General features: G+C 65.8%; 52 protein-coding genes and 1 pseudogene (2 of these 53 cut by a window edge). 31 read left to right on the top strand and 22 right to left on the bottom strand.

What is annotated here, in order from left to right:
* From BGO82_RS16285 to BGO82_RS16250, 8 genes are all read left to right on the top strand, one after another.
* On the top strand, positions 1-1,124 hold the 3' portion of the coding sequence (locus tag BGO82_RS16285) for a sulfatase (RefSeq protein ID WP_291306669.1). It extends 397 nt beyond the left edge of the window; the window shows 1,124 of its 1,521 coding nt (coding positions 398-1,521); the start codon falls outside the window, past its left edge; the stop codon is at positions 1,122-1,124.
* 249 nt (positions 1,125-1,373) lie between these two features.
* Positions 1,374-2,723, top strand: a complete 1,350-nt coding sequence (locus BGO82_RS16280) for an extracellular solute-binding protein (protein ID WP_291306668.1) — start codon at positions 1,374-1,376, stop codon at positions 2,721-2,723.
* Positions 2,724-2,910: 187 nt separating this feature from the next.
* Positions 2,911-4,161: a sugar ABC transporter permease gene (locus BGO82_RS16275; protein ID WP_366246969.1), complete on the top strand. Its 1,251-nt coding sequence runs from the start codon at positions 2,911-2,913 to the stop codon at positions 4,159-4,161.
* Positions 4,162-4,163: 2 nt separating this feature from the next.
* Positions 4,164-5,006, top strand: coding sequence for a carbohydrate ABC transporter permease (locus tag BGO82_RS16270; RefSeq protein ID WP_291306666.1), 843 nt, complete (start codon positions 4,164-4,166; stop codon positions 5,004-5,006).
* Positions 5,006-6,061 (top strand): ABC transporter ATP-binding protein, encoded by a 1,056-nt coding sequence (locus tag BGO82_RS16265; RefSeq protein ID WP_291306665.1) that lies wholly within the window; start codon positions 5,006-5,008, stop codon positions 6,059-6,061. Before BGO82_RS16270 ends, BGO82_RS16265 begins: the two co-directional genes overlap by 1 nt.
* Positions 6,062-6,084: 23 nt before the next feature.
* Complete coding sequence (locus BGO82_RS16260) at positions 6,085-6,825, top strand: glycerophosphodiester phosphodiesterase (protein ID WP_291306762.1); 741 nt, start codon at positions 6,085-6,087, stop codon at positions 6,823-6,825.
* Entirely contained in the window at positions 6,822-7,826 is a 1,005-nt protein-coding gene (locus BGO82_RS16255; protein ID WP_291306664.1) for a LacI family DNA-binding transcriptional regulator, read from the top strand. Before BGO82_RS16260 ends, BGO82_RS16255 begins: the two co-directional genes overlap by 4 nt.
* Positions 7,827-7,885: 59 nt before the next feature.
* Positions 7,886-8,653, top strand: a complete 768-nt coding sequence (locus BGO82_RS16250; protein WP_291306761.1) for an inositol monophosphatase family protein — start codon at positions 7,886-7,888, stop codon at positions 8,651-8,653.
* 99 nt (positions 8,654-8,752) lie between these two features.
* On the opposite strand, the gene BGO82_RS16245 is transcribed toward BGO82_RS16250, so the two are convergent.
* Positions 8,753-9,676, bottom strand: coding sequence for a LysR family transcriptional regulator (locus BGO82_RS16245; RefSeq protein WP_291306663.1), 924 nt, complete (start codon positions 9,674-9,676; stop codon positions 8,753-8,755).
* 258 nt (positions 9,677-9,934) lie between these two features.
* Between BGO82_RS16245 and BGO82_RS16240 the strand changes: the two genes are divergently transcribed.
* The 4 genes from BGO82_RS16240 to BGO82_RS16225 are packed head-to-tail and all read left to right on the top strand — an operon-like array spanning position 9,935 to position 14,555.
* On the top strand, positions 9,935-11,221 hold the full coding sequence (locus BGO82_RS16240) for a sugar ABC transporter substrate-binding protein (protein ID WP_291306662.1): 1,287 nt from the start codon (positions 9,935-9,937) through the stop codon (positions 11,219-11,221).
* A gap of 16 nt (positions 11,222-11,237) precedes the next feature.
* Positions 11,238-12,194, top strand: coding sequence for a sugar ABC transporter permease (locus BGO82_RS16235; protein ID WP_291306661.1), 957 nt, complete (start codon positions 11,238-11,240; stop codon positions 12,192-12,194).
* Positions 12,191-13,045, top strand: a complete 855-nt coding sequence (locus tag BGO82_RS16230) for a carbohydrate ABC transporter permease (protein WP_291306660.1) — start codon at positions 12,191-12,193, stop codon at positions 13,043-13,045. Before BGO82_RS16235 ends, BGO82_RS16230 begins: the two co-directional genes overlap by 4 nt.
* 25 nt (positions 13,046-13,070) lie before the next feature.
* Entirely contained in the window at positions 13,071-14,555 is a 1,485-nt protein-coding gene (locus tag BGO82_RS16225; protein ID WP_291306659.1) for a sulfatase, read from the top strand.
* Positions 14,556-14,679: 124 nt separating this feature from the next.
* Here BGO82_RS16225 and BGO82_RS16220 read toward each other — a convergent pair whose 3' ends face one another.
* Positions 14,680-15,696, bottom strand: a complete 1,017-nt coding sequence (locus tag BGO82_RS16220) for a LacI family DNA-binding transcriptional regulator (protein WP_291306658.1) — start codon at positions 15,694-15,696, stop codon at positions 14,680-14,682.
* A 158-nt stretch (positions 15,697-15,854) separates the two neighbouring features.
* Here BGO82_RS16220 and BGO82_RS16215 point away from each other — a divergent pair, with 158 nt between their 5' ends.
* Genes BGO82_RS16215 through BGO82_RS16200 form a run of 4 tightly spaced genes read left to right on the top strand, consistent with a single transcriptional unit; the run spans position 15,855 to position 20,387 of the window.
* Positions 15,855-16,736, top strand: a complete 882-nt coding sequence (locus BGO82_RS16215; protein ID WP_291306657.1) for a sugar ABC transporter permease — start codon at positions 15,855-15,857, stop codon at positions 16,734-16,736.
* Positions 16,737-16,744: 8 nt separating this feature from the next.
* On the top strand, positions 16,745-17,596 hold the full coding sequence (locus BGO82_RS16210) for a carbohydrate ABC transporter permease (RefSeq protein WP_291306656.1): 852 nt from the start codon (positions 16,745-16,747) through the stop codon (positions 17,594-17,596).
* 26 nt (positions 17,597-17,622) lie between these two features.
* A complete protein-coding gene (locus BGO82_RS16205) occupies positions 17,623-18,894 on the top strand; it encodes an extracellular solute-binding protein (RefSeq protein WP_291306655.1) in 1,272 nt (423 codons plus the stop codon).
* A gap of 50 nt (positions 18,895-18,944) precedes the next feature.
* Positions 18,945-20,387 carry a sulfatase-like hydrolase/transferase gene (locus tag BGO82_RS16200; RefSeq protein WP_291306654.1) on the top strand — a complete coding sequence of 481 codons (1,443 nt, stop codon included), beginning with the start codon at positions 18,945-18,947 and terminating at the stop codon, positions 20,385-20,387.
* A gap of 156 nt (positions 20,388-20,543) precedes the next feature.
* On the opposite strand, the gene BGO82_RS16195 is transcribed toward BGO82_RS16200, so the two are convergent.
* From BGO82_RS16195 to BGO82_RS16145, 11 genes are all read right to left on the bottom strand, one after another.
* Positions 20,544-22,481, bottom strand: a complete 1,938-nt coding sequence (locus BGO82_RS16195) for an acetoacetate--CoA ligase (RefSeq protein WP_291306653.1) — start codon at positions 22,479-22,481, stop codon at positions 20,544-20,546.
* The gene (locus BGO82_RS16190; RefSeq protein ID WP_291306652.1) at positions 22,474-23,655 is read right to left on the bottom strand and encodes an acetyl-CoA C-acetyltransferase; all 1,182 of its coding nucleotides are present in this window, start codon (positions 23,653-23,655) and stop codon (positions 22,474-22,476) included. Before BGO82_RS16190 ends, BGO82_RS16195 begins: the two co-directional genes overlap by 8 nt.
* Position 23,656: 1 nt before the next feature.
* On the bottom strand, positions 23,657-24,637 hold the full coding sequence (locus BGO82_RS16185; RefSeq protein WP_291306651.1) for a branched-chain amino acid ABC transporter permease: 981 nt from the start codon (positions 24,635-24,637) through the stop codon (positions 23,657-23,659).
* Entirely contained in the window at positions 24,637-25,500 is an 864-nt protein-coding gene (locus BGO82_RS16180) for a branched-chain amino acid ABC transporter permease (protein WP_291306760.1), read from the bottom strand. The genes BGO82_RS16185 and BGO82_RS16180 overlap by 1 nt, the downstream gene beginning before the upstream one ends.
* Before the next feature lie 71 nt (positions 25,501-25,571).
* Positions 25,572-26,765 carry an ABC transporter substrate-binding protein gene (locus BGO82_RS16175; protein WP_291306650.1) on the bottom strand — a complete coding sequence of 398 codons (1,194 nt, stop codon included), beginning with the start codon at positions 26,763-26,765 and terminating at the stop codon, positions 25,572-25,574.
* 34 nt (positions 26,766-26,799) lie between these two features.
* Positions 26,800-27,540 carry an ABC transporter ATP-binding protein gene (locus BGO82_RS16170; RefSeq protein ID WP_291306649.1) on the bottom strand — a complete coding sequence of 247 codons (741 nt, stop codon included), beginning with the start codon at positions 27,538-27,540 and terminating at the stop codon, positions 26,800-26,802.
* Entirely contained in the window at positions 27,533-28,300 is a 768-nt protein-coding gene (locus tag BGO82_RS16165; RefSeq protein WP_291306648.1) for an ABC transporter ATP-binding protein, read from the bottom strand. Before BGO82_RS16165 ends, BGO82_RS16170 begins: the two co-directional genes overlap by 8 nt.
* Entirely contained in the window at positions 28,297-29,082 is a 786-nt protein-coding gene (locus BGO82_RS16160; protein ID WP_291306647.1) for a 3-hydroxybutyrate dehydrogenase, read from the bottom strand. The genes BGO82_RS16165 and BGO82_RS16160 overlap by 4 nt, the downstream gene beginning before the upstream one ends.
* A 160-nt stretch (positions 29,083-29,242) precedes the next feature.
* Positions 29,243-30,655 carry a sigma 54-interacting transcriptional regulator gene (locus BGO82_RS16155; RefSeq protein WP_291306646.1) on the bottom strand — a complete coding sequence of 471 codons (1,413 nt, stop codon included), beginning with the start codon at positions 30,653-30,655 and terminating at the stop codon, positions 29,243-29,245.
* A gap of 257 nt (positions 30,656-30,912) precedes the next feature.
* Complete coding sequence (locus BGO82_RS16150) at positions 30,913-31,167, bottom strand: hypothetical protein (protein ID WP_291306645.1); 255 nt, start codon at positions 31,165-31,167, stop codon at positions 30,913-30,915.
* Between the two features lie 66 nt (positions 31,168-31,233).
* Complete coding sequence (locus BGO82_RS16145) at positions 31,234-31,440, bottom strand: cold-shock protein (protein WP_291306644.1); 207 nt, start codon at positions 31,438-31,440, stop codon at positions 31,234-31,236.
* Between the two features lie 480 nt (positions 31,441-31,920).
* Between BGO82_RS16145 and BGO82_RS16140 the strand changes: the two genes are divergently transcribed.
* The 6 genes from BGO82_RS16140 (at position 31,921) to BGO82_RS16115 (ending at position 38,665) form a co-directional block, all read left to right on the top strand.
* Entirely contained in the window at positions 31,921-32,826 is a 906-nt protein-coding gene (locus BGO82_RS16140) for a LysR substrate-binding domain-containing protein (protein ID WP_291306643.1), read from the top strand.
* 102 nt (positions 32,827-32,928) lie between these two features.
* Positions 32,929-34,275 carry an extracellular solute-binding protein gene (locus BGO82_RS16135; RefSeq protein WP_291306642.1) on the top strand — a complete coding sequence of 449 codons (1,347 nt, stop codon included), beginning with the start codon at positions 32,929-32,931 and terminating at the stop codon, positions 34,273-34,275.
* A gap of 118 nt (positions 34,276-34,393) precedes the next feature.
* Positions 34,394-35,323, top strand: coding sequence for a sugar ABC transporter permease (locus BGO82_RS16130; RefSeq protein ID WP_291306641.1), 930 nt, complete (start codon positions 34,394-34,396; stop codon positions 35,321-35,323).
* Entirely contained in the window at positions 35,320-36,147 is an 828-nt protein-coding gene (locus BGO82_RS16125) for a carbohydrate ABC transporter permease (protein WP_291306640.1), read from the top strand. Before BGO82_RS16130 ends, BGO82_RS16125 begins: the two co-directional genes overlap by 4 nt.
* 26 nt (positions 36,148-36,173) lie before the next feature.
* The gene (locus BGO82_RS16120) at positions 36,174-37,706 is read left to right on the top strand and encodes a sulfatase (protein WP_291306639.1); all 1,533 of its coding nucleotides are present in this window, start codon (positions 36,174-36,176) and stop codon (positions 37,704-37,706) included.
* On the top strand, positions 37,703-38,665 hold the full coding sequence (locus BGO82_RS16115) for a DUF4432 family protein (protein WP_291306638.1): 963 nt from the start codon (positions 37,703-37,705) through the stop codon (positions 38,663-38,665). Before BGO82_RS16120 ends, BGO82_RS16115 begins: the two co-directional genes overlap by 4 nt.
* Positions 38,666-38,686: 21 nt before the next feature.
* Here the strand turns inward: BGO82_RS16115 and BGO82_RS16110 are convergent, their stop codons facing one another.
* Positions 38,687-40,264, bottom strand: coding sequence for a hypothetical protein (locus BGO82_RS16110; RefSeq protein ID WP_291306637.1), 1,578 nt, complete (start codon positions 40,262-40,264; stop codon positions 38,687-38,689).
* 187 nt (positions 40,265-40,451) lie between these two features.
* Here BGO82_RS16110 and BGO82_RS16105 point away from each other — a divergent pair, with 187 nt between their 5' ends.
* A complete protein-coding gene (locus BGO82_RS16105; protein ID WP_291306636.1) occupies positions 40,452-41,594 on the top strand; it encodes a helix-turn-helix transcriptional regulator in 1,143 nt (380 codons plus the stop codon).
* Between the two features lie 166 nt (positions 41,595-41,760).
* Here the strand turns inward: BGO82_RS16105 and BGO82_RS16100 are convergent, their stop codons facing one another.
* The 4 genes from BGO82_RS16100 to BGO82_RS16085 form a co-directional block, all read right to left on the bottom strand.
* The gene (locus tag BGO82_RS16100) at positions 41,761-42,903 is read right to left on the bottom strand and encodes a helix-turn-helix transcriptional regulator (RefSeq protein ID WP_291306635.1); all 1,143 of its coding nucleotides are present in this window, start codon (positions 42,901-42,903) and stop codon (positions 41,761-41,763) included.
* 150 nt (positions 42,904-43,053) lie between these two features.
* Positions 43,054-43,980 carry a hypothetical protein gene (locus BGO82_RS16095; protein ID WP_291306634.1) on the bottom strand — a complete coding sequence of 309 codons (927 nt, stop codon included), beginning with the start codon at positions 43,978-43,980 and terminating at the stop codon, positions 43,054-43,056.
* A gap of 35 nt (positions 43,981-44,015) precedes the next feature.
* Positions 44,016-44,972: an SH3 domain-containing protein gene (locus tag BGO82_RS16090; RefSeq protein WP_291306633.1), complete on the bottom strand. Its 957-nt coding sequence runs from the start codon at positions 44,970-44,972 to the stop codon at positions 44,016-44,018.
* Between the two features lie 99 nt (positions 44,973-45,071).
* Positions 45,072-45,965, bottom strand: coding sequence for a hypothetical protein (locus BGO82_RS16085; RefSeq protein WP_291306632.1), 894 nt, complete (start codon positions 45,963-45,965; stop codon positions 45,072-45,074).
* 152 nt (positions 45,966-46,117) lie between these two features.
* Between BGO82_RS16085 and BGO82_RS16080 the strand changes: the two are divergent.
* A pseudogene (locus tag BGO82_RS16080) lies at positions 46,118-46,219 on the top strand (dihydrodipicolinate synthase family protein); the annotation flags it as partial.
* A gap of 109 nt (positions 46,220-46,328) precedes the next feature.
* Here the strand turns inward: BGO82_RS16080 and BGO82_RS16075 are convergent.
* Together BGO82_RS16075 and BGO82_RS16070 are read right to left on the bottom strand one after the other, a co-directional pair.
* Positions 46,329-46,571: a hypothetical protein gene (locus tag BGO82_RS16075; protein WP_291306767.1), complete on the bottom strand. Its 243-nt coding sequence runs from the start codon at positions 46,569-46,571 to the stop codon at positions 46,329-46,331.
* Positions 46,572-46,582: 11 nt separating this feature from the next.
* The gene (locus tag BGO82_RS16070) at positions 46,583-47,713 is read right to left on the bottom strand and encodes a hypothetical protein (RefSeq protein WP_291306631.1); all 1,131 of its coding nucleotides are present in this window, start codon (positions 47,711-47,713) and stop codon (positions 46,583-46,585) included.
* Between the two features lie 226 nt (positions 47,714-47,939).
* On the opposite strand from BGO82_RS16070, the gene BGO82_RS16065 reads away from it, so the two are divergent.
* Both BGO82_RS16065 and BGO82_RS16060 read left to right on the top strand, forming a co-directional pair.
* Positions 47,940-49,226, top strand: coding sequence for an isoprenylcysteine carboxylmethyltransferase family protein (locus tag BGO82_RS16065; protein WP_291306630.1), 1,287 nt, complete (start codon positions 47,940-47,942; stop codon positions 49,224-49,226).
* A gap of 172 nt (positions 49,227-49,398) precedes the next feature.
* Positions 49,399-50,538, top strand: a complete 1,140-nt coding sequence (locus BGO82_RS16060; protein ID WP_291306629.1) for a LuxR C-terminal-related transcriptional regulator — start codon at positions 49,399-49,401, stop codon at positions 50,536-50,538.
* A gap of 23 nt (positions 50,539-50,561) precedes the next feature.
* Here the strand turns inward: BGO82_RS16060 and BGO82_RS16055 are convergent, their stop codons facing one another.
* Together BGO82_RS16055 and BGO82_RS16050 are read right to left on the bottom strand one after the other, a co-directional pair.
* A complete protein-coding gene (locus BGO82_RS16055; RefSeq protein WP_291306628.1) occupies positions 50,562-51,551 on the bottom strand; it encodes a Gfo/Idh/MocA family oxidoreductase in 990 nt (329 codons plus the stop codon).
* Positions 51,548-52,513: a Gfo/Idh/MocA family oxidoreductase gene (locus BGO82_RS16050; RefSeq protein WP_291306627.1), complete on the bottom strand. Its 966-nt coding sequence runs from the start codon at positions 52,511-52,513 to the stop codon at positions 51,548-51,550. Before BGO82_RS16050 ends, BGO82_RS16055 begins: the two co-directional genes overlap by 4 nt.
* A gap of 123 nt (positions 52,514-52,636) precedes the next feature.
* Here BGO82_RS16050 and BGO82_RS16045 point away from each other — a divergent pair, with 123 nt between their 5' ends.
* The 5 genes from BGO82_RS16045 to BGO82_RS16025 form a co-directional block, all read left to right on the top strand.
* A complete protein-coding gene (locus BGO82_RS16045; protein WP_291306626.1) occupies positions 52,637-53,383 on the top strand; it encodes a FadR/GntR family transcriptional regulator in 747 nt (248 codons plus the stop codon).
* Positions 53,380-54,966 (top strand): ABC transporter substrate-binding protein, encoded by a 1,587-nt coding sequence (locus tag BGO82_RS16040; RefSeq protein WP_291306625.1) that lies wholly within the window; start codon positions 53,380-53,382, stop codon positions 54,964-54,966. Before BGO82_RS16045 ends, BGO82_RS16040 begins: the two co-directional genes overlap by 4 nt.
* A 72-nt stretch (positions 54,967-55,038) precedes the next feature.
* Complete coding sequence (locus tag BGO82_RS16035) at positions 55,039-56,001, top strand: ABC transporter permease (RefSeq protein WP_291306624.1); 963 nt, start codon at positions 55,039-55,041, stop codon at positions 55,999-56,001.
* Between the two features lie 11 nt (positions 56,002-56,012).
* Positions 56,013-56,885 carry an ABC transporter permease gene (locus BGO82_RS16030; protein ID WP_291306759.1) on the top strand — a complete coding sequence of 291 codons (873 nt, stop codon included), beginning with the start codon at positions 56,013-56,015 and terminating at the stop codon, positions 56,883-56,885.
* A gap of 12 nt (positions 56,886-56,897) precedes the next feature.
* Positions 56,898-57,253: the 5' portion of a dihydrodipicolinate synthase family protein gene (locus BGO82_RS16025; RefSeq protein ID WP_291306623.1), read on the top strand. It continues 562 nt past the right edge of the window; 356 of the gene's 918 nt are visible here — the first part of the coding sequence; the start codon lies at positions 56,898-56,900; its stop codon lies beyond the right edge, outside the window.

Here is a 57,253-nt window from a genome sequence, read left to right as displayed (position 1 = left end):
GGTTTCGCGCGCTCTACGATGGCCGGCACTACAAATTCGGCACCGAGATCGACGCCTCCTCGCGCATGCGCCTGCAGCACGCGATCAACAAGGAATATATGAACGACGAGGCGGACTTCCCCACCGCCCGCTGCTTCGCCTCGGGCTTGGAGTTTCTCGAGGCCAATCACGCGGCGGACAATTGGTTCCTGCAGCTCGAATGCTTCGATCCGCACGAGCCGTTCGACGCGCCCGCCCGCTTCAAGGCCGCGCGCGAGACCGGCTGGACCGGCGGCATCCTCGACTGGCCGTTCTATGAGCACGTCACCGACAGCCCGGAGGAGATCGCCGAGATCCGCGCCAACTACGCCGCCCTGGTCAGCATGTGCGACGCCTATTTCGGCCGGCTGCTCGATTTCATGGATGCGCACGGCATGTGGGAGGATACTGCCCTCATCCTCACCACCGATCACGGCTATTTGCTCGCCGAGCACGATTGGTGGGGCAAGAACCTCGAGCCCTACTACGAGGAGATCTCGCACATCCCGCTGCTGCTGCATCACCCCGCGCATGCCGGCCGCGCCGGCGCGCGCGTCGGCGGCCTGACGCAGACCCATGATCTCATGCCGACCCTGCTCGAGATTTTCGGCGTGCCGGTGCCGCCCGAGGTCCGGGGGACGTCGATCCTCGACCGGCTGCGTGCGGAGGAGGGCGGCCGCGCGGTCGCGATCTTCGGCATGTTCGGCGGCCCGGTCGGCGCCACCGACGGCCGCTATGCCTATTATCTCTACCCCGAGGACCTCTACGCGCCGGGCCTATGTGAATATACCCTCATGCCCACCCATATCCGCTCGATGATGTCCGCCGCCGAGCTGCAGACGGCCGAGCTCGTGCGGGACTTCTCCTTCACCAAGCAGATGCCGGTGCTGCGCATCGACGCGCTGCGCGATGCCCGCCGCATCCCCAATGTCGACGGCCGCGTGTTCGAGAATTGCGGCACGCAGCTCTTCGATCTTGTGGCCGATCCGCGCCAGCTCAGCCCGTTCCGCGATGCTGTGATCGAAGCGCGGCTTCGCGCCGGCATCGTCGCCGAGTTGCGCGCACACGAAGCGCCGCCCGAGCTCTACGCACGCTACGGGCTCTGAGCGCGCCGTCGCCGGAGTCACAAAAAGGCTTTGACCGCGCGCGGAAAGGCTGCCAGTGTACACGTGTGCAACGGGGTGACGACAAACCGCCCCGGCCGACAGGAAGGCGCAAATTGTCACGGGCCCGCAATACGCGGCCGGTACACAGCGGCTACAGCTGGGACAGTCAGCGCGAGGGGTCGGGAGCGTGTCCGCAGTCGCTCGCGCCCGAGGAGGACCAGCCGCAAGGCTCACAGGGAGAATACCGAGATGACCTTTTCTTCGAAATTGCTGCGCGCAACTGCCTTGGCGTCGCTGATGCTGGCGGCAGCCGTCGCGGGCGCGCAGGCCCGGGATGTGAACATCAGCGTGTGGGCCGGCGGCACCGGCCCGAACGATACCTACCGCGTCGACGCCATCGAAATCGCCGCCGATCTGCTGCAGCGGCAGGCGGCCATTGCCGGCGACGATCTCAAGATCACCGTCACCAAGAAGGTCTACAACGGCTGGGACGATTTCAAGCCGGCTGTGACCCTTGCCGCGCAAGCCGGTAATTCACCCAACATCATCGTCACCGGCCATGAGGACATCGCCCCGTGGGCGCAGGCCGGCCTGATCGTGCCGATCGAGAACTATGTCGATCTCGACTCCTGGCCGCTTTCGGACGTCTATCCCAACCTCATGGAGATCGCCTCCTATGGCGGCGTCGTCTACGGCATCCCGCAGGACGCCGAGTCGCGGCCATTCTTCTTCTGGAAGCCGCATATGAAGGCGATCGGCTATTCCGACGACGACATCGCGGCGCTGCCCGAGAGAGTGCAGAAGGGCGAGTATACGCTCAAGAACGTGCTCGAAGACGCCAAGAAGATGCAGGACAAAGGGCTGGTCCAGCCCGGCTACGGCTTCTATCCGCGCGCCTCGAACGGCCCCGATTTCTGGATGTTCTACACCTCGATGGGCGGCACGATGGAGGAGAATGGCAAGCTCGTCTTCGACAAGGCGGCGATGCAGCGGGTCTATCAGTTCTTCGCCGACGCAGTGTCGACCGGCGTCACCAAGAAGAACCATATCGGCCTGCCGGGCGACCAGTGGTGGCATGAGGTCTCGACCGGCCAGGCGGGCATCTGGGATGCCGGCACCTGGCATTATGCCCGCATGGTCAATCAGGAGGGGCTGACCGACTTCTTCGGCAACATCCTGTTCACGCTGGCGCCGGCGGGCGACGGCGGCAAGGCCAATACGCTGACTCACCCGCTGGTCTATGTGCTGGGCGCCGGCCACACCGACGAGGACGCCCAGATCGCCGCGCAGCTCGTCGCTATTGCTACCGAGCCGCGCATCAACGCGCTGCACGCGATCAAGTCGTCGCATCTGGGCGTCGATCAGTCGGAAGGCAAGATCCCGTTCTATGCGGCCGACCGCTGGGCGTCCGAGGCGACCTCGGCGCTGCTGCCCTACGCCAATGCGATGCCCAACAATGCTGATTTCGGCAAATATTGGGACATCATGTGGAAGAACCTCGAAGCGTCCTGGACTGGCACCAAGACGCCCGAGCAGGCAGCCAACGATGCCGAGTCCGACCTGAAGTCGACGCTCGGCGACGCAATCGTCATCCGCTAGCCATGAGCGCTGGACGGCGGCATCGGCCGCCGTCCAGGCGTCGTCCCGATCGGTCATGACAGTCACACCTACATCCCCCGCTGACGCCGGCGCCGGCGTCGTCCAGCCGGCGCTGGGCAGCCGCACCCGCCGGCTGCTCTACGGCTCGCGCACGCTCGCCTGGCTGCTGCTGCTGCCGGGCCTGGTGATGGTCGTGCTGTTCTTTCTCGCGCCGGTGGTGCTGACGGCGGCCTTCTCGTTCACCAATATGAGCACCGCCACGGGCGTTTCGGGCGGCGTCTACCAGGTCGCGCCGAGTTCGATCTCGCGCCTCAAGACGGCGCTGCCGGACCTTGCCGACGAGCTGTCGCAGCCGCGCTATGTCATCGATCAGGCCGGGCTCGACGCGCTCGGCCAGACCAGCGTGCCCAAGCCGCTGCTCGACGAACTGGCCGCCAAGCATATGGGCGAGGTGTTCGACAATCGCCGCGACGCCGAACGCATGATCAAGACCCTTGGTGGCAGGCCCAGCACCGCTGTGGTCAAGCAGATTTCCGAGGCGTTCAATCGCTCGATCGTCAATGCCCGCTTCTCGAGCAAGACCGCGCTGTTCGAGGCGATCGACGGCCTCGGCATCAAGGCGACGCCTGAGCAGAAGGAGACGATCGCCGACAACACCTGGACCGGATGGGTGTGGACCACGGGAAATTTCGAGCGGATGTTCGCGTCCAAGGACGCACTGCGCACCATGCTCAATACGGTGTTCTACGTCGCCATGGTGCTGATCATCTTCAATACTGCCTATGCGATGTTCCTCGCCATCGCGACGCACTACATGCCGGACCGGACGTCGGGCTTCTTCCGTTCGCTGTGGCTGCTGCCGCGCATCACGCCGCCGGTGATCTACGTGCTGATGTGGAAATGGGTGGCCTGGGACAACGGCTTTCTGTCGATGCTGCTTGCTCCATTCGGCGTGGCGCCCCGCAACTGGCTTCTTGACACCGGCACCAATGCCTGGGTGTTCGTCATCCTCATCAACGGCGTGGTCGGCGCCTCGATGGGCATGCTGGTCTTCGCCTCGGCGCTCAAGGCCATCCCGCAGAGCCAGTTCTGGGCCAGCGAGGTCGACGGCGCGAGCCGCTGGCAGCAGATCGTGCACATCCTGTTGCCGCAGCTGCGCTGGCCGATCCTGTTCATCACCTGCTACCAGACGCTGTCGCTGCTCGCCTCGTACGACTACATCCTGCTCGCCACCAATGGCGGGCCGGGCGGCTCGACGGAAGTGTGGTCGCTGGCGGCCTATCACACCGCGCTCTTCAACTATGCGGGCAATCTCGACTATGGGTACGGCGCGGCGATGGCTTTGGTCCTCGTGATCATCGGCATCACGCTGGCGCTCCTCTATCTGCGCGTCTTCAACTACCGCGCGCTGGTCTCGCGGCCGATCATCGAGCATTGAAGATGGCCGCTTCCTCCGCTCCCTCCGCCAATTTCCGCACCTGGCCGATCGTCCTGCTGCTGACGCTGCTCTCGCTGCCGCTGGTGGTGATGTACATCTACCTGTTCGTGGACACGGTGACCGATTCCTCGACCGGCTCACTGATCCCCGACACGTTCACGCTCAGCCACTGGGATTTCCTCTGGCACACCAAGGTGGGCAAGCCGTCGGTCTGGGTGGTGCTGGTCAATACTCTGCTGTTCGCGACCTCGACGACCACCGTGGTGCTGCTCATCTCCTCGATGGTGGGGTACGCGCTGTCGCGGCTCAACGTGCCGGGCCGCAGCGTGCTGCTGGCGGGCGTCATGGTCATGCACGCCTTTCCGTCAGTCACGCTGCTCATCGCCATCTTCGTCGTGCTGCAGATGGTGGGGCTCTACAATACGCTGATCGGCGTGATCCTGGTCAAGGCAGCGCTCGATCTGCCGCTCGGCATCTGGTTGATGAAGGGATTCTACGACACCGTTCCGTGGGAAATCGAAATGGCGGGGATCACCGACGGCGCCTCGCGCTTCACCGTCTGGCGCCGTCTTGTGCTGCCCCAGGTGTTTCCGGCGCTCGCCGCGCTCGGGCTGTTCGCGTTCCTGTCGGGCTGGAGCGAGTTCATCCTGCCCCGCGTGTTGGCGCCGGGCAACAATGTGCAGGTATTCTCGGTCTATCTTGCCTCGCTGATCGCAGACGACAACAATTTCGATCTCAGCATGTTCAAGGCGGTCGGCGTGTTCTACGCGATCCCCGTGATCGTCCTGTTCGTGCTGTTCCAGCGGCACCTGATGAACATCTATGGCGGAGGCACCAAAGGCTGATGCGCATCCTGCTCGATCATTTCAGCAAGAGCTTCGGGGCCGTGAAGGTCATCGAAGACATGAATCTCGAGATCCGCGACGGCGAGATGCTGGCGCTGCTCGGCCCGTCGGGCTGCGGCAAGTCGACGACGCTGTTCTCGATCTGCGGCATCCATCGCGTCTCAGGCGGCCGCATCCTGTTCGGCGACAACGACGTCACCAATGTGCCGAGCCAGCTGCGCAATGTCGGCGTGGTGTTCCAGTCCTATGCACTCTACCCGCATATGACGGTACGGCAGAACATCGCCTTTCCGCTGCAGGTCAAGGGCTTGGCGGCGGCTGACATCAAGCAGCAGGTCAGTGCGATCGCCGCGCTCGTCCATATCGAGGAATTGCTCGAGCGTCGGCCGGCCCAGTTGTCGGGCGGCCAGCAGCAGCGCGTGGCGCTCGCCCGCGCCCTCATCCGCAAACCCGACGTGCTGCTGCTCGACGAGCCGCTTGCCAATCTCGATGCCAAGCTGCGCCTCGAAATGCGCTCCGAAATCCGGCGGCTGCAGCTCGAGACCGGCATCACCGCCATCCTCGTCACCCACGACCAGGTCGAGGCGATGAGCATGTGTGACCGCATCGCGATCATGAACGCCGGCGAGATCATCCAGATCGCGACCCCCAGCGAAATGTACCACGACCCGCGCACCGAATTCGTCGCGGGGTTCCTCGGCAATCCGCCGATCGCGTTCCTCAAGGGCACTGCGCAGGATGGCGCGGTGCTGCTCGACAAGAGCGACATCCGCATCCCGCTGCCGGGCAGGGGGCGACCGGCCGGCGCCGGCCGGGTGACGCTGGGCATTCGCCCCGAGGATTTCGGTCCGCAGGGCGATGTGCAGATCCCCGGTACCATCGTCTTCGTCGAGACGCAGGGCCGCGAAAACCTCTACGATGTGCGGCTGGCCGATGGCGGTATGTTGCGCTCGATCCAGCCGGTGCGCGGTGATCTCAAGGTCGGCGACGCCGTGACCTGGGCCGCTGCCGGCGACAAGATCATGGTCTTTGGCGAAGATGGGAGTCGCCTGTGAAGGCGCACGATTTCTCGCCTTTCATCGCCCGCTTCGGCTGGCCGGCGCGGAAAGCGGAATTTCCGTTCTGCATCGGGCATCGCGGTGCCAGCGGCCATGCGACCGAGAACACGCTGGCGTCGTTTGCGCTCGCCGCCGAGCTCGGGGCGGAGATGTGGGAGCTGGATACGCAGCTGACCCGCGACGGCGTCGTCGTGGTCAGTCACGACGATCATCTGCAGCGGGTCTTCGGCGTCGATCGCCGCATCTCGCAAATGACGCTGGCCGAGCTGCGCGCGCTCGTTCCCGCGGTCCCGACTTTCGCCGAGGTGGCCGAGCTCGGCCGGCGGCTGGGCTGCGGGCTCTATGTCGAGCTGAAGGCGCCCGGCAGCGGTATGCTGTGCTGGCGCGAGCTCGAGGCGCACCAGCAGGCCTTCGCTAGCTTCGGCTCGTTCGATCCGGCGCAGGTCCGCGAGCTTCGTGACGCCGGCTGCGGCTATCCGCTGTCGGTGCTGGTCCGCGTTGGCGACGACCCGTTCCAGCTCGGCGAGCTGGCCGGCGCGGACGTGCTGCATCTCTGCTGGGAGCGGGCCGGAACGCGCCCGCAGGATCTGGTCACGCCCGCCCTGATCGAGCGGGCCTTCGCGCAGGGCCGGGAACTGGTGCTGTGGCACGAGGAGCGCCCGGAAATCCTCGCCGATCTGGCGCGGCTGCCGGTGCTCGGCATCTGCACCGACCTGCCCGACCTGATGCGGCCCGGTCCTGCGCGGGAGGGCACGCCTTGAGCGAAACCGAGACGCGCCGGCGCCGGGTCACATCGTTCGATGTCGCCTCGCAGGCCGGGGTTTCGCGCGCCGCGGTGTCGCGCGCCTTCACGCCCGACGCCAGCATCTCGCCGGAGACGCGCGCCAAGGTCTACGATGCCGCCAAGCAGCTCGGCTATCGCGTCAATTTCCTGGCGCGCAGCCTGATCAACCAGCGCTCGGACCTGGTCGGCGTGGTGGCGGCCAGCTTCGACAACCCGTACCGCATCGTACAGGTCGAGCAGATCGCGCATGCCCTGCTGGAGCGGAACTATCGCCCCGTGCTGCTGCCGGTGAGCAAGTCGCAGGACACCAGCGAACTCGTGGGTCAGCTGCTGCAATATGCCGTGTCCGGAGTGATCATCACCTCCGATGCGCCGCCCTCCTCGCTGTGCGAGGAGTGCGCCGATCGGGGCGTGCCCATAGTGCTCATCAACAAGGGCGACGATATTCCCCTGGTCGACCGGGTGGTCAGCGACGACAAGGCGGCGGGCCAGCTGGCGGCAGCGCATTTTGCCGAAGCCGGGGTCCGGCGGCCGCTGGTGATGGCCGGCACGGAGGTGTCGTACACGGTCCGCCGCCGCACCGACGCGTTCCTCACCCGCTGTCGCGCGCTGGGGCTGCCGTCGGAACTGATCCCGGTCCCCGCCAATGACTACCAGGCGGGCTTCGAGCAAGCGGGGCAGCTGTTCGAGCTCGGTTGCGACGGCGTCTTCTGCGCCAACGACTATCTCGCCTGCGGCGTTGTGGACCGGCTCAACCGCGACCGGGCGCATCGGCGCCTGCCGCGCATCCGGGTCATCGGCCACGACGACATTCCGCAGGCGGCCTGGGGCGCCTATCAGCTCACCACCATTCGCCAGCATTGCGACGTCCAGGCCATGCAGGCGATCGAGCTCCTGATGAGCCGGATGGACAATCCGCGCCGGGCCACGCAGGTCGAGTTCACCCCGGTGAGCCTCGTGCGGCGGAGGTCGGCGTGACGCTGCTTGCTGTATCCGGGCTCGACCTCGCGGCCCGCGTCCGCCTCGCTGAACAGGTCGTGCGGCAGGTTGGCCGCGAGGCGTTGGCGTTTCGCGAGCGCATGGGGCCGCTCGGGCTGAACGTCGAAAGCAAGGGCCTGCAGGATTTCGTGACCGTCGCCGACCGGCAGGCGGAGGAGACGATCCGCCAAGCAATTGCCGCGGCCTTCCCCGACGATTGTTTTATCGGCGAGGAGAGCGGCGGCAGCTCGGCCCGCGGCGGCGTCTGGGTCGTCGATCCGATCGACGGCACGACCAACTATATCCGCGGCTTTCGTCACTGGGGCGTGTCGGTCGCCTTCGTCGTGGCCGGCGAGGTCGAGCTCGGCGCGATCTACGATGCGGCGCAGGATAAGGTCTATTCGGCGGCGCGCGGGCAGGGCGCCAGCAAGGACGGCGTTCCAATCCATGTCTCGACCGGCAGCGATCCCTCGCGGGCCATCGCCATTCTCGGCCATTCGCGACGGACCGATTTCGACACCTATGTCGAGGTCGCCCGGCAGCTCTATGCCCTCGGCACCGACTATCGACGCATGGGCGCGGCCGCCATTGGCCTGGTGCGGGTCGCCGACGGCATCGGCGATCTCTATTACGAGCGCCATCTGTTCGGTTGGGACATGCTGGCGGGTGCCCTTATCGCCGCCGAAGCAGGCGCGCGGGTGTATCTGCCGCCGACAGATGTGGCCATCGCCCGGGGCGGGCCCATTCTCGTCGTCGCGCCCGGTCTCGATGCGTCCTACGGGTTTTTGCGCGAGAAGGTCGTCAACGAACTCCGCGCGACGCGCTAGGGGGCTGAGGAAACGCGCGGAAGTGCTACCCGCGACGCAGGGCGGCGAGATATCACTCCGGATGACGCTTCCTGCCGCCATAGGCCCCGTCGGCTGCCCTCATCTGTCTTCAAGAGGCGAAGTCTCAATGGATGGTGGCCAGGACGGCAGATCCAGGTGTGATGCGCGGGTGCGGGCGCGGCGCAGGAATTCGCGTACCAGCGGCTTTTGCAGCGCGCGCTCGGTGTAGATGGCGCCCGATTCCTGTGGGCGCGGCGCATCGTCGAGTTCGAGATGCACGACGCCGGACTGCCGGAACAGATCGACGAAGCCGCTCGAGGCCGCCATGATCAGCGGCGAGCCCTGGATCAGCATCAGCGCGTGCATCACGTTCTCGACGCGGACGGCGAAATCGCGCGGATGGCCGCCGATACGGCCGGGCCCCGCGTCGTCATCATAGCCGGGACTGATCCAGCGCTGCGCCAGCAGCGTTTCGAGATCGGGCGCGGTGCCGGCGAGCGGATGGCGCGCGTCGCAATAGACATAGGTCGCCTGCCGCATCATCGGCTCGAATTCGGGATGCAGCACCGCCTGGTATTTGTGCGAGAGCCGGCCGAAGACGATGTCGTAGATGCCGTTGCGAAGGCCCTCGAAGCGCGTGCCGTCGTCGGTGATGGTGGTGTGGACCACGACATCGGGGTGCGCCTGGACGAAATCGTTGATCACCTCAGGCAGGATCACCAGGCCCCACAGGTCGCCCGTGGCGAGGCGGAGCGAGGCCTTGGCGCGGCCCTGCAGATGCTCGATCTCCTCGCGCGCCTCATCAAGGGCGGGCAGGATGCGCACCGCCCGGCTGTAGAGAGCCGAGCCGGCCGGGCTCAGCACCACGCCGTTGCCGGTGCGGGTGAACAGCGGCGCGCCGTAGCTGTCCTCGAGCTGGCGGATGGCGCGAGACAGCGCCGGCTGCGAAATGTTCAGCGATTTGGCGGCACGCGAGATCGACTGCCGGTTGGCCACCTCGACGAACTGGCGCAGCTCGCGCAATGCCTCACCTATGCGTAAAGTGAATAACCTATTGGATGTTTGCATTTGACGCCTTCCGCCGTCAATGCACTGGATGGGCGCAGATATGGCGCGAGTTGAGCTGAATTTCTGCTTGCCTGGCGCGTATCCGGCGGCAACGACCGCCCGATATCATGTCGATGATATGCGAGTTATGCATAGAGCAGCAAATGCGGGCGCTCGCGACCCTATCGGCACAAACAGCAAAACGACGGGCTCAAGCTCTTTGGAGGATCGACCATGAAACTGTTCCGCGCCTGGCACGGGCTGGCGCTGGCCTCGACCGTGATCACCACACTCGCCCTTGCCGGCGCCGCTTCGGCGCAGGACAAGGTGCAACTGACCTTCCGCCAGTTCGATCCGCCTACCGAGATCGGCGGACTGGTCACCGCGGTGGACGCCTGGAACGCCAGCCACCCGAACATCCAGGTGAAGCTAGAAACCATGGGCGGTGGCGATACGCTGGCGCAGCTCGCGCGCGAGGTGCCGGCCGGCGCCGGTCCCGACGTGCAGCAAATGGCCTTCGTGTGGACGCGCGACCTGGCGCGCTCCAAGCTGGTGCTCGATCTCGACCCGTTGATCGCCGCGGATCCGCCCGGCGCCGGCATCGGCGATTTCCTCGCCACCGACCTCGCTACGCTCGACGGCAAGATCTACGGCCTGCCCTGGTCGGCCGACACCTTCTCGATGGCCTATCGCCCGGACCTGCTCGCGGCAGCCGGCATCAAGAGCTTCCCCGACAGCTGGGACGACCTCGCCACCGCCTCCAAGGCGCTGACCGACACCGCCAAGGGCCAGTACGGCTTCTGCTTCCCCGCCGGCAGCGCGCCCGACGGCGGCATGTGGATCCTTGCCAACTATTATCTGTGGAGCAACGGCAAGACGCTGCTCGAGGAGACCAGCCCCGGCGTGTGGAAATTGGGGGTGACCGCCGCCGACATCGCCGGCGCGATGACCTATTTCAACGCTTACTTCGCCAACGGGCTGACGCCCGACAGCCTGATCACGGTCAATTCCTGGGGCGACCCGGAACTGGTCGGTGGCCTCGGGCGCGGCGACTGCGCCATCACCTTCTTCCCGCCGCAGACCTTCCGCGCGGCGCAGGGCCAGTCGGAGCAGCCGCTGCTGACGGCGCCGATCCCGAAGGGCTCGGTGAAGCGCATCTCGCATCTGGGCGGGCGCGCGCTCGGCATCAACGCCAACACCAAGCATCCCAAGGAAGCCTGGGAGTTTGTGCGCTATCTGGTCGGGCCCGAGACGTTCAAGACCTACAACCAGTACCCGGCGCAGAAATCGCTGTTGGCAAGCCTCAACTTCCCGGCCGCCGAGCAGGGCTATGTCGATATGCTGCCGCTGGCGCAGACCTTCGAGCGCTATATCTCGTCGCCGTTGCAGGTCTCGACCATGACCGCGCTGATCAACCGTGAGTTCGGTGCCGTCTATTCCGGGCAGCGCTCGCCCGACGAGGCCGCCGCCAACGTCATCAAGGAGCTCGAAGACGGCCTCAAGGCGGCCGCCAAGGGCTGAGGACGAGCTGAGGCGGATGACCACGACGCTCGCCACCGCACGTACCGCGCCACGGGACCCCCTGGCGCGGTACTGGTCTCGCAACCGGCTGGAGCCCTATGCGCTGGTGCTGCCAGCGATGGCGATCCTGGCGATCTTCTTTGCCGGGCCGGCCCTCTACAACATCGCGCTGAGCTTTCAGCAGCTCAGCCTGTTCGATCTCGGCCGCGAGGGCAAATGGGTCGGCTTCGACAATTTCGTCGAGGTGCTCACCGACCCGGCCACCGGCCACGCGCTGTTCAACACGGCGCTGCCGCTGACCATCGTCACGGTGGCAGTGCGTCTGGCGCTCGGCCTCGGGCTGGCGCTGCTGCTCAACGCCAGCGTGTTCCGCCGCTGGAAGCTCGGCTGGCTGGTGCGCTCGCTGGTCCTCATTCCGTGGGTGACGCCGCCGGTGGTGGCGGTGGCGGCCTGGAAATGGCTGCTCGATGCGCGCTACGGCGTCGTCAACCAACTCCTTGTGGGGCTGGGCATCATCCAGCAGGGCATCCCCTTCCTCGCCAAGACCAACACGGTCTGGGGCGCAGTCGAGACCATGCTGATCTGGCGCGAGCTGCCCTTCGTCGTCATCACTTTTCTCGCCGCGCTGCAATCGATCCCCAGCGATCTGCGCGAGGCGGCGCGCATGGACGGCGCCAGCGAATTGCAGATCCAGACCAGGGTGGTGCTGCCGCTGCTCAGGCCGGTCACGGCGGTAATCGTCATGCTGACCACGATCTGGACCTTCAACAATTTCGTCTATGTGTGGCTGGCGACGCGTGGCGGTCCCGGCGACTACACGCAGGTGCTGGCGACGCAGATGTATACCGCCTCCTTCGTCGACTACCGCATGGGCTCGGGGGCGGCCATCGGCGTGGTGATGAGTGTCATCATGTTCGCCTTTGCGCTGATCTACTTCCTCGTGGTGTTCCGCGAGCGGGATGGTGTGCGATGAGCGTCGATGTCGGCACCTCGCCTTCGGCGCGCTTCGCCAAGGACCTCGCGGTGGTGGTTATCGGGCTGGCGCTGCTGCTGCTGCTTGCCTTTCCGTTCCTGTGGGTCGTGATCATCTCGTTCCGGCCGGATTCGGAGATCTTCACCCGCACCTTCCGGCTGATCACCACGATCACCACCGACAACTACGCCAAGCTGCTCTCGGGCTCGCCCTTTCCGACCTATCTGCGCAACAGCTTTTTCGTCTGCATCACGGCGACCTTCTTCGCCGTGGTCATCGCGCTCGTCGCCGCCTACGGCTTTTCGCGCTATCGCCGCTTCCGGCTGCGCCAGGTGCTGCTGGTGCTGGTGATCTGCACGCAGCTTTTCCCCTTCGTCATCCTGATCACGCCGCTCTATGCGATGTTCTTCAGCCTGGGGCTGGTCAACAATTTCCTCAGCCTCATCGTCTCCTACATCGCCATCAACCTGCCCTTCGCCATCTATCTGCTGCTGGGCTATCTCGACACCATTCCGGTCGAGCTCGACGAGGCGGCGCGCATCGACGGCGCCTCGACGCTGCAGGTCATCTTCCGGGTGATCCTGCCGGTCGCCTGGCCGGGGGTGGTGACGGTCGCCGTCTATGCGTTCGTCGCGGCCTGGGACGAGTTCCTGTTCGCCCTGACGCTGATGACCTCGGACGAGAACAAGACCGTGCCGGTGGGGCTCGCGAGCTTTTTCGGCGAATACACCACGCAATGGAATCTGGTGATGACCGCCTCGGTGATCACTACCCTGCCCACCCTCATCCTGTTCATGCTGCTGCAAAAGAAGCTGGTGTCCGACCTGACCGCCGGCTCGGTCAAGCAGTAGCGCCCACACCTACGCCGAGCCAAACATGAACATCATTCTGGTGCTTATTGACAGCGTGAACCGCAGCGCGCTCGAAGCCTATGGCGGCAGCGAGTTCGCAACGCCGAACCTCATGCGCTTCGCCCGGCGCGCCTGGCGCTTCGACAATCATTTCGTCGGCAGTCTGCCCTGCATGCCGGCACGTCGCGAGATCTTCGCCGGGTTCAGCGGCATGCAGTGGCGGCCCTGGGGGCCGCTGGAGCCGTTCGACCTGCGCCTGCCCAAGCTGCTGGAGCAGGCGGGTTACCAGACGGCCATCGTCACCGACCATTATCACTATTGGGAGGAATCGGCGAACGGCTACGTGCAGAGCTTCCAGAGCGCCGAGTTCGTCCGCGGGCACGAGCTCGATTTCTGGAAGCCGCAACTGGCCGAAAACGAGTTGCCGCAATGGGTGCGGAACATCGAGCGCTGGCGACCCGAGTATGGCCGGCGCTATTTCTCCAACGTTGCCGAGTTCGATGGCGAAGAGGATTTCTTCCCCGCCAAGGTGTTTTCGGCGGCAAGCGAGTGGCTCGGTGCCCGCAAGGCCGAGCGGCCGTTTTTCCTCCAGGTCGAATCCTTCGACGTGCATGAGCCGTTCCACGTGCCCGAACCCTATGCGTCGATGTATGGCGACGCGGCGCTGCGCGACCGCTTCACGCTCTGGCCGCCCTATCAGGACGCGGCGAAGCAGGCCGAGTTCTTCGCCAGCGCCAGCCCCGAAGAGATCGCCTATGTGCGCTCGCAATATGGCGGCAAGCTCACCATGGTGGACCACTGGTTCGGGCGGCTGCTCGACACGCTGGACGCGCAGAAATTGTGGGACGACACGGCAGTGATCGTCACTACCGATCACGGGCACGATCTCGGCGAGCGCGGCGGCTTCGGCAAGCAGTTCCCGCATTTCGACAGCCACGCCAACATTCCGCTGCTGGTGTGGCACCCCGACCTGCCCGGGGAGGGGCGGGCGGTCACGGGGCTGACGAGCACCGTCGATCTCTTCGCCTCGCTGCTCGAGCTTGGCGGCACATCGGCGCCGGCTCCCACGCATTCGCGTTCCTTCGTGCCGACGCTGCGCAGCGGCGACGGGCGCGACGCGGTGATCTACGGCACCTTCGGGCAGGGCATGTGCTGCACCGACGGAGAGTGGACGCTGATCCTGCCGCCCGACCGCGAGATGCCGCTCTACGCCTATTCGACCATGATGCCGACGACACTCGCCGGCGACATCCCTGCCGAGCACGGCTATTTCATCCCCGGCGTCAAGCTGCCGCAATGGAAAATCCCGGTATCGCCGGACGGTCCGGGCGACCGCCGCGCGCTCGATAGCGAGCCGCTGCTCTACCATCGCAGCGAAGACCCGCTCCAGCAGCGCAACGTCGTCGCCGAGCATCCTGAGCACGCGGCGCGAATGCGCGCCCTGATGCGCGACACGCTCGCGGGCTACGGTGCCCCGACGGAGCTGTTTGCACGATTGCGGCTGAGTTAGAAGCACTTGCGACATCAACAAGCACCCGGTCGCATGTCGCGTCTAGCGCGCCCCGCACGGAAGATGCGCTGCGCGTCGAACGCCGGTCAGCGCTCGGATATTTCAATCCGGCGTCGACTTCGCGTTATCCTCGTGCAACGTCGCATGATTGGCCCTCGATGAAGCGTCCTTCCAGAACGACGCGCTGCGGGGCGGAGCCGGGAGTGCGCAGGTGGTGGAGCAGGGTGCGGGCGGCGGCTTCGGCAAGCTGTCCGGGCAGGCGGTCGATCATGGTGATTTCCGGGGAGGAGACACGGCCCAGAGCCGGGTGGTCGGCGCCGAGCAATGAAATGTCGCGCGGATATTTGAGGCCGAGATGCTTCAGCGCTTCGAGCGCGCCATAGAGAATCTGATTGCCCCCGGCGATCAGGGCTGTCGGCCGGCTGCGGCCGCGGAGCAGTTCCATGATGACCTGCCGCGCGTAGTCCTCGGACGTTCCCCCGTCGAGGATCGGTGAGTCGGCGCGCAGCAGCCTGGAGGCGCGCAGGCCCCGCTTGAAGCCGGCAATGCGCTCGCGGCCGGGGCGCATCTTGGCGCTCGGTGCGACCAGGGCGATCCGCTTGTGCCCGAGCGCCGCAAGATATTGCACCGCGCCCTGCATTGCCTTGGCGTGGTCGATGACGACGCTGTCGACCTCCACTGGCAAGTCTCGATCGACCAGCACGACCGGGCAGTCCATCGCCGCGACGCGCTCGATGATGCCCGGATCGCTTTCGTCGCAGGTCTTGAGCAGCACCGCTTCGATGCGGTTGCGCTGGAAGCTGCGCAGGGCGCGCTCCTCGGCCGCCGGGTCGAAATGCGAGCAGGCGAGGATGACGGTGTAACCCTCGCTGGCAAGCACGCGTTCGACGTTCTGGGCCACCGTCGCGCTCACCCCATGCGCGAAATCGGGCATCAGAAAGCCGATGGTCCGCGACGAGCCGCGGCGCACATTCTGCGCGGCCGCGTTGGGCTCGTAATTGAGCTGGCGCATGGCCCGCTCCACGCGCTCCCGTGTCGAGTGCTTGATCGAGGGATGGTCGTTGATCACGCGCGAGACGGTGAGGGTGGACATCCCCGCCGCCTTGGCCACGTCGTGGATCGTCGGACGGGTGGGGCTCATCACCATATTGTGGCGGAAGCCGATTGCATTGACTAGTCGATCGCGCCATGCTTTAAAAAAGTAACAACGATATAACTTTGGGGAGGGGTTATGCGGTTGTGGAACGAGCCTGCAGTCTGCGGGCGCAAGTGTAGCCGCCCCGGCGCCCGATCGGTGCGATGAGCTACGTCTTCCGGCAACATCGCCTGGCGGCCCTGCTGCTGCTGATGCCGGCGCTGCTGTTCGCGGCAGCGTTTCTGGTTTATCCGCTCGGCAATGGGCTGTGGCTGAGCCTCACCAACGCCTCGGCGCTCCGGCCGAAGGCGAAGTTCGTCGGGCTCGCCAACTACACCTACCTTCTGTCTACCTCCGAATTCTGGACGGTCATCTTCAACACGATCGTGATCGTCGGCGGGGCCATCGCGCTCTCGACGGCGGTGGGCCTGGCGCTGGCGCTGCTGGTCAACAGGAAGCTGCCCGGAGTGGCGCTGTTCCGGGCCGGCATCTTCCAGATCTGGATCGTGCCGTGGATATCCGTCGCCATCCTCTGGGGGTGGATTTTCAATGCCGACTACGGGGTGGTGAACTATCTGCTGATGGATGTCGGGCTCATCAGGGCGCCGGTCAACTGGTTCGCCGACACCACCACGGCGCGTGTCGTCATCATCCTCGGCTTCGCCTGGCGCATGATTCCGTTCATGATGGTGGTATCGCTCGCCGCGCTGCAGACGATTCCTGCAGAGATTCTCGAGGCCGCCGCGGTGGACGGGGCGGCGCCGATGCAGCGCTTCCTCCGCATTACGTTGCCGATCCTGCGCCCGATGCTGGTGACGCTGGCGCTGCTGCAACTGGTGAAGCTGTTCCAGGAAATCACCCTACCGTGGATCCTGACGCAGGGCGGGCCGGTCAACGCCACCACCACGCTCAGCCTCTACACTTACAAACTGGCGTTTCAGCAGTGGGACTATGGCCTTGCGGCGAGCGCCGGCACGCTCTGGCTCATCCTGCTGTCGCTGATTGCGCTCGTTGCAGTGCGGCTTACCCGTCGACGGTACCAATAGGCGGAGCAATGACCGAGCTTTCCCATATCGATCGCCGTCTGCACGCCTCCCGCATCGCGAGTTATGTGGTGATGGCGGTCAGTCTCATCGTGCTGCTGTTTCCGCTCGCCTGGCTCCTGGCGACGGCGTTCAAGAGCCGCGGCGAGGTGTTCATGGTACCGCCGACCTGGTGGCCGCGGCAGCCGACGGTGGAGCCCTTCGCCGACGCCTTCACCCCGACGATGCTGCGGTTCTTTTTCAACAGCATCCTGATCGCGGCGCTGACTGCGGTGGTGAGCACCGCGATTGGCGCGTGCGCCGCCTACGCGATCGTGCGGTTGCAGCACTGGGCGACCAATCTGGTGCTGCTGTTCTTTCTCGGCTCGCTGGCTTTCCCGCTGCCGCTGCTGATGATCACGCTGTACCTGCTGCTGTCGCGGCTTGGACTGATCGACACTTATCCGGCCGTGGTGGTGGGACATGTGATCCTGACGCTGCCGGTGGTCATCTGGCTGCTCAAGGGCTTTGCCGAAAGTCTGCCAGTCGAGGTCGAGGAGGCGGCCTATGTCGATGGCGCAGGTGTGCTCAGGATCATCTGGCTCGTCGTGCTGCCGATGATGCGCCCGGGCTTCACAGCCGCAGCCATCTACGTTTTCGTGACGTCCTGGAACGAGTTTACATTCGGACTGACCTTCACCACGTCGAGCGACATGCGGCCGCTGCCGGCTGGCATCACGCTGCTGTTCCTGCAGGAATTCCAGTATCAATGGCCGCAGATGATGGCCGTCGCGGCGACCGCCACGGTGCCCATTCTCGTGCTGTTTCTCGCGTTCCAGAAAAATTTCGTAGAGGGCGTCACCGCCGGTGCCGTCAAGAGCTGATTTCGTGCTTCAAGAGGAGGAAGAGCATGCATGAGGTAAGGAGACTAACGCTTGCCGCCACGGCGTTCCTGGCGCTTTCGGCAGGCAGCGCGCTGGCGCAAGAAGTGAGCTTCATGGGCTGGGTCGGCCTGTTCGACTTTCAAAAGAAGGGCTGGGACAACATCGTCTCGTCCTTCGAAAAGTCGCATCCGGGAATGACGGTCAAATACATCGGCACTCCCAATGAGCAGACGCTCAACCAGGCGGTGGTGGCGATCAATGGCGGCCAGTCGCCGGACATCGTCCAGGTCAATCCGGGCTGGGTGTCGCAGCTCAACGGCATGAGCGCTTTGACCAACCTCAGCGACAAGCTGCCCAAGACCACGCTCGACAACATCCCGCAGGGCTATCGCGACGCCATGACCTTCGACGGCAGCCTGGTGGCGGTACCGTGGATTCCGGGGCCGATCGCGATGGTCTACAACCGCACGCTGATGAAGGAGGCCGGGCTCGACCCGGACCATCCACCGCAGACCTGGCAGGAGTTCACCTCGGCCGTCGATGCCATCTGTGCGCTGGGCGACAAGAATGGCGGCAAGGTCTATGGCGTGGCGCTACGCACGGCACAGCAGCCGGCAAGCGGATTGTGGACGCTGCCGATCATCTGGGCGCAGGGCGGCGATGTCGTCGATGCGGGCGGCAAGGTCAATTTCGACACCGATGCCACGAAGTCGACGCTCACCTGGCTGCATGACGTGATCGGCAAGGGCTGCGCGCCCGAGTTCGCCGATATCCAGCAGTCCCGCAATCTGTTCGCACAGGGCCGCGCCGGCTTCATCTTCGAGGGCCCGTGGATCGGCGGCATCGTGGCCAATATTTCGGGCGGGGCACTCAAGGTGGGCAAGGACGCCGATGTGTGGATGGCCAACATGCCCGCGTCCGACGGGAAGAGTCCACGCGATCTCGACAACTCGAATATGCTGGTGCTGACCAAGAAGGGTGCCGACAATCCTGCCGCGGCCGCCTTCGTCGACTTCATCATCAGCGACCCGCAGGCGGTGGAGTATTTCTACGAGACGTCGAATCAGTTGACCACCGGCCGGACCGACCTGATCGGCGCCGGGAAGATGGGCCAAGACCCCTATGTCCAGGCGTTCGCCGCCATTCTCAAGAACGCCAATCCGCTGCCGATTCGGGACGTGCAGGCGACAGGAATGTACGATGCCCTGTCGAAGGCGATGCAGGCGGTGATCAAGGGCGCCGACGTGGCCGGCGAGATCGCCACGCTCGACAGCGCCGTCGAACGTCTTGCGGACTAGCGAGACAGGCGGGCGGCCGCGCCTGGCCGCCCGCAACCAGCAGGATCATCATGCATAGACCAAACATACTTCTGATGGTCGTGGACCAGCTCCGCTACGACTGCGTCGGGTTCGCACGGCGCTATCCCGTGCGCACGCCCAATCTCGACAGACTGGCGGCGCGGAGCACCTGGTTCTCCCATGCCTTCACGCCGATTCCGACCTGCTGTCCGGCCCGGCAGTCCTTCCTGACGGGGCAGCGGCCCGAAGCGCTGGGTACGTTGTGGAACTATGATCTGGGCTCGAAGATTCCTTCGCTCGGGCGCGACGTGTGGACCTGGAGTAAATCGCTGTCGGCGAGTGGCTACGCCACCGGCTACGTTGGCAAATGGCACGTCAGCGACAGGCTCGACCCCACCGATTTCGGCTTCGGCACCTATGTCTCGGAAGCCGAGTACGATGAGTTCCGGGCCGCCCGATATCCTGATGAAGTCTTCCATGCCGGATATTTCGGCGAGGATGATCCGCAACCTCTGGAGGATGCCCGCACGCACTGGCTGGCCGATCGCGCCATCGATCGGATGAAGGGCCTGTCAACCGGCAGCAGGCCGTGGCTGTTGCGCCTCGATCTGACCGAGCCGCATCTGCCCTGCCGGCCGGCGGCGCCGTTTTCGGGTCTGTTCGGGCCCGGCGACGTTCCGCAATGGGCGTCCTTCGGCGAGACGTTCGAGAACAAACCCTACATTCAGCGCCAGCAACTCTTCAACTGGCGCATCGAGACTTTCGACTGGAGCGACTGGGCCCCCATCGTTGCGCGCTACTACAATATCATCGCGCAGGTCGATGACGCGGTAGGGCGGATGCTATCTGCCCTGAGCGCACTGGGACATGACGACGACACGGTCGTCATCTTCACTTCGGATCACGGCGACATGTGCGGGGCGCACCGGATGCTCGACAAGCACTATGTCCTCTACGACGACGTGGTGCATGTCCCACTCATCGTGCACATGCCGGGGCAGCAGCGCGGCGCCACCACCGATGCTTTCGTCAGCAACATGCTCGATCTCGCGCCGACGCTCGCCGCGCTCGGTGGCGGCGATGTCCCTGCGCACCTGCACGGCACCAGCCTGCTGCCGCTGCTGTCGGGCGACCCGTCCTTCGTGCCGCGCGCCGATATCGTCTCGACCTATAACGGGCAGCAATTCGGGCTCTACAGCCAACGCATGCTGCGCGAGCGGCGCTGGAAATATGTGTGGAACGCGACCGATGTCGATGAGCTCTACGATCTCGAGGCCGATCCGGCGGAGCTGCGCAATTTGATTGCCGATCCCGGCGTGCAGGGCGTTGTCGAGCGCATGCGTCGCCGGTTGCACGCCGAGCTCAAGCTTGCCGGCGACAGCTTGGTCGACAATCCATGGCTGACCGACCAGATGCTGGGGCCGGGCCGCAAGCTCGCCTCGGAGCAGGGCGGCCCGACCGCCTTGCCGGCAACGCACGAGGCGCCCGGCTGAAGGCTGTTTGCAGACACGAGCTGGCGCGTCTTCCTGGCCAGCTCCCCGCGACCCCGGAGCCTCTGGCCGGGGTCGCATTTTTTCTGCCCAAGCCGGATCGGGTGCCAGCTGCCTCCGAGAGTGATCCAAAAAGTTGTCCGGCATGCTGGACGGCGGCTATTCGGCAAGCTGCGGCAGGTTGCGATAGGCATCGAGGCATTCGGGGTTGGCGAGCGCGGTGTCGTTGCCGATGGCGCGGCCGTGAATGGTGTCACGGACCGCGATCTCCGAGATCTTGCCCGAGCGCGTGCGCGGGATTTCGGGCACCGCGACGATGCGTGCCGGTACGTGACGCGGCGTCGCCCCGCTCCGGACACGGGCGCGGATGCCTTGTTGCAGTTTCTCGGTCAGCTCGACACCGGGCCTGAGCTTGACAAACAGCACGATGCGCTGGTCGCCTCGCCAGTCCTGTCCGACGCAGATCGCCTCAAGCACCTCGGGAATGGTTTCCACCTGCCGGTAGATTTCGGCCGTGCCGATCCGTACGCCGCCAGGATTCAGCGTGGTGTCGGATCGCCCGCTGATGATGAAGCCGCCCGAGGGCCGCCGTTCGGCGAAATCGCCGTGTGCCCACACGCCCGGGAAGCGGGAAAAGTACGCGGCAGCATAGCGGCTGCCGTCCGGGTCGCCCCAGAATCTGACCGGCATGGATATATGGGCGTTGCGACAGACGAGCTCGCCCGGCCGGCCGCTGACCTCGTGCCCTTCGCCATCGAAGGCGGCGACATCCATGCCGAGCATTGCGCCCTGCAGTTCGCCGCGGCGCACCGGAAGCGTCGGCACGCCGCCGAGGAAGCAGGCGCAAATGTCCGTGCCACCCGAAATCGAGGCCAGATGCACATCGGATTTCCAGTCGGCATAGATGTAGTCGAAACTCTGCGGCAGGAGCGGCGAGCCGGTGGAAAGGATCGTCTTGAGGGATTTGAGCGAATGCGTGGCGCGCGGCGTGAGGCCAGCTTTGTGGCAGGAGTCGATGTATTTCGCCGAGGTTCCGAAGATGGTGATCTCTTCGGCATCGATGAGGTCGGCGAGCCGTGCCGGTCCGGGATAGGCCGGGTTGCCGTCGAACGTCACCAGCGTTGCACCGGAGGCGAGTCCGGTGATCAGCCAGTTCCACATCATCCAGCCGCATGTGGTGTAGTAGAACAGCCGGTCGCCAGCATTCAGACCGCAATGCAGCACATGTTCCTTCTTGTGCTGCAGCAGCAAGCCGCCGGCGCTGTGCACGATGCATTTCGGCCGGCCGGTGGTGCCAGACGAAAACAGGATCGCCAGCGGCGCGTCGAAGCCCTGCCGGTAGTAGGCGATGGGACCGGGCGAGAATGGCGCGAGCCAGCGTTCGAGCCGGGCATGAGGTTTGCGGTAGGTCGCGGCCGACGGTGCGTCGCCGAGCAGGACGATGCTCGCCACTGAGGGCGCAGCGGCAACGGCGTCGATGCTCGCGTGCGTGTCGATCCACTTGCCGGCATAGCTGTAGCCGGGCACGGCAAACACGATCTTGGGTTCGATCTGGTTCAGCCGGTCGCTGGCCCCCGCCGGCCCGAAATCGGGCGAGCACGAGGCCCAGATCGCTCCTATGGCCGCCGAAGCGAGATAGAGTGCGATGGCTTCGACGTCGTTGGTGACGATGCCGGCGACGCGATCGCCGGGGCCGATATCGCGCGCTCTGAGCGCCTGCACCATGACCGAAACCAGATCGTGCAAACTCTTGCGCGTCAGCGCGCGCCGGGTGCCGTCGTCACGATGTGCGATCAGCGCGAGACGGTCATCGGGCTCGACCAGAAGGTTTTCGGCGTAGTTGAGTCGTGCCTCCGGGAAGAACCGCGTCCGGCGAATGTCGGCGTCGAGGCGAACGGCGCGTCCGCCTTTGTCACCGAGGATGCCAAGGAAATCCCATAGCGCCGAGTGATACGCCTCGGGGTCGCGCACCGACCAGGCATGCAGCTCGTCATAGTCGGTTGCCGAGACGCCGACGCGACGGGCGAAGCCGGCCAAATTGCTGCGGGCAACGCGCGCTGCGTCCGGTGTCCAGAGGATTTCGCCCAGCTCAGACATGTTCCACCGCCATGGCAATGCCCATGCCGCCGCCGATGCAGAGCGTCGCCACGCCGCGTCGTGCCTTGCGGCGTCGCATTTCGTGCAGCAGCGTGGTCAGGACCCGTGCGCCCGACGCGCCAATGGGATGGCCAAGCGCGATGGCGCCGCCATTGACGTTGACGCGTCCGGACTCAAGTCCAAGGTCCGAGATCACGGCGAGACTCTGTGCCGCGAAAGCCTCGTTGATTTCCCACAGGTCGACGTCGCCAAGCTGCCAGCCGGCGCGCTCGAGCGCATTGCGGCTGGCGGGGATGGGACCGAGCCCCATCACCTGCGGGTCGACGCCGGCATGCGCCCATGCGGCGATGCGGCCAAGGGGCGCGAGCCCCCGCCGCTCCGCCTCGGCCTCCGTCATCAGCACCAGCGCCGCCGCGCCGTCATTGATACCCGAGGCGTTGCCGGCGGTCACGGTGCCGTCGTCAGCGAAGGCCGGCCGCAGTGCCGCCATCGCCTCCGACGACGCATCGTGCCGGATGTGCTCGTCGGCGGTGAATGTCTGCAAGCCCTTGCGGCCGGCGATCGCAACCGGTGTGATCTCGTCGGCAAATCGCCCCTCGGCCGCGGCGGCGGATGCCTTGCGTTGCGAGGCGAGTGCAAACTCGTCCTGCGTCTGCCGCGAGAGCTGATATCGGCGCGCCACATTTTCGGCCGTCGCGCCCATCGGGTAGCCGTAGAACGCGTCGGCCAGTCCGTCGGTCATCACGGTGTCGCGCAGTTGCAGGTCGCCGAGCTTGCGGCCCTGCCGGATGAAGGCGGCATGCGGGGCGCGGCTCATGCTTTCCTGCCCGCCGGCGACGACGATGTCGGCGCCGCCCGTTTCAATCTGCTGCGCGGCCAGGGCCACAGCGCGCAGGCCGGAGCCGCAGACCTGGTTGACCAGCGCCGCCGGCGCGGCATCGGGCAGACCGGCGGCACGGCTTGCCTGCCGGCCCGGGTTCATTCCCTGCGCGGCGGTCAGCACCTGTCCGAGGATGACCTCGTCCACATCCTCGGGAGCGACCCGCGCGTCGGCCAGGGCCGCCCGGATCGCGACGGCGCCAAGCTCATGGGCCGCCATGGATGACAACATGCCGTTGAGCGAGCCGATCGGTGTACGGCGGGCGGCGGCAAAGACGATTGCAGGCAAGCTCATTTCACAGCGGTTTCCGGATCCAGCGCGACAGCACGCCGACGATGCCCTCGCGGAACAACAGCACGGCGACAACGAAGATGGCACCCTGGATCACCGTTACCCAGGCGCCGAAGCCGGCGAAATAGTTCTGCATCGTGACGACGGTGGCAGCGCCGACCAGCGGGCCGAAGACGGTCCCCATACCCCCGAGCAGCGTCATCAGCACGACCTCGCCCGACATGCTCCAATGCGCGTCGGTCAGCGAAGCAAGCTGGAACACGAGCGCCTTGGTGGCGCCGGCGAGGCCGGCCAGCGTCGCCGACATCACGAACACTGCGAGCTTGTAGCGATTGGTCTTGTAGCCCATCGAGACGGCGCGCGCCTCGTTGTCGCGAATGGCCTTGAGCACCTGTCCGAAAGGCGAATGGATGATGCGGTAGATCAGCAGCAGGCTGCAGCCGACGATGGCGAGCACGACGAAATATAGCGTCAGATCGTTGTCGAGGCCGACCAGGCCGAACAGCCGGCCGCGCGGCACCGCCTGGATGCCATTCTCGCCGCCGGTGAACGGCGCCTGCAGGGCGACGAAATACACCATCTGCGCAAACGCCAGCGTCACCATGGCGAAGTAGATTCCCTGGCGCCGGATCGACAGGGCGCCAATAGCGGTGCCGAGCACCGCTGCGGCGGTGGTGCCGAGCAGGATCGCTAGTTCCGGCGTTAGGTTCCAGTCCTTTGCTGCGTAGGCCGCGACATAGCTCGCGGTGCCGAAGAAGGCAGCGTGGCCGAATGACAGCAGGCCGTTGTAGCCGAGCAGCAGATTGAGCGCCGAGGCGAACAGCGCAAAACACAGCACGCTCATCAGGAACACCGGGTACAGCACGAACGGCGCGATACACAGCAGCGCCAGGAGCGCGACAAAGACGACGGCGTGGTGCCGCCCGTCTGAGGTTGCCACGGGTGTTGTGGAGGCTTCGGTCCGGTCATCTGCTGGAGCGCTCATCATGCCACCTTGCCGAACAGTCCGGCCGGCTTGACCAGCAGCACGATGGCCATGATGACGAAAATCACCACTGACGAGCCCTGCGGATAGAAGGTCTTGGTAAGCCCCTCGATGATGCCGAGACCGAAGCCAGTGGCGATGGCGCCGAGGATCGAGCCCATGCCGCCGATCACGACGACGGCGAAGACGATGATGATGAGGTCGGCGCCCATATCGGGGTTGACCGAATAGATCGGGGCGGCGAGGACGCCTGCCAGCGCCGCGAGCCCGACGCCGAACCCGTAGGTCAGCGTGATCAGCCGCGGGACGTTGATGCCAAAGGCGCCTACAAGAACGGGATTTTCCGTTGCCGCCCGCAAATAGGCGCCGAGCCGGGTCTTGTCGATCAGCAGCCAGGTCCCCGTGCATACGACGATCGAGGCGACGATCACCCAGGCGCGATAATTGGGCAGGAACATGAAACCGAGATTGATGCCCCCCGCAAGCTCGCCGGGAATCGAGTAGGGCAGGCCGGAGACGCCGTAGAAATTGCGAAAGACTCCCTGGATCATCAGAGCCAGGCCAAAAGTCAGCAGCAGGCTGTAGAGATGGTCGAGCTGCGCGAGCCGCGCGATCATCGTGCGTTCGACGATCATGCCGAGAATGGCGACGACGATGGGGACGAGCACCAGCGCTGCCCAGTAGTTCACGCCGAGATAGGTGAGCGCCATCCAGGCGAGGAACGCCCCGACCATATAGAAGGCGCCGTGGGCGAAATTGATGACGTTCAGCATGCCGAAGATCACGGCGAGCCCGAGGCTCAGCAGGGCGTAGAATGACCCGTTGATGAGTCCGAGGAGCAGTTGGCCGAACAGAACCTGCACTGGCATGCTTGTATGTCCCGGAAGTGGATGACGATGCGCCGGCTGTGCGGCGCATCGTCGGCGATGAAAGACTAGCCGAGGGTGCAGCCCGACTGCTCAACCGTCTGGAAGGCATCCTTGGCGGGGATGGTATCGACCAGCTTGAAATAATCCCATGCCCCCTTCGACTCGGCCGGCGACTTCACCTGGTAGAGGTACATGTCGTGCAGCACACGGCCATTGGCGAGGATGGAGCCCTTGCCGAACAACGGGTCGTCGGTGGGATTGGCCTTCATCCAGTCGAGCACGGCCTTGGAGTCCTTGCCCTTGGTGGCGTCGACGGCCTTCAGGTAGTCGAGCACGCTGGCATAGACGCCGGCCTGCACCATGGTCGGCATCTTGCCGTTGTTCTTGGCGGCAAAGGCCTTGGCGAAGGCGCGCGTGCCATCGTCGCGGTCCCAGTAGAAGGCGGAGGTGACGAGCAGCCCCTGCGCCGTTTCAAGGCCCATCGCATGCACGTCGGTGATGAACACCAGCAGTGCCGCGAGCGACTGGCCACCCTTGGTGATGCCGAACTCGGCGGCCTGCTTGACGGTGTTGACGGTGTCACCACCGGCGTTGGCAAGCCCGATGATCTGGGCTCCGGAGCCCTGTGCCTGCAGCAGGTAGGACGAGAAGTCGGAACCAGGGAACGGATATTTGACATCGCCCGTGACGGTGCCGCCGAGGTTCTTGACGATGGCGGCGGTGTCGCGCTCGAGCGCCTGTCCGAAGGCATAGTCGGCAGTGATGAAGAACCACGAGCTCTTGCCCTGCTTCAGCAGCGTGCGAGCGGTGCCGTTGGCCAGTGCGTAGGTGTCGTAGGTCCAAAGAATGGTGTTGGGCGAGCACGACTTGCCGACGATATCGGTCGAGCCGGCGCCGGAATCGATGAAGACCTTGTTCTTTTCCTTGGTCACCTGGCTTACGGCCAGCGCTGCCGAGGAGGTCGGGACGTCGAATATGGCGTCGACGCCGTCCTGGTCATACCATTGACGTGCGATGCTGGAGGCGATGTCCGGCTTGTTTTGGTGGTCGGCCGAGACGATCGAGACATTGATGCCTTTGTCGGCAGCCTTGAAGTCATCGACCGCCATCTGCGCGGCGATCACCGATCCCTCGCCGCTGAGATCGGCGTAGACCCCAGAGCGATCGTTGAGAACGCCGATCTTGACGTCGATCGCCAGCGCCGGCGCGGCACTCAGCAAAGCCACCGCGGCGGTGGCGAGTACAAGTCTTAGTTGCATTTCAATCCTCCCTATTGGCCTGCATGCAGGCCGTTCACACGCCCAGATAGGCATGCAGCTGGTCCATCTTCGCGTTCAGTTCCGAATTGCGAATCTCATCGATCACGCGACCCTGCTCGACGACGTAGTGCCGGTCCGCAACCTGCGCCGCGAAACGGAAGTTCTGCTCCACGAGGATGATCGTGAAGCCCTGCTGCTTGAGGTCGCGCAGGGTGCGGCCGATCTGCTGCACGATGACCGGGGCGAGGCCCTCGGTCGGCTCGTCGAGCAGCAGAAACTTGGCGCCGGTCCTCAGGATCCGGCCGATGGCGAGCATCTGCTGCTCGCCGCCCGAAAGGCGCGTGCCCTGGCTGCCGAGGCGCTCGCGCAGGTTGGGGAACATCGCGAGTACCGCGTCGCGGCTAAGCCCGCCTGGACGCACCACGGGCGGCAGCATCAGGTTTTCCACGACGCTGAGCGACGCAAAGATGCCGCGCTCCTCCGGACAGTAGGCGAGCCCGGCGCGGGCGATGGCACGTGCCGGCAGACCGATCAGTTCCTGGCCCTGGAGCCGGATGGACCCCGTTCGCCGGGGCAGGATGCCCATGATGGCGCGCAGCGTCGTGGTCTTGCCGGCGCCGTTGCGGCCGAGAAGCGTCACCACCTCCCCCTGGTGCACATCGAACGCCATGCCCTGCAGCACGTGGCTCTCGTCGTACCAGGCATTGAGGTCCCGCACGGCGAGAAGAGCTGGAGACTGCGCGGCCGACGGATGCGGGGAACGGGCGTCAGCCATGGCCGACCCCGATATAGGCCTCGATCACCCGGGGATCCTTGGACACCTCGTCATAGCTGCCTTCGGCCAGCACGCGTCCTCGCGCCAGCACCGTGATGCGGTCGGAGAGGTCGGCGACCACCGACAGATTGTGCTCGACCATCAGGATCGTGCGGCCGACCGAGACCGATTTGATCAGCGCGGCGATGCGGCCGATGTCCTCGTGCGCCATGCCGGCCATGGGCTCGTCGAGCAGGAGCATCTGCGGCTCCAGCGCCAGCGTCGTTGCGATCTCCAGCGCCCGCTTGCGGCCATAGGGCAGGGCGCCGGCAGCCACTTCGGCATAGTCGCTGAGCCCGACTTCGGCGATGCGCTCGCGGGCCTTGTCGTCGAGTGCGTGCAGCGAGCGCTCCGAGCGCCAGAAGTCGAAGCTGTCGCCGCGGGTCCGCCGCTGCAGCGCCAGCCGGACATTCTCGAGCGCGCTGAGGCGCGGGAACACTGCCGAGATCTGGAACGAGCGCACGAGTCCCAGCTGGGCAATCTCGGCCGGTGGCAGGCGCGTGATATCGCGGCCGTTGAACAGGATGGTGCCGCTGGTGGGCTGCAGGAACTTGGTCAAGAGGTTGAAACAGGTCGTCTTGCCCGCGCCATTCGGGCCGATCAGGGCATGGATCGAGCCGCGACGCACCTCGAGGTCGACATCGGTGACGGCGGCAAAGCCGCCAAAGCGCTTACCCAGCTTGTCGGCGCTCAGGATGATGTCGCCTCGAACCACCGTCATTTCGCCGTCCAGCCTCCGTCGATGGAGATGGCGGTGCCGGTGATCGACCGCGCCATGTCGCCGCTGAGATACAGGGCAAGCTCGGCGATTTCCTCTGGCTGTACGAACTGCTTGGTCGGCTGCGGGCCGAGAAAGATGTCGCGGATGACTGCGTCCTGGCTGATGCCATGCACGCGGACCTGGTCCGCCACCTGTTTGGCGACCAGCGGGGTCCAGACGTAACCGGGGCAGATGGCGTTGGCGGTGATCCCCTTTTCGGCGACTTCCAGCGCGACGGTCTTGGTCAGGCCCACGACACCGTGCTTGGTCGCCACATAGGCCGATTTGAACGGCGAGGCTCTAAGCCCATGCGCCGAGGCGACGTTGATGATGCGCCCCCAGCCGCGCTCGGCCATGCCGGGTATTGCGGCGCGGATCGTGTGAAATGCCGAATCGAGGCTGACCGCGCGGATGCGGTCCCAATCGGCGGGAGGAAAGTCCTCGATCGGGGCGACTTTCTGGACGCCGGCATTGTTGACCAGAACGTCCAACTGGCCGAAGGCGGCGATGACATCGCCTACAAGGCCGAAGCTCTGCGCTGCATCGGCCAGATCGGCGCGGAAATACCGCACCCGGCCGCGGGCTCCTGCGGCGACGTCGTCGACCGCGGCGCGCACCTCGGCCTCGGGCTCGAAGCTGTTGAGGGCAACGTCATGCCCCATCTCGGCAAATCGCTTCGCGATCGCAAGACCGATGCCGCTCGACGATCCCGTGACGAGCACCGCGCGCTTGCCGTCCTCCACCTAAGTCTCCACCCTGTTGCGCCGGTCATGCCGGTTCTGATTGGCGAGGGTGTTTCAAGTTTCGTGCCAGATCGCGTTCGCCCGCGGTCGCAGGCGTTTGAGCGGCTGGTGCTCGGCGCCGTGTCCGGGATGCCGGACAGGAGTCCCGGCACAGAGACATTCACGCGGTGATGTCGTGGCGGCGGAGCTTTTCGTAGAATTGCGAGCGAGAGATGCCGAGCCGCTGCGCTGCCAGCAGCTTCTGGCCGCCGCTGGCGTCGAGGGCATCGAGAATGGCGCGCCGTTCGGCCTCCGCCAGGCGCGAGGCAAGATCGGCCGGCCCCCCTATCCCGCCCGGTGCCGTGCCGCCGCGCGCCGGAAGCGCCAGGCGGATCAGGTCGGCTCCGATGATGTCGCGGGGGGCCATCGCCGCAGCACGTTCCAGGACGTTGGCGAGTTCACGCACATTGCCCGGCCAGTCATGCTGCTGCAGCAATTGCACCGCCGCAGGCTCAATCACCCAGCCGCGCTGGTCACTGGCGCGCGGTGTCTTTTCCAGCAGTGCGTCGCAGAGCACCGGAATGTCTTCCAGCCGCTTGCGCAGTGGCGGGATGGCGATCGTCAGCACCGCGATACGGTAGTAGAGGTCGGCGCGGAAGCTTTTGTCCTCGATGCGCGCCACAAGGTCCTGCGAGGTGGCAGCGATGATGCGGACATCCACCTTCTTGACCGCGTTTGAGCCGAGGGCCTCGATTTCCCCCTCCTGCAGCACGCGCAGCAGCTTGGCCTGGATGCCGATCGGCATGTCGCCGATTTCGTCGAGGAACAGCGTGCCGCCATGCGCCAGCTCGAACTTGCCCTTGCGGGCCTTGCGGTCGGCGCCGGTAAACGCGCCGGGCGCAACACCGAAGAATTCGGCTTCCAGCAAAGCCTCGGGCACCGCGGCCATGTTCACCGCCACGAATGGGCCGTCGGCCCGGTCGGACTGCTGGTGGATGGCATGCGCCAGGAGCTCCTTGCCGGTGCCGGTCTCGCCCGACAACAGCGCCGCCCCATCGCGCAGGGCGAAGCGCCGCACCTGCGCCTTGAGCTGACCGACGACCTCGCTGGTGCCCACGAAGCTGGACAGCGAATATTTGGCGGCCCGTTCGCGGGTAAGCGCCGCCTGCGCGCGGTCGAGCTGCTTGTGCAGCAACTCGAACTTTTCGAGCATGGGTGCAAGAAAGTCGACCCGGTCGTAAAAGACGAAGCCGACCGCGCCGTCGACCGCGCCGTTGTCGTCCTTGAGTGGAATGCGGCAGACGACGAATTGCCGCTCGTCAAACTCCATGATGTCGACGAGAATCGGCCGGCCGGTCTCGACGACGCGCCGCATCAGCGAATGCGGAATGACCTGCTCGACGGGCAAGCCATAGCAGGCGAAATCCGCCGGCATGCCCAAGAGTTTGCGATAGCGCGGATCGATCCAGGTGATGCGCGATTCATGGTCGACAATGAGTGCCCCCTGGAAATAGTCGCGAAGCAGGCTGAAGGACGACAACGCCTGCTCGATGTTGGGGTGCTCGGGACGGCCAATCGAGGAACTCTCGGACACCACACATTTCCAGCTTCTTGGACCAAAACGCAGGCTACCCGTCCGGCATTCAGGACGGCAACCAGATTCTGTAGAGGCTGGGAGCGGTCAGGGCCAATCTCGTGCTCGGCGCGCCATCGTCCATAGCGATCGTCGGTGCGACCAACTGATGGGAAATGAGCGTCGGGCGATACATCGTGCCGCCGGTCCAGCGACGGTTGCAGGACCCACCGCTCGCATGGAGGCTGCGTTGTGCTCGGTCGGTGGGGATCAGTCCGTCAGCGCCGGGCGATGGCGATATTGAAGAAGCTCTCGCCTTCGGAGAATGCCGCTTTCAGGGCATCGCTCGGCGACAGGTCGATTTCGTCCACCACGCGCTCGTTGTTCTCGCCCAGGGATTTCACTCGATAGAGGATCGGGCCGTTGTCGTGCGGCAGGCAGAAGACCACCTCGCATGGTCCCGCGCGGCGGTTGCTGCGTTGCGGGGCAGAGCGCAGATCGAGCATCTGGCCGACCTTGTAACGGTGCTGCATGATGCGCTCCTTTCCAAGAGCGAAAAGAGAGGTGCAGGGGCGCCGAGGCGCCCCCACGGAGCTGTTTCAGACGAGCTGCAGGTTGATGGCGGACTCGCGTCCGTCACGGCCGCGCTCGAGATCGTAGGTGACCTTCTGGCCATCGCCGAGGCCCGAGATGCCGGAGCGCTCGAGGGCGGACACGTGGACGAACGCGTCCTTGCCGCCATTCTCGGGGGAGATGAAGCCGAAGCCTTTAGTGGAGTTGTAGAACTTTACGGTGCCGGTGTTCATTTGGCGCCCTTTCAGAGAAAGCTCGAAGCAAAGCAAACGAGCGGTTGCCCTGCGCAACATGCGACAGGGGTCTAACAACGTTTGCAGTTCGGAAGGGAAGCCAAGCAGCCGGGCTATGCCGGAAGATCAGGTCGCCAACAGGGGCTGGACGTATGATCATACCATCTGCTTCAATTGCGCCCAAGTCAAGGCGCGGCAGACCTGCGTCGCGGTTGCCGCGATGGATGGGGTGGGTTTGCGGCATGATCGCCAGGCTGGTCGGGCTTGGCGCACACCAGATCTACCGCGGCCACCCACGGTATTGAGCGGCCGCCCTCGAGAACATCGTTTTGCCCGATCCGCGACTGTGGGTTGTGGAGCGCGGTTCGGTTAGGACTAGATCGCTTCACGCTACCGGCCACAGCGGTTTCCGAGCGATCTTCCGCTTGCTCCGTTGCGGGCGACGGCGGGAGAGAGCGGAAGCGGCAAGGGGCGCGTCAGGTGAATCTGCGGCAGTTGGAGTATTTTCTCGGTGTGGCGCGGTCCGGCAGTTTTACTGCCGGCGCGCTCCAGCTTGGGGTGGCGCAGCCGACGCTGACCAAGTCCATCCGCGCCCTCGAGGTCGAACTCGGTGTCGCCCTGTTCGAGCGCTCGGCGCGCGGTGTCGTGGTGACGCCGTTCGGAGCCGCTCTGCAGCGGCACGCTGAGAGGGTGGGGCTACAGCTCAAGGACGCGACGGACGAACTGGCTGCCCTGCGCAGCCACGCCGGCGGCCCGGTGGTGATCGGCGCAGGTCCGGCGTGGCTGCGTCGGCTGCTGCCCGAAGCGGTGGCCGGCGCCATCAGCCGTCAACCGACGCTGCGCGTCAGCCTCCTGGGAGGCTTTGACGACATGCTGCTCAAGGGCCTGCGCGCGGGCGAGCTGGATTTCGTGGTGGCCGAATTGCCGCCGCTGGAAAACGCCCGCGATCTGGACGTGCTGCCACTGACCACGGATACGCTCGGCGTCGTCTGCCGCGCCAGCCATCCGCTGGTGGGCCGCAAACGGCTCGCGCCCCGCGATGTGTTGGCCTATCCATGGGTCATGCCACCGCACCGTACGCGAGCCCATCAGCGGCTCAGCGCCCTGTTCGTGTCGGCCGACCTCCCGGTGCCGACGATCGCGGTGACGACCGAATCGATGGCGCTGCTGTTGCGGCTGCTCGCCAGTTGCGACGCGCTCACCTTCACCGTCTCGACCACGATCACGCTGCCGGAGGCCGCAGGGCTGGTCATGCTGGATGTGCCGCAGCTCGCGGCCAAGCGGGCCGCCGGAATCATCACCCGGAAGGGGGCGTGGGTGTCGCCGGCGGCACAATCGATCATCGAGGATCTGCGGGCGATCTGCGCCAGGGTGCAGCGCAACTAGCCATAGCCTATGGCTATGGAGGCGATACGCTTAATCATTTGATTGCATATAATTCCCCGTGTCACTCTCGGACAGGACCAATGATGTCCCGGGGAGGACCGAATGAACCGTCTGAAGCTGAATCGCCGTGAGGCCCTGGTGGGAATCGGTGCGGCGGCGCTGGCGAGCCGAACCGGCTTTGCCTTCGCGCAGGCCAAGGTCGAGCCGATCACCATCGTCATCAACCAGTCGCCGTGGCTCGCCAGCTTCCAGACCACAGTCGAGCTCTACGAGCAGGAGACCGGCAACCAGGTCAACCTCGACGTCAACCCCTTCGACGGCTCGTTGCAGAAGCAGCGCAACTCGGTGCGCGCCGCGCAGGGCGATTACGACATCCTGATCATGAATTCGGGGTGGTTCGCCGAGATGTATTTCGGCGGCTTCGTCACCCCCATCACCGACATCGATCCGAGCTTCAAGCTCGATCCCGACATCTTCACGCTGGGCGACACGGTTTATTTCGACCCCGACAAGAAGACGATGACGCCGCAAGGCAAGCTGATGTCGATGCCGATCCAGCCGCTCATTCCGCTGCTGTTCTATCGTGGCGACCTCTACAAGGAGAAGGGCCTCAAAGTGCCCGAGACCTTCGAGGAGCTCTTCGCCAACGCCAAGGCGCTGCACAATCCGCCGCAGATGTACGGCATCATGCAGCGTGGCGCGCGCGGGCCCAACACCGTGTCGTTCGACTTTTACCCTTACCTGTTCGGCATGGGCGGGGCGGTGTTCAAGGACCAGGCCGCCGGCGACTATTCGGTGGTGCTCAACGACGACAAGGGCAAGGAAGCGCTCGACTACTACCTCAACCTCGCCAAGGAGGCCGGGCATCCCAAGACCGCCTCGATCGACCAGGCCGAAATCATCCAGGGGCTGACGACCGGTCATGCCGCGCACGCCAGCATCGTGGTCGCCGCCTGGTCGCAGATGGACGATCCCGACAAATCGGTGGTTGCCGGCAAGATCGACTACGCCCCGACGCCGCACCTGCCCGGCTTGCAGCCGGGGCCGGCGCTCGGCCATTGGCTGGGTGGTATCTCCCACAACGTGTCCGATGATCGCAAGCGCGCGGCCGTCGAGTTCCTGCGCTGGTTCCAGACCAAGGCGGCGCAGATCGCCAACGCCAAGGCGGGCGGCATTCCGGTGAGTGCCGCAGCCTACAACGACCCGATGGCCGACGACCCGAAATATCGCTGGATGAAGCCGCTGGCGGCGGCGTTGCCGCACGCGATCAACCCCTATGCCTTCCCGGAGGCCAGCGAGGTGATTTCGGTACTCGAGCTCGGCCTCAATCGGGCGATTGCCGGCGAGATCTCCTCGGCCGTCGCGCTCAACTCGATGGCCGACGAGATCTACAAGGTGATGGACAAGTACAAGTACCGGACGGCAGCTTTGCCGGCACTGAAGGCGTAGCCGCCGGCTCGTCCGGCTCCCCGCCCATTCCATCCGCACCGGCCTATGGCGCCGGTTGCGGTGGTATTGGTGGGCGGGGCTTTCCGGCGAAATGCTTCGGGGCGATAAGGAGAGGGTAGTGTCCGTCACTTCCGCCAGCATGACGGCTGAGGCGCCGGCAGGCGTGCGCCGGCCACGCGACGACGATCCGGTATGGCGCTGGGTAGCGTTCGGCCCGGCGCTGCTGCTCATGCTGGCCATGGGTACGCTGCCGCTGATCAATCTGGTCTTCACCAGTTTTCACGACGTGGCCTGGTCGGGTGGGACGGCGCAGTGGACCTTCCGCGGGCTCGATCACTATGGGGAACTGTCGAGCGATCCGCTGGTCAGCGCTGGCGTGGTCAACACCATCGTCTTCGCGCTCGGGGCGGTCGTCGGCCAATTGGTGCTCGGCTTCGTGCTGGCGCTGCTGGTCAGCCGCATCGACCGCGGGCAGGTGCTGTTTCGCGCCGTCTTCATTCTGCCGATCCTGATCCCCGGCATCGTCATCGGTGCCATCTGGAAGCTGATGCTGAACTTCGATTTCGGACTGATCAACCAGGCGATCGGTCTTCTCGGCATCGGGCCGCACGACTGGCTTGGTGACGCCGGCACGGCGCTCCTGTCGGTGATCGTCGTCGATATCTGGCACTGGACGCCGTTCTGCTTCCTGCTCTTTCTGGCTGGTATCGAATCGCTGCCCGGCGATGTGTTCGAGGCGTCGCGCATCGATGGCGCCTCGCCGTGGCAGGAGTTCTGGCTGATCACCGTGCCGTTGATGATCCCGACCATCGCCGTCACCTTCGCCTTCCGGCTCGTGCTCGCGTTCAAGGTGTTCGACGAAGTCTATCTGCTGACCGGCGGTGGGCCGGGGACCGCGACCGAGGTGATCAGCTTCACGCTCTACCAGCGCTTCTTCACCGAGGACCGGGTGGGCTATGGCGCGGCCATTTCGGTGGCGGTGATTTTCTTCATCTGCCTGCTGCTGGTCGCGGGCCTGTCGATGCGGCGGCTGGGGAGGGCGCAATGACCCAGACGTCACGCGGCCGCGCCATTGCCTATGTCGTGCTGACGGTGGTCGCAGTCGCCATCGTCATTCCCGTGCTGTGGATCATCGCCGCCGGATTCCGCACGCAGATTTCGCTGCTGATGGGCGACGTGCTGTTCACGCCGGTGCTGCGTAACTTCCAGGAAGTGCTGTTCTCCAAGGGGTCGGACTTTCTCGACAATTATCGCAATTCCATCATCGTCGGGGGGCTTTCGACCGCCATCTGCGTGCTGGCCGGCACGCTCGCCGCCTGGTCGCTCGAACGGCTGCGCTGGCCACGCTGGGTCGCGCATGTATTCCTCGCCTGGGCGCTGGTGTTCCAGATGATCCCGCCGGTGGCCCTGGCCAGCGCCTGGTTCACGATGGAAAGGGCGATGCAACTCGACAACACCTTCATCGGGCTGATCCTGGCCCACGCCACGCTCAACCTGCCGATGGCGGTGTGGCTGATGGCCGTGTTCGTGCGCGACGTGCCGGACGAACTGGTGGAGGCGGCACGGATCGACGGCGCCTCGGGGCCGACGCTGTTCACCCGCATCGTGCTGCCGATCATCGCCCCGGGGCTGGCGGCAACCACGGTGCTGTGCTTCGTGTTTTCGTGGAACGAGTTCGCCGTAGCGCTCAACCTCACCAACAAGGGCACTGCCACCGTGCCAGTGGCGATCGCCAAATTCGCCCAGGACTTCGAGATTCAATACACCCAGATGGCTGCTGCGGCGGCGCTGTCGATCCTGCCGGCGCTGGTGCTGCTGCTCATCGGCCAGCGCTATATCGTCAAGGGCCTGACGACCGGCGCCATCAAATAGGCGGCCGTACAAGGAGAATGTGATTCATGCGTACCGTGTTCGTCGTCTTCGATTCCCTCAACCGCCATATGCTGGGGTGCTATGGGGGAACCGCCGTGCCGACGCCGAACTTCGACCGCCTGGCAGCACGCGGCGTCACCTTCGACAATCATCGGGTCGGCAGCCTGCCGTGCATGCCGGCACGCCGCGACATGATGTCGGGGCGGCTGTCGTTCCTGCACCGGAGCTGGGGGCCGCTCGAACCGTTCGACAACGCCTTCCCGGAGATCCTCGCGGAAAAAGCGGGCGTCTACAGCCATCTTATCACCGACCATTTTCACTATTTCGAAGATGGTGGCGCGACCTACCACAATCGCTACGATTCCTGGGAGCTGGCGCGCGGACAGGAAGGCGACCGCTGGCAGGCGGTGGTGGCGCCGGACTGGGCAGGGCTGAAGGAGCGCTACCATCCGCGCCAGTTCTCCGACAGGCGGCGCAACTATGCAGCGCAGAACATCATCAACCGTGAGTTCATCACCGAGGACGAGGACTATCCCGCCTTCCAGTGCTTTTCGCGCGGCCTCGAATTCCTTGAGCGCAACCGCGATGCCGACGATTGGCTGCTGCAGATCGAGACCTTCGATCCGCATGAGCCGTTCACGACGCCGGCGCGCTTCAAGGCCCCGTTCCGAACGGGCTGGAACGGTCCGGTGCGCGACTGGCCGCAATATGGGCGCGTCGACGAGTTGCCGGAGGAGGCGGCCGAACTGCGGGCCAGCTATTTCGCCATCGTGTCGATGTGTGACGAATTGCTCGGCAAGCTGCTCGACCATTTCGATGCGCACGATCTATGGAAGGACACCGCTCTGGTCGTCACCACCGATCATGGGTTTTTGCTCGGCGAGCACGATTTCTGGGCCAAGAACCGGATGACCGTCTATGAGGAGCTGGCCCACATTCCGCTGTTCCTGCACCATCCGGCGCATCCCGAGCGGGCGGGGACGCGCAGCGCTTCACTGACGCAGACGATCGATCTGGCGCCAACCTTCCTCGATCTTTACGACGTCCCGCCGGCGCCTGAAATGCAGGGCTTTTCGCTGCTTGGCATGTGTCAAGGCGAGCAACGGCGGGTGGCGGCGATCTATGGCTTTTTCGGTGGAGCGGTGAATGTCACCGACGGGCGCTACACCCTGCATGTCTATCCGCCCGATCTCAAGACCCAGGAGATCTACCAGTACACGGTGATGCCGACGCATATCTTCAAGATGTTCTCGGTGGAGGAACTGAGTCAGGCAAGCCTGTCGGACGGCTTCGGCTTCACCAAGGGCGTCAAGCTGCTGAAGGTGCCGGTCAATGAGCGATCGCCGTTCTATAATGTTTATGGACCGGGCTGCCTGCTCGAAGACGAGACGCAATTGTTCGATCTCGAAACGGATCCCGGGCAGGCGCATTCGCTTGACGATCCGGCCACCGAAGCACGCCTGCGTGAACTGATGGCTGGGTTGATGCGCGCCAACGAGGCGCCCCCCGAAGCTTTCGTTCGGTTGCAGATGCCTGTCGACGCCGGTGTGCAGGCGTGAGCTTGCGGGACCTCGCTGAGCGCGTCGGGGCGTTACGGCAGCTCGCCTCGGTGCGGCGACTGACCCTCGAGGACGGGCCCGAGAGCGGGCCGGCCCTGTTGTTTTCGACCGGCGGCGGGCTGGATTTTCTCGTCATGGCGGGTCGCGGCCTCGATGTCGGTACGCTCAACTACCAGGGCGTGCCGCTGGCCTGGCAGAGCCCGGGTGGACTCGCCGGCCCCGGTCTGTGGCAGCCGGATCGGGATGACGGGCAGGGCTTCAATCGCGGCTTTTCCGGTCTGCTGATGACGTGCGGGCTCGACAGCATCCGGCAGCCGCGTGCCGGCGGGGTCCTGCACGGAAGCCTGCCCGGAACGCCGGCGCGGCTCACCGCTTGCGGCGAGGACTGGGACCGGGACGAACCGGTGCTGTTCTGTGCCGGCGAGGTCGTGCAGGCGCGTTATGGCGGCGCCAATCTGCGGCTCAGGCGGCGCATCGAAGCGCCGATCGGCGGCAGTGTCATCCGCCTCACCGACATCGTTGAAAATGTCGGTCCGTCGCCGCAGCAACATGCGCTGCTCTACCATCTCAATTTCGGCTTTCCGTCGATCGGTCCCGGCAGCACCGTCCGCGTCGGCGACGAAACGCTGCTCGGCCCGCTCCGCTTTCCGGACGCGAGCGTGTCGCAGACGCCGGCGTGTCGGGCACTGCCCCGGGGAGGCGATGTCACCTGCCGCCTGATCACGCCAAAGCCAGAAGGCGAGCTCGAGATCGGCATCACCTTTGCCACCGAGACCCTGCCATTTCTGCAGCTTTGGCAGGATCTGCGTCCACGCGCCGGCATATTGGCCATCGAACCGTGCACCAGCGACCGTACCCCCGAAGGGTTCAGCGAGACCGAGACGGTGCTGGCGCCGGGAGAGACACGCAGCTATCGGCTGGAGCTGGCGATAAAAGGTCTGGCGCCGTCCATCTTCTGACCCGCCGCGTACAGCCGCGGTTCAGGGCGAGGTGAAGAAGAACGGGCTGGCCCAGGCCCATTGGCCGTTCTTCTGCCGCAGGCGCACATAAACGGTTTCACCGGCCGCGACGGCGCCGAGCGTCACCTCTCCGGTCCATTGCCAGTCGGCGGCACGGGGCAGGGGATGGAAGCGATAGGCGGGGCTGTCGATGGGGCCGAGATTGCCCGACAGTGCCCCGTCCAGCAACCGCGCTGCCGGTATGTCGAGGCGGTGGCCGTCGAAGTCGGCGTGAATGATGCTGTCGGGGCTCAGACGGACGCGGGCGGCGATGGCCTGTGTCGCGGCCGTGGAATTGTTGGGATTGGCTTCGGCGCGCAGCGCGAAATCGAGCCGCTGCACGTCACCGCCGATGCGGGGCAAAGGCGGCGCCGTGCCCTCTCCTTCGAGCGGAGAGACGATCTCCGGTCCGCGCAGGCGCGGCTCGACCGCGAGGATTTCGCCGCCGTCGAAGCGGACGCTGCCGGTCCAGTCGTGGCTGCTGCCGCGCGCGCCCCAGCCGAGCTCGAGGTTGAAGATGGTCTCGAAGCGATCGCCGTCCGGATCGATCGCGTGCGGGGTGATCTCGGGAGAGATGCGTTCGACCAACCGCCCGTTGCGAATGATATCGATGTGATCGATGAAGCTGCCGGCGACGGCTTCGATGCACAGGACCTTGTCCGGTCCCTCTGCCACGCGGCTGCCGAACGGCAGCCCGTCGATGCTGGCGAACAGGTGCGCGCAATCTCCAGTCAGCGCCACCGTGCGGCGGGCGTGCAGCGCGTCCCAGATCGCGGTGCTGGCATTTTCAGCAGCGTAGACCGCGCTGCGGCCGTGGCCATAGGAACCGGGATAGGCGCTGTGGTGATCGGTGTTGCCGAGGAAGCCGAAGACATTGCCGTGAGCGAGGCCATGTTCCACCGTGGAATGGCCGTCGGCCGGCCCCATCGAGTGCAGGAAAGGTCGGTCCCCGAGCGAGGTTTCGGACAGGCCGTGCATGGAGACGATTTCGAGCACTGGCGACAGGTTTTCGTCGAAGCTGCGCCAGTTGATGCCGCGCGCGCCCTCGCGATAGCCGATGTGGTGGGGGAAGGCGAAGGCGCGACCGGGGTAGCGCGCTTCGAGACGCCGGTGCAGCTCGGCCGGGCTCTCCGCCTCGATCAGCTCGTCCTGGTCGAGATCGCGATAGACGATGGTATAGTCGCCGTGCTGGCTTGAATGAATCTCGTAGCCCGGAAAGACCGTGAAGCGCCCCGGTTCGTGGGCTTCGGCGAGCTTTGCGTAATGCGGCCGCCAGTTCTGCTGCAGTCGCGCGAAGCCTTCGACATGGAAGGCCACGATGTGCGCGACGCTCGGCTCGTTCACCGGCATGTCGGGCCAATAGGCGTGTCCCGTGACGGAGACGAAATCGAGTTGCTGGCGAGCGCGGGCGAGGGCGCTGTCGAGGGAACCGTGGCCGTAGGATATGGCGCAGTGATTGTGAATATCGCCGTAGAAGGGCCGCAGGCCCATGGCGGTGGCCAGCGGCATCAGCCGGGCGGGCAGGCGCTGTTTCAGCAGGGGGTGGGCAGCATCGTCCATTGAAGGTCCTCGGCAACCACGCCAGCAGCGAGGCCCGGCGCGTCATCATTGATGAGGCATAGCCCGACGCAGCAGCGAGGCGCCAGCGCATTGATCCTCACGGCGCCAGAGAACTCTGCGACCGGCACTCGCCAGCAATGCGCCACCGAACTATGGTTTGCTGCCTAACGATCGAGGCTGGGTGGCGATGAGCGGCGTGGACATCGAAATTGTGCAGCTGATCGGCGCGATCTACGACGCCGTCATCGCCCCCGACAAATGGCACGAGGCGCTCGACCGTGTGCGGCGGCATTTCCATCTCCACAACGCGGCCATGGAGCTACACGATCTTCGCGCGCGAACCGCCTCGGTGTCCGTTCTGGTCAACATCTCCGATGAGTGGGCGGCCGCAATGGTTCAGCCCAAATACAGCGCCGAACTCGTCCGCCTGCTGGGTGGTCGGGAACGTGTCGAAGGACTGCCGCTCGAAGAGCCGGTCAACGTGCTGGGCACCGCCGGCCAAGAGGCTATGGAAGCCAACGAATATTACATCGATCTGGCCCAGCCCAACGGGATCATCGACAGCGTCGCCATCATCCTGACGCGCGACCGCTTCCGTGTCGGCAATATCGGCCTCGGGCGCCACCGGGACGCCGGCCCGATCACCCCGGACGTGCTGGCCGGTCTGCGTGTGGTGGCTCCGCACCTGCGGCGGGCGGCGCTGATCACCGGCATCCTCCAGCAGGAACGCCAGAAGCGCCAGGTGTTCGAGGCTGTCGTCGACGCAGTTCGCTCCGGCATCGTGCTGGTCGATGCCGATGCGAACATCGTGCACGCCAATTCGGCCGCGCGTGACGTAACGGCGAACGGCGATCCACTGGCCGAGCGGTTCGGTCGGTTGCAGATCAACGGCGAGGTGGTGCAAGGCGCCCTCAACGCCGCGATCGTTGCGTCCGCCGAAGGCGACATCTCGCTCGGCCGCCGCGGGATCGCCATCCCCGGGACGCGTGCCGATGGCGAGCCGTTCGTCGTGCATGTCATGCCGCTCGCCGACCGGTCGACGCGATCCAATGTTCCGGGGGAGGTGGTGGCCGCCGTGTTCGTCGCCGAGCGCGGCGATGATCCCAAGCACGTAGTCGATGCCGCAACCACGCTCTTCAACCTGACCCCGGCAGAGAGCCGCATTTTCGAGCTCACGATCGAGGGGAGGGCCAGCGCGGAGATCGCTCAGATGCTCTCGATCTCGCCCAATACGCTGAAGTCCCACACGCGGCATCTGCTGGAAAAGACCGGACGCCAGCGCCGGGCCGACCTCTTCCGCCTCGCCAAGTCCCTGGGACCAAGTGTTTGAGCACAACAGTCTCCCGACGGACCGCGTGCATGCCCTGGCTACTCGCGCCAACAGCGCCTCCACGCGAGCAATCGCCAACACCTGTCCCTCGAGATTGGAACGGTAGTCGTCCAAATTCCAGGCACCCTGCGGCATCGAGGGCTGATGTGGCGGTAACGGCCGTTGTCTACGCGTTCAACGACATGTCGCGCACAAGGGCGACAGCCTCGGCTCGGCTGTGGACGCCGAGCTTGTCGAACAGCCGGGTGGTGTGGGTGTGCGCTGTGTTCTCGCTGACCCCGAGCGCTTCGGCGACGGCACGGCTGGACAGTCCCGCGGCGATAAGATCGAGCACGCGCGTCTCGGCCGGCCTCAAATCGTAGAGCAGGCGGAGACCCTCGAGCGGAAGATTGAGCGCGGGGTTGGGCTCGGCCACGAATACGGCGGCGGCGGCATTCGGAACAGGCCGCACGGCGCGGCGCTGGAGTGGCAAAACGTGGATGATGGCGCCACTGCCATCGCGGCGGCGGACGGCGATGCCGCTGCCGGGCCCCAGCGCCTCGCCTGGCTGCTTCGCGGCGGCCACGGCGCGCTTGAGCTGCCCCTTTACCAGCTCGCGCGGCACATCGATTCGTCCGTTGAGAGATGCAATCGGATCGCCCGTGCGCAACATCTGGTCGGCGCGGCCGTTCGCATAGACGATGCGTCCGTTCGCATCGACGAGAAGGATCGCCGATCCCAGTGCATCCAGCGCCGCTTCGAACGAGGTCGCCACGATCGAGCGGGCCTCGAGCAAATTGCCGATCAGGACCGCCCGGCGCATGTGCGGCGCGAGCACGCGGAAGGCCTCGATCTGGTGGTCGTCGATGGGCGGCATCGACTCGTGCAGTCCGAGGGCGAATGTCGCCACGAGATCAGGCTGGTATTCCAGAATGAGGCACAGCTGGTCGACCAGCCCCTGGGGACGGCAGAACGCCTCGTAGAAGGGATTGCCGGGCCATCGGTCGACGGACGAATGATCGAGCATCCGAATGGGCTCTTCCGCTGGCAGACGGCCGAACGCGGCCACCCCTCCCCACAGATCCGGGATGGCATGGGCGGTCTCGGCGATGACGCGCACGTACTCCGGCGGGATATTGGTCGTCGCCTGAATACTGATGGCGCTCGGGACATAGTGGATGCCGATCGCCCCCAGGTGAAGACCGACATAGCGGCGGATGCGATCGATCGCATCGCTCCAAAGTCCGGGGTCGAGAACGGAATCGTAGATCGCCCCGATGAGGTCGAGCTCCGTCTGGAAAGTGCGGTTCACGGCAATCACCCATGTCATGACCAGCCTGCGACGCTCGTCATGATTGGCAGGAGTACCGTCGGAATCAAGCTTTAGTGCCGGCATGCGCGCCGGCGACCCCGGTCGAAACGATCAAGTCTCGAACTCAGGATACTGAATTTTCAGGCTTCTTGGCGTCTCTTCGCGCTCTCAATGGTCGAGCTCGGGTTCCCAGACCCAGCCGTGCCTCGGCGTGCTGATCTCGCACCAGTTGGCGACCTTTTGGTTGCACTGGACGATGGTGACGCGGTCGCCGGCGCTCAGATAGGCGACGTCGCTGCCCTCGGGCTGGTCGTAGATCGTCGTGTCGGTATTGGCCGAACCCTTGCCGCCGCCAGCCGTCAACTGCCGGAACCCCTTGCCGTTGCCGCCGTCGTTGCCACCGTCATCGTTGTCGACGACGCCAGGCGGCAACGGCTCGGTAGTGTCCCCCGCTCCGGTTGTTTTGACGGCTTTGCCGACTGCCTTTATGCCGCCGGGCTTGGATGCCGGCGTGTCGTCGAACCGTCCGCAGATCATGCCGACCGAATCGACCAGCGAACCGGAGGTGCCCTGCAGGCCGATGGCGAACGCGCCCGGTCCGCAATCGGCAGCGACCGTGGCAAAGGCTTCCCCACCATGCGTGAGCAGCCCGAACGTCGCGGTGTCGATGATCGGGGACGGCTCGACGGTGCGTTTCTTGAGGTTGCCGCAGATCAGCTCGATGTGGTGGACGAGACTGGAACCGGCGCCCGAAATGCCGACCCACATCCCCTGCACCACCGTGGGACATCTGGCCTGGCCATGCTTGTCGTTGGGCCTGCCCCTGGTTTCCAGCGGGATCAAATTGCCGACATAGTGCCCGTTCTCGAACTTCCGGCAGACCCCGGCGATCGAATTCATGTCGGCGCCGAACGAGGCATTGACCCCGGCGAGGATGGTGCCGTCGGGACATTGGGTGCGGAACCCGCCACCGCTCGTCCCGCCCGGCGCGAGGGTGTCCGGCAGCGTGCGGATGAACTGCGCCTGCGTCGCGGGAGAGAACGTCACGCCGGCGAGGGTGACGACGATTGCTGACAGCCTTGGCAAATTCACCATGCGCTCCGCATCCCGCCGGTCGATCCGGCCTTCGGCTATCGGCCGAGGTCCTCGCCCCAGACCCAGCCGCTTTTCGGACGACTGATCTCGCACCAGCCATCGAACTGCTTGCCGCACTCGGTGATGGTCACCGGCGTGCCGGCATAGAGCTCGCCGATCCGAGTGCCGTCGGGCGCGTCGTAGATGGCCGCCCCCACGACGGCCTGGCCGTTGCCGCCACCCTTGCCGCCGCCATTGTCTCCGCCGCCATTGTCGACCTCGCCCGGCGTGCGCCCCGGGGCCGTGGTGCCCACGGCTTTGCCCACGGCGCGCACGGGCTTGTCCTTGGGCAGGACGCCACCGGTGCCCACGGCTTTGCCCACGGCGCGCACCGGCTTGTCCTTGGGCAGGACGCCGCCGGCGCCCACGACGGGCAGCAGCTTGCCGTTCTGATCCTGGAACCTGCTGCAGATCAGCCCGAGGCGGTCGATCAGGGCGCCGTGACCGCCGATGACTCCAGTGGCGATCGTGCCGGAGCCGCAGGGAGCGACACCGATGCGGGCGGTGACGCCACCGGCGTAACTGTTGTTTGCGTCCAGCTTAATCTCGCCGGTCGCCATGTTTCGGCAGGAAATGCTGAAGCCGCGGACGTCGTCGTGACCATCGACGCCGACCTTGAGGCTTTGCACAGCCATGCCGGTGGGACACCAGGCGGCGTCGGCTAAGGCGAAGGGCGAAAAAGCATCTGTCGCCTTGGGAGACGTGCCCCAGGTATGGAGACCATAGGGCGTGCCGACGATATTGCCCCCCTGCGCGGGCGAGCAAACCGGACCGATTGTGTTGAGAGCCTTTCCGGCCCGGAAATTGATTCCAATCAGCACGTCGCCGGCGCCGCACGAATCGGAGAACGCGGCGCCGCCGGGCCCGCCGACCTCGTTGGTGCGGAAGGTCTGCGCGGCGGCGGGAGCGAGCGCGCCCGCCGACATGGCAACGGCGATCGTCAGCAGCCGCACCAGCCATCTTTTCTGCGTCATCGCGAAACCTCGTTCATGCCGCCATGATCGGTCACGCCCCGGCTGCGGTTTGCCGCGGGCGCTCTTTGTCGGGCCCTGCTAGTGCAGGTCGGGGCCCCAGACGTAGCCCTTCTTCGGCTTGCTGATCTGGCACCAATCCTCCCCGCCAGGCTTGCCATTCTCGTCATCCGCGCATTCGACGATGGTGACCTTCTGTCCCCGGTCGAGATAGGCGATCTCCTTGCCGGCCGGTGTCTGATAGATGGTGGTCGGCGCCACGGCGAAGCTGGGCCTGTCCTTGCCGCCGCCGCCCGGATCGATCTCGAGCTGGATGCCGCCGGCGGCGGGCCCGTCATGCTCGACCGTCAGATCGTCGCCGATCTCGGCTGCGCCGGTATCGTCGGCCTTGCCTGACGCGGCGGCCGGCGCTTCGCCTTCCCTCTGGCAGACGAGGCCGATGCTCAGGATGCCCGTGTTCGCCTGCGATCCCGTGTCCTTGTAGGTTCCGACGAGCGCCGTGGTGTAGAAATGGCTGCCGCAGTCGACGCCGGCGTGCGAGGTCGAGGGCGGGTGCGCGTTGTCGTAGGGCAGCGAGTAAGTGCGGGCGGTAACCGGCCCGCCCGGTCCGTCGCAAACCGGCCGGAAAGCAAAGATCGAGGTACTCTTGGTCAGGTAGACCTGGAGGCCCCTCACCGCCTGGTCATTGGTGCAGAGGATGGGCTCGCCGCCGCTGCCGCCCGCCGCCCCCTTGAGCTTGCCCAATTTGGGGACGATGCCGGTCGCATTGCCGTTGGCCTCGACCTGGCGGCACAGCGGCGCGACGGCCAGCAACTGGGCGTCGCTGTAGTTGTAGGCAAATCCCATGATCCCGAGGCCATCGGGACAGGCCGCGGTAAAGGCTTTGCCATCGGTGTTGCCAAGATGCCTGGTCTCGGCGGCGAGGACGGATGACGCCGCGCCACATGGCCCAAGCAGGGCCAGGCAGGTGATCATGAACGTCGCAACCGATCGATGCATGTTTGCGGCCTCTCGCGTGGGACCGAAAAACGCTAGCCCGGTTTCACAGCTCTTTCGTCACCTGTTTAGGTGACTCACGATCGCGCCGACGCACCTCGGTGTGCGAGAGCGTCAAGCGGGGCGACATGGATCACGCGCAGGACGTGTTCGACGCGCATCTGCCGCTGGTACGCTACGAGCAGCAGCCCGGCCTTGGACTGTCCGTGCGCAAATACGTGCTGGCACGGCGCGCGGCACCTCGCGGATCGGGCGCTGCCCGGCTTCGGCGCCGTCTCACCCCTAGGGATGATGCGGCCCGCGGGTATTCATCGCTACGAATTCCGGCAAAGAAGCTGGAGCTCATCGATGAATCTGAAGCAGGGACTGGCCGCAATTGCTGTCGTCGGGGTAGCGACGGCGGCTTCGATCGGGGTCACGCAGCTTCAGGCGTCGCAAAACCCGCTGCTGACCTATTGCCCGGCGCACGCAGGCGGGAGTTGCGCCGAGGCGGTGCAGATGTATCTGCAGTTCGCCCATCCCACCGATGCGCAGATCGTCACCGTTCTGAACACGCTCGCGGCGAGCCTCGACAAAGGCCGCCATTCGCGCCGGGTTTACCAGGATGCGCTGCAGGCCCTGGGGTTTCTCACCAACGCCATCGACGACAGGGGGTTGAAGGCCGCGGCCAAGACCCTGGTCGCCGACGTTGCCGCCAAGGCGCCGGGGTCAGCCTCGACCGCCGCGACCCCGAGCACGAGCTTCGATATTTTCGGCAAGGGGGCCGATACGGGCGCAGGCAGCCCGAGCGGCAGTGGATCCGGCGGCGCCGGCCTGGCAAGTTCGGGCGCCGGCGCAAGTAACGGCGGTGCGTCCAGCTCCGGCGCGAGCAGCAGCGGTGCGTCGAGCTCGGGCGTTAGCGGCAGTTCGGGCAGCAGTGGCAGCTCTGGCAGCAGTGGTTCAAGTGGCAGCTCCGGCTCGTCCGGCAGCCAGAGCTCCGGCGCCAGCGGTGGGGCATCGAGCTCGGGCGCCAGCAGCAGTTCGGGGGCCAGCAGCAGCTCCGGGGCCAGCAGCAGCTCCGGGGCCAGCAGCTCCGGCGCCAGCGGCGAGTCGAGCTCGGGCGCCAGCGGTGGAGCGTCGAGTTCCGGCGGCGCCAGCGGCAGTTCGGGCAGCAGCGGTTCAAGCGGTTCGTCGAGCTCCAGCGGTGGTGCGTCGAGCTCCGGTGCAAGTTCCAGCGGCGCTGGATCGGACAATTGCGATGCACCCAGCGACACGCCGCAATCGTGTCCGCCGGGCGACGATGGCGGCAGCTCCGACACATCGAGCTCGGGTGCAAGCAGCAGCGGCGCATCGAGCTCCGGCGGGGCCAGCAGTTCGGGGAGCAGCGGTTCCAGCGGCAGCTCGAGCTCGTCCGGCAGCCAGAGCTCCGGCGCCAGCGGTGGGGCATCGAGCTCGGGCGCCAGCAGCAGTTCGGGGGCCAGCAGCAGCTCCGGGGCCAGCAGCAGCTCCGGGGCCAGCAGCTCCGGCGCCAGCGGCGAGTCGAGCTCGGGCGCCAGCGGTGGAGCGTCGAGTTCCGGCGGCGCCAGCGGCAGTTCGGGCAGCAGCGGTTCAAGCGGTTCGTCGAGCTCCAGCGGTGGTGCGTCGAGCTCCGGTGCAAGTTCCAGCGGCGCTGGATCGGACAATTGCGATGCACCCAGCGACACGCCGCAATCGTGTCCGCCGGGCGACGATGGCGGCAGCTCCGACACATCGAGCTCGGGTGCAAGCAGCAGCGGCGCATCGAGCTCCGGCGGGGCCAGCAGTTCGGGGAGCAGCGGTTCCAGCGGCAGCTCGAGCTCGTCCGGCGCCAGTGGCGAGTCGAGCTCTGGCGCCAGCGGGGGAGCCTCGAGCTCGGGGGGCGCCAGCAGCGGCGGTGGGGCGTCGAGTTCAGGAGCGGGATCGGACTGACGTCAACCAGGACAGGTCGCAGGTGCGATGGCCGAGACCACAACACCGTCCCGTGACGCGCTGGTGCATCTGCCGATCGTCGCGACCGGCCGACCACGATCGGCGGTCAGCGGCTGGGTCGGTGCGGGCGGGGTCGCCGCGGCGCTGATCGTCATTCCCCTGCTGCACGCATGGCTCGCACCCGGCTGGCTGAAAGCCGTGGTGGTGATGCTGGCGGTCGCCGGGACGATGATCGCCGTCGACGCCCTGGCGCATCGGCTCGGCGGCCAACGCTACGGGCTGCAGAGCGAGGCGCTCCGCGATCTCGACCTGCTGCGCGTCGGCCAGAAGCTTGCCGGCTTCTGGCTCACCATCGGGGCGCTGGCCGCGGCCTACAGCCTGCTTCCGGTCTATGCCGCCGCCTCGTTCGAACCGTTCAGGCAGGCCGCCCTCGGCTGCCTGCCGGCGCTGATCGTCATAGCGCCATTCTACATCGCCTATGTCGATCGCCGGCAGGCCGATCCCAATGATGCCTATGCGCAGCTCCCGGCGCTGCTGGCCGGGGTGCCGCCCGCCGACTGGACGATGCTTCGCCAGCACGCCCTCGGCTGGCTGGTGAAGGGCTTCTTCCTGCCGCTGATGTTCGGCTTCATCGTCGGCGACCTCGCGGACATGTGGTCGAACCCGCATTACTTCGAGCTCGACGGCTTCGAAACCGTCTTCAGCCGGCTGCTCGATCTCTTCTATTTCTTCGACGTGCTGCTGGCGGGCATCGCCTATGTGCTGACCCTGCGGCTGCTCGACACGCATATCCGCTCGGCCGAGCCGAGCGTCGCGGGCTGGGTCGTCTGTCTGCTGTGCTACCCGCCGTTCAACAGCGTTACCGGCCAATATCTTCCCTACGACCAGGACAATCTCTACTGGGGCAAGGTCTTCGCGGCGTGGCCGCCGATCTATGTGGCGTGGGGCAGCGCGATCCTGCTGCTGCTGTTCGTCTATGTGTGGGCCACCGCGGCGTTCGGGTTGCGCTTTTCCAACCTCACCAATCGCGGCATCATCACCAACGGCCCCTACCGCTGGACCAAGCATCCGGCCTATCTGTGCAAGAACCTCAGCTGGTGGCTGATTTCGGTGCCGTTTGTCGCCGGCGCGGGATGGCAGCAGGCGGTGCAGTCCTGCCTGCTGCTGGGCGGCGTGAATTTGATCTATTTCCTGCGCGCCAGGACCGAGGAGCGGCATCTGGGGCGCGACCCCGTCTATCGCGACTATGCGCAATTTGTCGCCCGCGACGGGCTGTTCGCGCGCATCTCCAGGCAGAGAGCCCGGGCGGCGTGATGCGGTAATCAATTTTGTCATTGTCTATCGCAGCCTTTCGGGTGCGAGACTATTGTAGATTCCGTCGTCCTCGAGGGCAGGCGGAATATGCATGGTGTCGATTGCGGCTGCGCCCGCCGCATGAACATGACGGAGTCAACGGGCCGGCCCAGCGCGGCAAGGGCCTAAGCCGATGGGTGTCGATCCCCAGATCGTCGAGCTGATCGGCGCGATCTACGACGCCGTCGTCGATCCCGACAAATGGCCCGAGGCGCTCGACCGCGTGCGGCAGCATTTCCGGCTCGCCAACGTCATGATGGCGCTGCACGATCTGCGCCTGAAAACCGCGTCGCTGTCCGTTCTGGTCAACATCCCGGATGAGTGGGCGGCGGCGATGGCGCAGCCCGAATACAATGCCGAGCTCATCCAGCTGCTGGGCGGCCGGGAACGGATCGAGGGCCTGCCGCTCGAAGAGCCGGTCAACGTGCTGGGCGCCGTCGATCAAAAGGCCAGGGACGCCAACAAATATTACATCGACCTGGCCCAGCCCAACGGGATCATCGACAGCGTCGCCATCATCCTGACGCGCGACCGCTTCCGTGTCGGCAATATCGGCCTCGGCCGCCATCGGGACGCCGGCCCGATCACCCCGGACGTGCTGGCCGGCCTGCGCGTCGTGGCTCCGCACCTGCGGCGGGCGGCGCTGGTCGGCGGCATCCTCGAAGAGGAGCGGCACAAGCGCAAAATGTTCGAGGCCGTCGTCGATGCGGTGCGCACCGGCGTCGTGCTGGTCGATGCCGATGCGAACATCGTGCATGCCAATCCGGCGGCGCGTGACGTCATGGCGAACGGCGATCCGCTGGCCGAGCGGTTCGGCCGGCTGCAGATCAATGGCGAAGTGGTGCATGGCGCTCTCAACACCACGATCCTCGCCTCCGCCGAAGGCGATATCGCGCTCGGCCGCCGCGGCATCGCCATCCCGGGGACGCGTGCCGACGGCGAGCCGTTCGTCGTGCATGTCATGCCGCTCACCGACCGGTCGGCGCGATCCGAGGTGCCTGGCGAGACCGTCGCTGCGGTGTTCATCGCCGAGCGGGGAGAAGATCCCCATCACGTCCTCGACGCCGCGACCGTGCTCTACAGCCTCACCCCGGCGGAGGCGCGGATATTCGAGCTGATCCTTGACGGCCGGGACAACCAGCAGATCAGCCACGCGCTCTCGATCTCACCCAATACGCTGAAATCGCATACCCGGCATCTGCTCGAAAAGACCGGCCAGCAGCGACGTGCGGGGCTGGTGCGGCTCGCGAGCACATTGCGGTCGGCCGTGTAGCGCGCGGGCCGGCCTGTCGGCGATCACTTGCCCAGCTCGACTTCGCGGCGCAGGGCGTTGGCGCGGTGGGCGGCTTCGATGATTTCGACGATGTGGCTGGCGTAGGCGCCGTCGACGGCGATTTCGGCGCTGTCGTCGATCGCGGCCTGGACGGCGCGCCATTCGCGCACCACGGCGTGATGCATCCAGTCGGGCTCGATCGAGTGTTCCAGCAAGGTCCAGGTGCCATTCCGTCCGACCCAGGTGCCGCTGTCGAAATCGATGCGCAGCGTGCCGCGCTCGCACACCAGATCCATGGCAAAACCGACGGCGCCATCGCGATAGCCGACGCTCTGCACCTGGCCGATGCCGCCGCCGGCGAAACGCAGGCCGATGAGGGCGCTGTCGTCGGCCTGCTGCTCGTGAAAGAGCGTTCCAACCAGCGCGCCGACCGAGGTGACCGGCTGGCCCATGAGCCAGACGAGCCGGTCGAGCGCATGGATGCCGGCGGTCATCAGCATGCCGCCGCCCGAGGCGCGCTGCAGATGCCACGGCCGGCGGTTGCTCTCCATCCACAGCTTGATCATCCAGCTCGAGCCCAGCAGCGGCCGGCCGATGGTGCCGGCGTCGAGCACTTCCTTGGCCTTGAGGCAGGGCAAGGCGAAATGCATGACGTGGCCGACCATCAGCTTGACGCCGGCCGTCGCGACGGCGGCGTTGATGGCGGCGCAGGCGGCGACGGTGGGCGCCATCGGCTTTTCCAGCAGGACGTGCTTGCCGGCCCGGGCGGCGCCGATGGCAATCTCTTCGTGCAGATGATGCGGCGTGGCGATGACGACGGCGTCGACGCGCGGGTCGTCGAGCAAAGCGCGCCAATCCGAATAGGGCACGCCACCGAATTGCCGGGTGAAGCCGGCTGCCGCGTCGGCATCCTCGCGGCACGCCGCCACGAGCTCCAGGCCGTCGATCTCAGCGATCGCCCGCGCGTGCACGGCGCCGAAATGTCCGGCGCCGACAATGCCAATTCCTGTCATGAGCCTGCCTTTGCGTAGGCGGCATCGATCAGTCGCATGCTCGCCAGATAGTCGTCGAGGGTGATCGCCGGCGGGCGGCCGGCCGCCAGGCGGGCCAGCGTATCGGCGGCAAAGAGCCGGTAGCGGGTGGCGGTCGGCTCCGGAGCGAGAGTCCGGCGCTCCTCGCCCAGCACGATGGCGGAGGCGCGGTCGCCCTGGTCGAGCAGCACGGCCCGGTCGGTGACGAGCCGCCACTCGAAATCGCCGCCGGGCGCCATCGAGGCGTAGGTATAGCCGGCCTCGACGACGAACAGCGCGCCGCCATCGTCGGCGAGGGTGACGAGCGCGTGGTCCTCGACGCGCTCGTCGGTGTGGATGCGCTTGCCGATGTGGCTGGCGAGCAGCCGCAGCTCACCTTCAGCCAGCGACAGCGCCGCGTCGATGCCGTGGATGCCCAGATTGCGCAGCGCACCGCCGCCGCCGATAGCCGGAGCGAGCAGCCACGGCACGCCGTCGTCGCGGTAGCGCTGCGGTGGTCCGTTGATCAGGCGAAAGCCGGCATGCACGACCGGACCGCTCTGGCCGCCGGCGCGGAGCCGTCGAAACTCCAGCATGGCGGGGCCGAAGCGGTTGGGCAGCGGCACGCCGACGACGGCACCGACCGCCGCGGCCAGCGCGCACAGATGCTCGAGCTCGGGCGTCGCCGTCACCGCGGGCTTTTCGAGAATCAGCGGCTTGCGGGCCTCGATCACCGCGCGTGCCTGGGCGGGAAGCCGGGCCGGATGGCCCATCAGCACCACGAGATCGGCGGCCGCGACGGCCTGCTCGAAGCCAACCGCAGGCACGGCCGCCGCTTGCGCAAAGGCCGCCGCCTGGTGCGGGTCGTCGTCCCACACAGCGACGATGTCGGCGCCGGCAAACCGCATCGCGTCGAGGTGCATGGCGGCATGCCAATGGCTGCTGCCGAGAAGAGAAACACGCATTCGGATTCTCGATCCTGTATCGTACTTGAAGGATATCCCATATGTTGCTATACGACAAGCGTTGACCCTGCCTCTGTATCGCGTCAGCACTGACCGCAGTGCCCGCGAACCAGGAGACGACAAATGGACCGCACCCCCACGATCAGGCCGCTCGAGCGCCCGCCGCTGCTGCACGTCACGGTGCAGGAAGCGCTCAAGGGCTACATCGAAGGCAACCGCCTCAGGGCCGGCGATCCGCTGCCGCCGGAGGCGGAGCTGGCGTCGCGACTGGGCGTCGGCCGCAATTCGGTGCGCGAGGCGATCAAGGCGCTCGAGTCGCTGGGCATCCTCGAAACGCGCCGCGGCATCGGCGTGTTCGTCAAGGAATTCTCGTTCCGGCCGCTGCTCGACAACTTGGCCTACGGGCTGCAGGACTCGCTGCGCGACGTCGAGGAGCTGCGCGAGATCCGGCGCGTGCTGGAGACCGGGCTGATCGACAAGACCATCGCCATGATCGGCCGCGAGGATGTCGAGGAGCTGCGTAAGGTCACCGCGCAGATGAAGGCGCGGGCCGAGCGCAACGAAAGCTTCGCCGCCGAGGACCAGCAGTTCCACCAATTGCTGTTCCGCTGCCAGAACAACCACACGCTGAGCGCGCTGATCGACATCTTCTGGATGGCCTTCAGCAAGGCCTCCAACTTCCACAATCTCGAAAATCCGACCCCGCTCGATACCTGGCGGGACCACCACGAAATCGTCGAGGCCATCGTCCGCAGGGATGTCGCCGAGGCGCGCCGCCGGCTCGACGAGCACTATAGCGGCATTCAGCAGGTGATCGCCCGGAACCGGCAGGACGAGGACAAATCCAGTTCAAGGAGGACGAAAACATGAGACGCAGAGACTTTACGCAGGGGCTGGCCTTCACCGCGGCGCTGATGCTGGGAAGCAGCGCCCTGCCGCTGCCCGCCTTCGCGCAGGACAAGACCATCACCGGCGGCTTCGACGTCGGGCCCGGCGGCTTCCCGAAGAATTTCAACCCGCTGGCGGCGACTGCCGGCTTCATGTGGCTGAAGACCTACTTCGAGCCGCTGGTGATCTACAACGCCGATCTGAGCGCCCTCGAAGGCGCGCTCGCCAAGAGCTTCACGGTGAGCGACGACCAGAAGACCTACACCTTCGCGCTGGTCAGCGAGAGCTGGCACGACGGCAAGCCGTTCACTTCGGCCGACGTGAAGTTCACGCTGGATCTCGCCCGCAACAAGGCCTCGGGCAGCGTGTTCGCGGCACGCCTTGCCTCGATCGCCAGCGTCGAGACCCCTGACGACCACACCGCCGTGGTGACGCTCAGCAAGGCCGACGGATCGCTGCTGTCCATCCTGGCGCAGGTGATGATGCTGCCCGCGCATGCGCTCGCCGACATTGCGCCCGAGAGCCTCGCCACCAGCCAGTGGTGGTCGACCACGCCGATCGGCACCGGCCCGTTCAAGTTCAGCCGCTACGTCACCGACCAGTATGTCGAGCTGGCGGCGAGCGACAGCTATCGCGGCGGCCGCCCCAAGGTGGGCAAGCTGATCAACCGCTATTTCGAGAATGCGGCGGCCGCGGTGTCGGCGCTGCGCGCCGGCGAGATCCAGTTCACCTATGTTGAGCCTGACGACGCCAAGACCTTCGATGGCGATAACAATTTCCGCGTCATCAAGGGCGACTCCTACGTCGTCAACTATATCGGCTTCAACCAGAAGGTCGATCTGTGGAAGGACGTTCGGGTGCGGCAGGCGGTGATGTACGCCATCGACCGCAACGCCATCATCCAGAGCCTTTATGGCGGGGCGGCGACGGCGGCGAATTGCGGCTATGTCGCGCCGCACCTGGTGCCGGAGGGACTCAACGACTATGCCTACGATCCGGAGAAGGCCAAGGCGCTGCTGGCCGAGGCCGGCTGGGACAAGATCAACGGCGACAAGCCGATCACCTGGCTGACCTATTACGGCACGCCGCAGGCCGCCAACGTGATGGCCGCGGTGCAGGCGATGCTGGCGCAGGTCGGCATCAACGTGGTGCCGCGCGTGGTCGATACGCCGACCTATAACGGCATCGTCTACAAGCAGGACGATCCGGACTGGTCGCAGTTCCCGCTGGTCTATGCGGGCCTGCAGAACGGGCCGAATCCGGCGGGCATCAATGTCGGCCTCAACAAGTCGCAATTGCCGCCGGCCGGTGCCAACATCATGCGCGTCGAGTTCGACGACCTCAGCGCGGCGTTCGATGCGGCGCTCGGGGAGACCGACGCGAGCAAGGTCGACGGCCGCTGGCAGGAGGTCTGCCGCGTGATGAACGCCGAGCTGCCCTGGGCGACCATGTGGGTCGCCAGCCGCTACGGCGTCGCCTCGACCAAGCTGGTCGATTTCGTCTGGACGCCGGCCCCGGCCGGCGGCCCCTATGCCGACCACCCCGAGCGCTGGGACCTCAAGTAACCTCCCGAACCCAGCGCCGCATGGCGATGGCGCGCATCGACGTGCCATCGCCGATTTCAACCGGACCCGGTCATGCTCATCTACCTGCTGCGTCGCGCTGGTGTTGGATTGCTGATGCTGCTGGCGCTCAGCGTGCTGGTGTTCCTGCTGCTGCGCCTGACGCCGGGCGATCCGGTGTCGGCCTATATCAACCCGTCGGCGCCGATCTCGCCGGAAGCGCTGGCGGAGCTCCGGACGCGGCTCGGGCTCGACCAGCCGCTGCCGGTGCAGTACCTGGCGTGGCTGCGTGCGGCCCTGACCGGCGATTTCGGCTATTCCATCCAGCGCGGCGGCGCTGCGGTGCTGCCCCTGGTGATCGAGCGCATCGGCCCGACGGCGCTGCTGATGGGGTGTGCGCTGGTGATCGCCGTCGTCGTCGGCATCGCCACCGGCATCGTCAGCGCGGTGCGCCGCAATTCCGGGCTCGATGTCGCGCTGTCGGTGATCGCCTCGCTCGGCGTGTCGAGCCCGGCCTTCCTCACCGCGCTGCTCGGCCTGTATTTCTTTTCGGTGCTGCTGCACATCGCGCCCTCGGGCGGCATGCTGACGCCGGGGGTGCCGTTCTCGTTCGGCGATTTGTTCGCGCATCTGATCCTGCCGGCGTGCCTGCTGTCGATCGGCTATCTGGCGCTGATCATGCGCTACATGCGCGCCTCGCTGCTCGAGGTGCTGAACCAGGACTATGTGCGCACCGCCCGGGCCAAGGGCGTCAAGGAATTCTGGGTGATCGTCAAGCACGCGACGCGCAACGCGCTGCTGCCGGTGATCACGCTGATCGGCTCGACCATCGGCGTTGCCATCGGCGGCGCGATCTTCCTCGAAAGCGTGTTCAACTGGCCGGGCATGGGCCTGCTGCTGGTCAATGCCGTCAACAGCCGCGACTATCCGGTGATCATGTGCGCGACGCTGATCATCGGCGCATGCGTCATCGCGGTGAATCTGCTGACCGACCTCGCCTATGCGGCGATCGATCCGCGCATCCAGGTGGCGTCATGACGGTGGTGTCGATGCAGACGATCGCCGGCAAGCCGGCCGGCCCGATGCGACGAGCGCTGGGACGGTTCTTCAGCAACCGGGCGGCGCTGGTGGGACTGGTGATCTTCGTGCCCATGCTGCTGGCGGTGGTGACCTACCCGTTGTGGTGGCCGTACGGTCCCAATGCGATCGATCTCACCGCGCTCAACAAGGGCCCATCGGCCAAACACTGGTTCGGCAGCGACGGCGTCGGGCGCGACGTGCTGGCCCGGCTGCTGCAGGGCGGCCGCACCTCGCTGATGGTCGCGGTGGTGTCGGTGGCGATCTCGACGGTGATCGGCTTCGTGGTCGGCGCGTTCGCGGCGTTCGGCGGCCGCTTCGTCGACGGCATTTCGATGCGGCTGGTCGACCTCGCCATGACGCTGCCGCCGGTGATCTTCCTGCTGGTCCTCGCCTCGATCGCCGGCACCGGCATCGCGCCGACGATCCTCGTCATCGCGCTCCTGTCGTGGCCGGTGCTGTCGCGCATGGTGCGGGCCCGGCTGCTCGAATTGCGCGAGCGCGACTTCGTCGTCGCGGCGCGCGGCATGGGCGCCGGCGTCGGCCACCTGCTGTTCCGGCACGGGCTGCCGAACTCGATCGACATCATCGTGGTATATGCGACGCTGCAGATCGCCAACGCGGTGCTGCTGGAGGCCGGGCTGTCGTTCCTCGGGCTCGGCATCGCGCCGCCCGAGGCGAGCTGGGGCAACATGCTCAATTCGGCGCGCTCGGCCGCGGTGCTCGAACACTTTCCCTGGCAATGGATGTTTCCGGGCGCCGCGCTGGTGCTCACCGTGCTTGCCATCAACTTCATCGGCGACGGTCTGCGCGACGCGTTCGACCCCCGCTCCGATCTCAACTAGCAAAGGTCTGAAATGCCTCTCTTTACCGGTGTGGTTCCCCCTGTCGTCACTCCACTCACTGCCGATTTCGGCGTCGATTGGGGATCGTTCACCCGCACCCTCGAACATCTGATCGGGGCAGGGGTGCACGGCCTGTTCGTGCTCGGCTCGACCAGCGAAGTGGTGTTCCACGACGAGCCGACGCGGCGGCGCATCGTCGAGCACGCAGTCAAGGTCGCGAACGGCCGCGCGCCGGTGCTGGTAGGGGTGATCGACCCGACCACCGACCGCGTCATCGGCCATGCGCGCATCGCCGAGGCCGCCGGCGCCGATGCCGTGGTGGTGACGGCGCCGTTCTATACCCGGACCAACCAGGCCGAGACGATCGA

Origin of the sequence: Devosia sp. 67-54, from assembly GCF_001899075.1 — a bacterium.
Classification (GTDB): Bacteria; Pseudomonadota; Alphaproteobacteria; order Rhizobiales; family Devosiaceae; genus Devosia_A.
Note: the sequence above shows the minus strand (reverse complement) of the source record. Positions and strands in the feature narration are given on the sequence as shown.

Excerpts from the sequence above, each read along its gene's own strand:
- BGO82_RS16125 (WP_291306640.1), top strand. The coding sequence starts at position 35,320 with ATGACCCAGACGTCACGCGGCCGCGCCATTGCCTATGTCGTGCTGACG.
- BGO82_RS16205 (WP_291306655.1), top strand. The coding sequence starts at position 17,623 with ATGCATGAGGTAAGGAGACTAACGCTTGCCGCCACGGCGTTCCTGGCG.
- BGO82_RS16210 (WP_291306656.1), top strand. The coding sequence starts at position 16,745 with ATGACCGAGCTTTCCCATATCGATCGCCGTCTGCACGCCTCCCGCATC.
- BGO82_RS16085 (WP_291306632.1), bottom strand. The coding sequence starts at position 45,965 with ATGATCACCTGCCTGGCCCTGCTTGGGCCATGTGGCGCGGCGTCATCC.
- BGO82_RS16095 (WP_291306634.1), bottom strand. The coding sequence starts at position 43,980 with ATGGTGAATTTGCCAAGGCTGTCAGCAATCGTCGTCACCCTCGCCGGC.
- BGO82_RS16185 (WP_291306651.1), bottom strand. The coding sequence starts at position 24,637 with ATGAGCGCTCCAGCAGATGACCGGACCGAAGCCTCCACAACACCCGTG.
- BGO82_RS16030 (WP_291306759.1), top strand. The coding sequence starts at position 56,013 with ATGCAGACGATCGCCGGCAAGCCGGCCGGCCCGATGCGACGAGCGCTG.
- BGO82_RS16190 (WP_291306652.1), bottom strand. The coding sequence starts at position 23,655 with ATGAGCTTGCCTGCAATCGTCTTTGCCGCCGCCCGCCGTACACCGATC.
- BGO82_RS16055 (WP_291306628.1), bottom strand. The coding sequence starts at position 51,551 with ATGACAGGAATTGGCATTGTCGGCGCCGGACATTTCGGCGCCGTGCAC.
- BGO82_RS16040 (WP_291306625.1), top strand. The coding sequence starts at position 53,380 with ATGAGACGCAGAGACTTTACGCAGGGGCTGGCCTTCACCGCGGCGCTG.
- BGO82_RS16135 (WP_291306642.1), top strand. The coding sequence starts at position 32,929 with ATGAACCGTCTGAAGCTGAATCGCCGTGAGGCCCTGGTGGGAATCGGT.
- BGO82_RS16265 (WP_291306665.1), top strand. The coding sequence starts at position 5,006 with ATGCGCATCCTGCTCGATCATTTCAGCAAGAGCTTCGGGGCCGTGAAG.
- BGO82_RS16145 (WP_291306644.1), bottom strand. The coding sequence starts at position 31,440 with ATGAACACCGGCACCGTAAAGTTCTACAACTCCACTAAAGGCTTCGGC.
- BGO82_RS16105 (WP_291306636.1), top strand. The coding sequence starts at position 40,452 with ATGAGCGGCGTGGACATCGAAATTGTGCAGCTGATCGGCGCGATCTAC.
- BGO82_RS16235 (WP_291306661.1), top strand. The coding sequence starts at position 11,238 with ATGACCACGACGCTCGCCACCGCACGTACCGCGCCACGGGACCCCCTG.
- BGO82_RS16230 (WP_291306660.1), top strand. The coding sequence starts at position 12,191 with ATGAGCGTCGATGTCGGCACCTCGCCTTCGGCGCGCTTCGCCAAGGAC.
- BGO82_RS16050 (WP_291306627.1), bottom strand. The coding sequence starts at position 52,513 with ATGCGTGTTTCTCTTCTCGGCAGCAGCCATTGGCATGCCGCCATGCAC.
- BGO82_RS16165 (WP_291306648.1), bottom strand. The coding sequence starts at position 28,300 with ATGACGGTGGTTCGAGGCGACATCATCCTGAGCGCCGACAAGCTGGGT.
- BGO82_RS16110 (WP_291306637.1), bottom strand. The coding sequence starts at position 40,264 with ATGGACGATGCTGCCCACCCCCTGCTGAAACAGCGCCTGCCCGCCCGG.
- BGO82_RS16045 (WP_291306626.1), top strand. The coding sequence starts at position 52,637 with ATGGACCGCACCCCCACGATCAGGCCGCTCGAGCGCCCGCCGCTGCTG.
- BGO82_RS16035 (WP_291306624.1), top strand. The coding sequence starts at position 55,039 with ATGCTCATCTACCTGCTGCGTCGCGCTGGTGTTGGATTGCTGATGCTG.
- BGO82_RS16170 (WP_291306649.1), bottom strand. The coding sequence starts at position 27,540 with ATGGCTGACGCCCGTTCCCCGCATCCGTCGGCCGCGCAGTCTCCAGCT.
- BGO82_RS16195 (WP_291306653.1), bottom strand. The coding sequence starts at position 22,481 with ATGTCTGAGCTGGGCGAAATCCTCTGGACACCGGACGCAGCGCGCGTT.
- BGO82_RS16220 (WP_291306658.1), bottom strand. The coding sequence starts at position 15,696 with ATGAGCCCCACCCGTCCGACGATCCACGACGTGGCCAAGGCGGCGGGG.
- BGO82_RS16200 (WP_291306654.1), top strand. The coding sequence starts at position 18,945 with ATGCATAGACCAAACATACTTCTGATGGTCGTGGACCAGCTCCGCTAC.
- BGO82_RS16270 (WP_291306666.1), top strand. The coding sequence starts at position 4,164 with ATGGCCGCTTCCTCCGCTCCCTCCGCCAATTTCCGCACCTGGCCGATC.
- BGO82_RS16065 (WP_291306630.1), top strand. The coding sequence starts at position 47,940 with ATGGCCGAGACCACAACACCGTCCCGTGACGCGCTGGTGCATCTGCCG.
- BGO82_RS16150 (WP_291306645.1), bottom strand. The coding sequence starts at position 31,167 with ATGCAGCACCGTTACAAGGTCGGCCAGATGCTCGATCTGCGCTCTGCC.
- BGO82_RS16075 (WP_291306767.1), bottom strand. The coding sequence starts at position 46,571 with ATGGCGGCCTTTGTCGAGGCTCGCCGCGAGCGTGTTCAGAACGGTGAC.
- BGO82_RS16120 (WP_291306639.1), top strand. The coding sequence starts at position 36,174 with ATGCGTACCGTGTTCGTCGTCTTCGATTCCCTCAACCGCCATATGCTG.
- BGO82_RS16240 (WP_291306662.1), top strand. The coding sequence starts at position 9,935 with ATGAAACTGTTCCGCGCCTGGCACGGGCTGGCGCTGGCCTCGACCGTG.
- BGO82_RS16225 (WP_291306659.1), top strand. The coding sequence starts at position 13,071 with ATGAACATCATTCTGGTGCTTATTGACAGCGTGAACCGCAGCGCGCTC.
- BGO82_RS16215 (WP_291306657.1), top strand. The coding sequence starts at position 15,855 with ATGAGCTACGTCTTCCGGCAACATCGCCTGGCGGCCCTGCTGCTGCTG.
- BGO82_RS16060 (WP_291306629.1), top strand. The coding sequence starts at position 49,399 with ATGGGTGTCGATCCCCAGATCGTCGAGCTGATCGGCGCGATCTACGAC.
- BGO82_RS16100 (WP_291306635.1), bottom strand. The coding sequence starts at position 42,903 with ATGACATGGGTGATTGCCGTGAACCGCACTTTCCAGACGGAGCTCGAC.
- BGO82_RS16280 (WP_291306668.1), top strand. The coding sequence starts at position 1,374 with ATGACCTTTTCTTCGAAATTGCTGCGCGCAACTGCCTTGGCGTCGCTG.
- BGO82_RS16175 (WP_291306650.1), bottom strand. The coding sequence starts at position 26,765 with ATGCAACTAAGACTTGTACTCGCCACCGCCGCGGTGGCTTTGCTGAGT.
- BGO82_RS16275 (WP_366246969.1), top strand. The coding sequence starts at position 2,911 with ATGGTCGTGCTGTTCTTTCTCGCGCCGGTGGTGCTGACGGCGGCCTTC.